The following is a 57,671-nucleotide window of genomic DNA, read 5'->3' on the forward strand; positions in this document are numbered from 1 at the left end:
GTAGTCGGCGACCACCGGGTAGGGCTCGTCACTGCCGGGGCGCAGTTCGGCGAGCACGCCGTCGGCGTCCTGCTTGAACGTCACCAGTTCCGTGCCGAACCGCAGTCGCGCCCCGCGTGCCTCGGCGGCCTGGCGGAGCACGGGTTCGAGGATGTTCTGCGGGCACAGCACGCTCGGTGCCGGGCTGAGCCGGGCGAGTTCCGCGTGCTGGGCGCCGGCCGCGGTCAGGTGCGGTGTCATTTCCGGCCAGGTCGCCTCGGCCAGTGTCGGCCCGGTCAGCATCCCGGTGAACTTCGCGAGCGGGGCGCCAGCCTCGGCGACCGCGTCGCTCAGCCCGAGCGCGCGGAAGACCTCGGTGCTGCGCGGGTTGAACCGCCGCGCCTTCGGCTGCGGTGAGGTGCTCGCGTGCTTCTCGACCAGCATCACGCCGACGCCGTGGTGCCGCAGCAGCAGCGCCGCGGTCAACCCGGCCACGCCGCCGCCGGCGATCAGGACGGGTACGTGTTTCTCGTTCGTGCCCTTCGTCATGGACAACCCCCCAGTCAATTCGTGTACGTCGTACATTCTATGTACGTTGTACACGACCTGTACCCTGTACGCAAAGTGCGGGAGGTACATGCGTGGGTGCGCGGGGCTCGAAGGAGCGGGACGCGGCAAAGGGTTCGCCGAAGACGCCGCCGCCGATCTGGCTGCTGCCGGAGCCGCCGGAGCGGAAGTGGGGGCTCGGCCGCGGCGAGATCGTGCGCGCGGCGGTGGAGATCGCGGACGCGGGCGGCGCCGAGGCGCTGACCATGCGGGCCGTGGCGGCGAAGCTCGGGTCGAGCACGCCGATGTCGCTCTACCGGTACGTGCACAGCAAGGAGGGCCTGGTGGACCTCATGCTGGACGCGGCGGGCGCGGAGGTGGCCACGCCCGCGCATCCCGGTGCGGACTGGCGCGGTGACCTGGAGCGGCTCGCGACGGAGTACTGGGCGATGGCGAAGCGGCATCCGTGGTTCGCGGAGCTGGTGCACAGCCGCCCGCCCGCGGGGCCGCACGCCTGCCGGATCAAGGAGTTCGTGCTCGCCACGTTCGACCGGCACGGGCAGGACCTGGCCGCGGGGCTGGGCTACCTGCGGCTGGTCGAGGGCTACGTGCTCGGGGCCGCCCTTCAGCGCGCCGAAGAGGTGAAAATGTGGCGCCACAACGACTTCGGGTCCGCCGAACAGGTGCGGGAGCATGCCCGTGGCTGGTGGGGAGAGGGAACCGAAGACGGCCCGTACCCGCTGCTCGGCCGGTTCATGCGGACCTTTCTGCGTGACGAGGACCCGGAGCTGCTCGGTCCCGACGAGGACGCGCAGTTCCGGCTCGGCCTGGACTGCCTGCTCGACGGCATCGCCGCCCGGCTCTGAACCTCGTTCAGTCCCGGTAGACGTGGAAGTACCGGAAGACCGCGGTGGCGGGCGGGGTGTCGCCGCCGTGCGCGACCAGCCCGATCCGCGGCGTGGTGTCCGAGGGGAAGGTCCAGCTCCCGCCCCATTCCCAGTGCCGCCCGTCCCGGCTCGCGCCCGCGCGGAACCGGTGCTCGCCGGAGCGCCGGTCGACGTGGTGCGCGAGCCGTAGCCAGGTGGTCGTGGCCGGTGCGGTGAGTGCCATCCCGCCGAAGGTGGTCCGGCCCGCGTAGGGAAGTTCGCGGCCGAATTCGAGCTGGCGGGTGTTCCAGATCGCGACGTGGCTGAGCCGCGCGAAGTCGTCGTCGCCGACGTAGGCGATCAGGCCCGCCTGCTCGAAGTTTCGCACGGTGCCGACGCCGAGATCGAGGCCGAGTTCGGTCTCCACCACGTAGTCGCCGCACGGCGCCTCGCGCAGCAGGACGCTCGCGTCGTTGCCCGAGCCGACCAGGTCCGCCGCCTGGGTCGGCCAGCGCAGCCCGCCGGGGCCCACGGTCACCGCCGCGTCGGGCCGCACCCAGGTCCACAGTGGACTCATTCGACCCTGGAAGTCGTCCGAAAAGGACGGATCGAGCACGCCCGTTTCGGGAACCGGGGCGAGGTCCCGTGCCGGAACGGCCGCCGGTGCCGCCGAGACGTTGTCCACCTCGGCCCCGCCGGAGGCGAGCACCGCCAGCCCGCGCTCGCCGGGCCACCACGGCAGCGCGCGCTCCTGCCGGGCCACCGGATCGCCGAGCCGGGCGTCGGTGACGGTGGCCGTCAGCCGCGACCCGGTGCTCTCGACGGTGAGCGTGTGCCAGGTGCCGTACCGGAAACCGGCGGGCAGCGGGGTGCGCCGCACCTGGTGTCCACCGTGGACGGTGACGTCGGTGACCAGCGCCGCGGTGGTTTCGTCCAGCGTGACGGAAACCCGCGCGTCCGATGATCGGGAGTTCACCGCGATCCCGGCCGAGGCGTTCGCGGCGAGCCGGACGTCGAGATCCACGTGTGCCCCCGCCGGGACCCGCCTGGTCGCGCGCAACTCGTCCGGTCCGGCGCCGGTGTGCCGCAGCAGGCCGCCGGAGTCCGGATCGGCCGCGGGTATGACGCTCCAGCCGGGCGCCGGGGTCCGCCAGTCCGGGCCGAGTTCGCCGCGTTCGAACCGGTCGTCCAGGACGCCGGTGGTGACCGGAGCGGGCTGTTCGCCGGTCGAGGCCCCGGCCCCGCCGCGGACCACCGGCCAGCCGTCGATCCAGTCGAGCCGGTCGAGCAGCATCGGCCGCCGGTTGATCCCGTACGGTTCGTCCAGGTAGGGCTCGTCGCGGGGAATGGCGTGGTAGAGCAGCCAGTCCTGGCCCGCCGCGTCGGTGACGACGGCGTTGTGGCCGGTGCCGGCCCAGCGGTTCCCGTTCGGCTGTACCACCGGCGTCCCGCCGACCCGGGAGTCGAGCAGCGAACGGCCCGCGCGGTCGAGGAACGGGCCGGTCGGGCTCGCCGAGCGGCCGGCGAAGACGCTGTAACCGGTGGCCGGTCCCGCACAGCAGTTCGCGGCCGAGGCGAACAGGAAGTACCAGCCCTCGTGCCGGACGACGTAGCTCGCCTCGTAGCGGTCGGCGGCCGCGATCCGGACCGGATCGCCGGTGACCCGCAGCCCGTCGGCGGACAACGGGACGACATGCAGGCCGCCGACGTAGGAGCCGAAGTACAGCCAGCGCCGTCCCCCGGCGTCGGTGAGCATGGCCGGGTCGTACGTCCATTCGAAGCCGCCCCCGGCCGTCGGCCGCGGCGCGACGAGTGGCCCGCCGCTGTCGGTCCACGGCCCGGCCGGGGTGGGCGCCGTCGCGACGCCGATCGCGGCGTCCTGCCCGGGGTGCGCCGTGGTGTCGGTGACCGTGAAGTACAACAGGTAGCGGCCGTCGGCGTAGCGGATGTCCGGTGCCCACAGCCCGGCCCCCGGTGCCGCCCACCCCGGCCGGTTGGCCGGGGTGAACACGTCGGTGACGTACTCCCAGCGCACCAGGTCGGCCGAGCGGAGGACCGGGATGCCGTGCCGGACCCGCTCACCCGGACGCAGCGGGTCGGACGTGCCGTAGGCGTACCAGAGCCCGTCCTTGCCGCGGAGCACGGCCGGGTCGGCGAATGTGTCGGCCACCGGGACGGAAACCGGGTTGTGATAGGTCCGCGGCCCCGCGACGGAAACGTTCGCGAGGGAATGCGCGGCGGCGACCGAGGGGAAGGCGAGCAGGAACGCGAGGGCGAGGGCGACGGCCCCGCGCGGCAGCCCGGCCATGGCACCTCCCGCTACCAGGGCAGATTCCCATGGGTGACCGGCCGGTCACGACCGCCGGGCGCCGTATTCGCCTGCGGCGAAAGGCGTAACGGTCGCTGCTCTCGTTGCACGGTGAGAAATCCGCCACGGATTGTGGGAAAACAGTTCTGATCACTGCGCCGTTATGTCACTATTACTCCGTTCGCGCGTAGAGGGACGCGCGAATGGCAACTGGGAGTCACCAGGGGAGTAGGCATTCGGTGGGCCGGGTTGCCCGTATGTAGCAGTGCAGATCAGCAGGGGAGGCTATCGCAATGTCCACACCCACGGATGTCGTCGACATGCCGTTCGACGAGCACACCGACCCGCTCGACCCGTCGGTCCCGCCGACCGAACCCGCGCCGGAGGACGGCGACAAGAAGGCCCACAAGCACACCGCCGATTGCGGTGGCGGCTGCGCCGACGGCGTGCCCGTCGGAGAACTGAACTGATCCGCCCGTCTGTCTGCCGGTTCACCCGGCAGACAGACGGTGGGCCACTACTACCTGTGTTGTCATAGGTTTGTGTGTGTGACAGAGCTGGACCAGGGTGCGGTCATCGAGAATGTTCGGATACTGCACCGTGCCGGTATCGACGCCGGATGCGCGGGTCGTCCGCGTGAGGGCGTTCAGCTGATGAAGCGGGGCCTGGGACTGCTCGAGTCCCTGCAGCCGGTGCGGCCGGAGCACCGGGACGACTGGTTGGCGGTACGCACCCGGCTGTCCTGCACCTTGGCCGTGCACTCGTCGGAGATCAGCGGCGATGTGGCGGACGGGTTGTCCCGTTTGGAAGATGTCCGCCGCGCGATCCCTTCTGTCGGGAGTCATCTTCTTCGCACCGAGCTTCTCGGATCCCTGGATCACAATTTCGGCCTGTTGCTGATGACGGTCGGGCGGAACGAGGAGGCCGTCGCCCAACTGGCGTCCGCGATAGAGCGAAAGCGGGAGAGGCTGGCCTCGTCGAGTGACCACACCGCCTTGATGGGTTCATTCGTCAACACGCTCGCCACCAGCGCCATGGCACTCACTCGCTGGGGCGAGGTGAGCCGTGCCCGGGCGGATCTGGCCGAGGCCATCGAGCTCGCCGACAAGCACGAACTGGGCGTGCGGGCCGCCGATGTGCGGCGGACGCTCGGTGGGCTGGAGCTGCGGATCGGCGATGTCCCCGCCGCGCTTCGCCACTACAGCGAAAGCGAGCGCGGCTACCAGCAACTCGACGTGGAGATTCCGGCGCGGCTGCGCATCGAGCAGGCGCAGGCGCTGCTGGCCGCGGGACTCGCCGACGAGGCGGGGCGGCACCTCGACGAGGTACTGCCGATCATGCGCGAACAGCGCAGCGTCAGCCGGGACCTGTCCGACGTCGAGCGGTACCGCGCCGCCGCCGCGCTGATGAACGACGATCTGGAACTGGCCAAGACCCTGGCCGCGTCCGCACGCCGGCGCATGGTGCGGTGGGGATGTCAGACCTGCGTCGCCAACGCGACCCTCATCGGGCTCCACGCCGAATTGCGGGAAGCGCTCGCCTCTTCGGAGTTCCCGGCCGGGCTGCCGGGCCGGATGCTGCGGGCCGCCGACGCGATGCCGATGCCGCGGCTGGCCGAGCAGGCCGCCGTCGCGCGGATGCTCGCCGCGCGCCTGGAGATCGCCCGCCGCAGGCTGGCGAAGGCGGACGAGCTGATGGGCCGGATCCCGCGGCCGGGCAAGCTCACCTCGATCGACTACCGCCTGCTGCGCAGGCTGTGCCGCGCCGAACTCGCCGTCGCGCGCGGGGAACGCGGCAGGGCGCTCACCGAAATCCGGGCAGGGCTGGCCGAACTGGACCGCGTCCGTGACCGGATGGGCGGCGGTCTCGAACTGGTCTCCGGGGTCGCCGTGCACGGCAGGGAGCTGGCCGAGCTGGCGATCCGGCTGGTGCTGGCCGAGGGGAACGCCCGCAAGCTGTTCGACTGGCTGGAACGCACGCGCGCGCAGACCTACCGCTACGAACGGATCGCCCGGGGTGACGATCCCGAGCTGGCGGAACGGATCGCCGAGGTCCGCGGCCTCGAACAGGCCATCCACCAGGCACAGCACGACGGGCACCCGGTCGCGTCGCTGCGGGCCCGGCACGCCGAGCGGCTGCGGGAGGCGCACCGGCTCGGCTGGCACAGCAGCCGCTGGGGCGCCCCGCGTCCGGTCGTGACCGCGGGCGAAGTCGCCACGCGGCTCGGGGACCGGGTGCTGGTGAGTTTCGCGACGTCCGGAGACGAGCTCGTCGCCGTCGTGCTCGCCGGCGGGAAGTGCGAGCTGGTGCGGCTCGGCTCGGCGGCGACGGCGGCGGAGAACGCCCGCATGCTCCACACCGACCTCGACGTCCTTGCCCCGGACAACCTGCCCGCCGCGCTCGCCGACACGGTCCGGGCGTCCGCCCGCAAACGGGCCGAGCTGCTCGACACGCAGTTGCTGCGGCCGCTGGCCGGGATGCTGGGCGGCGGCGAGGTCGTCGTGGTGCCGACCGGCGCGTTGTACGCCGTTTCGTGGGGCGTGCTGCCGAGCCTGCGGGGCCGTCCGGTCGCCGTCGTGCCCTCGGCCACCGCCTGGCTCGCCGCGGCCGGGGTGGCCGTGTCGGGCGCGGCCGACGTGGTCCTCGTGTGCGGCCCCAACGTGCCCGGCGCGCTCGGCGAGGTCGGGAAGCTCGCGGTCCGGTTTCGCACCGCGCGTGTCCTGGACGGCGAGCGGGCGACGGTGCGGTCGGTGCTCGCCGAGCTCGACGGCGCCCGGCTCGCGCACATCGCCGCCCACGGCTCGCACGAACCCGAGAACGCGTTGTTCTCCCGGCTCGAAATGACCGACGGCTCGTTGTACGCACACGAAATGGCGAGCCTGGACCAGCCACCGCGGCAGGTCGTGTTCGCCGCGTGCGACCTCGCGCTGAACCGGATCCGCCCCGGCGACGAACCGCTCGGCTTCGCGAGCGTCCTGCTGGCCAGGGGATCCCGCACCGTCCTCGCCCCGGTGTGCCGGGTCGGCGACGAGGCGGCGGCGTCCACTATGGACGACTACCATCGTGCCCTCGCGGCTGGCGCGAGCCCGGCCACCGCGCTCGCCGAGGCGATCGCCGCCGACCCGTTCCGCCGCCCGTTCGTCTGCCTCGGTGCCGGCTGACACCCGGCCGGGGCTCAGGCCGCCCGGTCCGCGGGGGCGGTCGTCCGGACGACGCCGGCCAGCGCGTTCAGCACCGTCGCCTTGTGCTGCCGGAAATAGAAGTGATCGCCGGGGAAGCAGCGAAGGGTGATTTCGCCGGTCACGTGTCGTTGCCACGCGCGCAGCGCCTCGGCGCCGATCGTGTCGTCGCTGCCGCCGAACACGGTCAGCGGCACGGGCAACGGGTCCTCGGCGCGCCACGCGTAGGTTTCCAGGATCTGGTAGTCGGCCCGGAGATATCGGGCGATCCTGGCCTTCCGCCCGGGATCGGCCAGGATCTCACCGGACAGGCCACCGTGCCGCCTGGCCACCTCGGCGATCAGCTCGTCGTCCGGCAGGTGGTGGATGGGCGGCTCGTGACGCGGCGTCGAGGGCGCCGGGAAGCCGGAGACGATCAGATGATCGGGCAGCACGCGCCCGGCACGGCGTAGTTCCCTGGTGACCTCATAGGCCACCAGCGCGCCGAAGCTGTGCCCGAACATCGAATACGGCGTGCCGGTCGACAGGACGCCGACCACCGCGGCGACCAGTTCGTCCATGCGCGTCAGCACGGGTTCGGCGAGGCGGGAACCACGACCGGGCAGCTGGACGGCGTTGATCTCGACGTGGGGCAGGAGACGGGACCAGCGGGCGAACTCCGCGGCGGCCCCGCCGCCGTGGGGGAAACAGAACAGCCGTGGCCCGCCGGGCCGGGCCGGGCCCCGGATGAGCCAGCGGCCGGTCGTGCGCGCGTGCCCCGCCCCGGTCAGCGGAACCGCGTTCTGGCCGTGGCCGTCGGAAGGGTTGTTCGCTGTCTGCGCCACCGGGTCGAATTCCTTCCGTGTGCGGCATACCGTGCCGATCGCTACCAGTCCGACCACGGCCACGGCGGAAACGGTTCTGGACAAGCAAACCGGCTGCGGCCGACGCGGGACGTCTCCCGGCGTGCGCTTCGTGCTGGAGCTGGGCCCGGTTGTGCCGAGGGACGCCTTCGGTGCGTTCACCGCAGCGAGGGACGCCCTTGGCGCATCCAACGCACCCAGGGCGTCCCTCGGTGGGGCGCGAGCCACGGTGACCACTGAGCGCAGTCGGCGAGACGCGGGCCCCGGACCGTCCGTGCCACCGTCGAGTCAGGCGCCGCACTACATCGGGAGTGATCCTCATGAGCAGCCCCCCACGGTGGAACCTGGTACCCGGAGGCCGAGATCCTGCACTACCCCCGGAGCAGGGGTTGACCGCGGGCGCGGTCACCATCCGCCGGTACTTCCGCGGATCCCATCTGATCATGGCCCAGGCCACCAGGGTGGTGCAGCGGTCGCCGCGCGGGCTGCTGCTGTGGGTCCCGGTCGGCTCGGGCTTCGCGTCCCTCCTCAGCCCCGACGGGTCCCGCATGCGGGAGGAGCCGATCGACCGCGTCGCGGAGGCACCGCTCGTCACGACCCTGTGGAGCAACCGCGACGCGCTCATGCTCGTCCGGCCGGGCCGGGCCCACTCCGTGTGGTGGTTCTTCGACCATGGTCACTTCGAGGGCTGGTACGTCAACCTCGAACGGCCGTCGGTGTTCTGGGACGACGGGACCACCTCCGGCCTCGACACGGTCGACCACGCCCTCGACCTGTTCGTCGCTCCCGACGGCACGAGCCAGTGGAAGGACGAGGAGGAGTTCCGCTGGGCGACCGGCCGTCCCGGCTATTGGTCGGCCGACGAGGCGCGCGCGGTCCGCGCGGAGGGCCGCCGCCTGCGGCGCGCCGCCGCCGAGCGCCGGTTCCCCTTCGACGGGACCTGGTGCGACGCCCGCGTGGATTCGCCCCCACCGCCCGCGCTGGAGGGCGACAGCTGGTACCGGCGGCCTCCGGCGTGGGCGCTGCCCACCGCCGCGTGAGAGGAGCGGGGCCGCTCCGCACGTGACGAGACGATCCCGCGGACACGTCCGCGGGATCGTCCGTTTTCTTCGCCTACCGGCCGTCCAGCGAAGCCACGAAGGTCCGGAGGTCGCCGGCGTAGAGCTCCGGCTGTTCCATCGCGGCGAAGTGCCCGCCCCGCTCGAATTCCGACCAGTGCGTGATGGTGGGGAAGTCACGTTCGGCGAACTTCCGGATCGGCAGGCTCGCGTCCTGGCCGAAGACCGCGACGCCGATCGGGACGGTGACCGGCTCCGGTGCCACGCCGGGAGTGAAGATCTTGCCCAGGTGCGCGGCGGACTCGTAGTAGAACTGCGCGGACGAGGTCGCGGTCCCGGTCAGCCAGTAGAGGGTGGCGTTGGTCAGCAGCCGGTCCCGGCCCACCTCGTCCTCCGGTGTCTTGACCGCCTTGTTCCAGTCGTGGAACTTCTCGACGATCCAGGCGAGCTGTCCCACCGGGGAGTCCGTGAGGCCGTACCCGACGGTGAGCGGACGGGTCGTCTGCACCTTCATGTAGCCGGAAAGCTCGGCCTCGAACCGGCTCAGCTCGGCCAGGCGGGCGAAGTCCGCCTCGTCCAGCTGCCCCATCTCGGCCGGATCGCCGGAGGGCACGGTCAGCAGCATCGACAGGTACGCGCCCCGCACCTGCTCGGGCGCGAGGCGGCTGAGTTCGAGGGAGATGATCGATCCCCAGTCCCCGCCCGCGGTGACGTACGAGTCGTAGCCGAGGCGCCGCATCAGCTCCGCCCACGCCGCGGCGACCCGCTCGACGCCCCAGCCGGGTTCGGCGACCGGACCGGAGAAACCGTGCCCGGGGATGGAGGGAATGACCAGGTGGAACGCCTGCGCGGGGTCGAGGTCGTGCGCGCGGGGGTCGGTGAGCGGGCCGATGACGTCGAGGAACTCGACGATCGAACCCGGCCAGCCGTGGGTGAGCAGCAGCGGCGTCGCGCCCGGCTCCGCCGAGGTGACGTGCAGGAAATGGACGTCGGTGCCGTCGATCTCCGTGATGAACTGCGGGTGCCGGTTCAGTTCCCGTTCCGCCGCTCGCCAGTCGTAGGTGGACTGCCAGTACGTGGCGAGCTCGCGGAGGTAATCGGCCGGGACGCCACGTTCCCAGCCCGGGACCGACACCGCGGTCGGCCAGCGGGCCGAGGCGATGCGCGCGCGGAGGTCCGCGAGCTCGGAGTCGGGTATGTCGATCCGGTAGGGACGCATCGGGGTCACCTTTCCTCGGCCGGGGGTGGACAGGGGGTCGTGCGTGCCCGAACGGAGCCGCCGGGACCCGGGTACATCGTGGTCATGGCCGGGGCACGCCCGCGTCTTCACGGTTGCTCGGCTTCCGGCGTCGCGAGCCGTGGCGCAAGGAAGGAGACGATCGGGCGCCGGTGCCGGCCGCATTATCGAGGCGAACGCGCGCGAGTCACGCAGCGACGAAATACTTGGAGGGCGTCATGTCCGGAAACGCCATAGTGTCGGCGGACGAGCTCCGAAAGCGAGCCGAAGATCTAGCGCCGCTGATCCGATCGAAGGCGCTTTCGGCGGAGCAAAACCGCACCCTGGACGACGAAGTGGTCGAGGCGCTCGCCGAGGCCGGCCTGTTCGACCTGCGCCGGCCGCAGCGCTACGGCGGCCACGAATCGAGCGCGCTCGACATGGGCGAGATCCTGGCGACCATCTCGGCCGCCGACGCGTCGACGGGGTGGAGCACCTCGGTGTGGACGATCGGTGCCTGGCTCGCCGCCACGTTCCCCGACCACGTGCAGGACGAGGTCTTCGCCACGCCCGCCGTGCGGATCTGTGTGGCGCTGAGCCCGACGGCGGTCGCGACCGACACCGGGGACGGGCTGATCGTCAACGGGCAGTGGCACTTCGTCAGCGGCGCGCGGCACAGCCACTGGCAGGTCATCATGACGATGGCCCCCGCCCTGGACGGCAGCCAGTGGCCGGTGGCCGCGCTGGTGCCGATGTCGGACCTGATCGTCGACGACGACTGGGACACCTCGGGCTTCGCCGCCACCGGAAGTGTCAACACCGCCGCCAAGGATCTGTACGTCCCGCGCGAGCGCACGCTGCCGATGCCGTTGGTGCTCCAGGAACAGTTCGCGTCCGAGCTCAACGCCTCCTCGCCGGTGTTCCGCACCCCGATGATCCCGACCGGCGCGGCCGGGTTCATCGGCGTGGCGATCGGGATGGGCCGCGCGGCACTGGCGGAGTTCCACCGGAACCTGCCCGGCCGGGCGGTGGCGTTCACCGACTACGGCGTCCAGAGCGAGGCCCCGGTCACGCATTTCGAAGTCGCCGAGGCGGCGTTGAAGCTGGAGGAGGCCGAATACTACGCCTGGCGGATGGCCACCCTCCTCGACGAGAAGGGCGCCGCGGGCGAGGCGTGGACGGTCCAGGAGCGGATGCACAACCGCGGCAGGCTCGGCCGACTCGTGCAGCTCGTCGAGGAGGCCGTCGACAAGCTGGCGACCGCGAGCGGGGGCTCCTCGATCAAGTCGACCATGCCGATGCAGCGGATCCGGCGCGACATCCAGGCGTTCAGCCTGCACGGTCTCATGCACCCGAGCACGAACTTCGAACTGTACGGCCGTGCTCTGTGCGGGCTCGGGCCGAACACCGGGTACCTCTGAGCCGCGCGTCGGAACGTCACTGAGCAAGCACCTCCGGGAACGGAAGCTCTCTGTTCCCGGAGGTGCTTCGCGTGGCGGCAACGTCCTGTCGCGAACGCCGTGAAGGCCCCCTTACCAGCGCTCTACGCCGGTAAGGGGGCCTTCACGGCCAATCAATCCACAAAGGACACTAAGCGGCGTACCGATCGGCGATCCAGGTCGCCCGCAGCACCGGCTTCACCGCTTCGAGAACGCTCGCGTCCTCGATCGTCGACGGCAGCGGCTCGTCGCGGCCGTCCGCTATGCCCCGCATGGTCTTCCGCAGGATCTTGCCGGACCGGGTCTTGGGCAGGGCGTCCACTATGGACACCTCGCGGAACGCGGCGACCGGGCCGATGTCGCGCCGGACCATGGCGACCAGCTCCGCCCGCAGTTCCTCCTCGTCGATCTCGGCGCCGGACTTCAGCACCACCAGACCGCGGGGCAGCTGTCCCTTGAGCTGGTCCCTGACCCCGATCACCGCGCATTCCGCGACCGCGGGATGGGAGGCGAGCACGGCCTCCATCGAACCCGTCGAAAGCCGGTGCCCGGCGACATTGATGACGTCGTCGGTGCGGCCCATGACGAACAGGTACCCGTCTTCGTCGAAATAGCCCGAGTCGCCGGTCAGGTAGTAGCCGTCGTAGCGGGAAAGATAGGCCTCCCGGTACCGCTCGTCGTCCTGCCACAGCGTCGGCAGTGTTCCCGGCGGCAGGGGGAGTTTGACGGCGATCGCCCCTTCCTGTCCCGCCGGGAGCCGCTCGCCGGTCTGGCCGAGGACGTGCACGATCCAGCCCGGCACCGGTTTCGTCGTCGACCCGGGTTTGACCGGCATCGGCTCGAGCCCGAGCGGGTTCGCCGCGATGGGCCAGCCGGTTTCGGTCTGCCACCAGTGATCGATCACCGGGGTGCCGAGTTTCTCGTGCGCCCAGTGGTAGGTCTCCGGATCGAGCCGCTCGCCCGCCATGAACACCGTGGCGAACCGGGACAGGTCGTACTTCGCGAGTTCCCGCGCGTCCGGATCGACCCGCTTGATCGCCCGCAGCGCCGTCGGCGCGACGAACAACGCCTTCACCCCGTGCTCGGCGATGACCCGCCAGAACGCGCCCGCGTCGGGTGTCCCGACCGGTTTCCCTTCGTACATCACGGTGGCCGCGCCGATCAGCAGCGGCGCGTACACCATGTAGGAGTGCCCGACGATCCAGCCGACGTCGGAGGCCGCCCACCACACGTCGCCCGGCTGGATGTTGTAGATCGCCTTCATCGACCACAGCAGCGCCACCGCGTGCCCGCCGGCGTCGCGGACGACGCCCTTCGGCCTTCCGGTCGAGCCGGAGGTGTAGAGGATGTACAGCGGATCCGTCGCCGCCACGGGGACCGGGTCCGCCGGCGAGGACTCCGCGACCAGCCCGGCCCAGTCGAGGTCGCGTTCGCCCAGTTCCGCGCGGGCCTGCTCGCGTTGCAGGACGACGACATGGTCCGGTTGGTGGGCCGTGTTCGCCAGCGCCTCGTCGATGATCGGCTTGTATTCCACGATCCGCGTGGGTTCGATCCCGCACGACGCGGCCACGATGACCTTCGGCTGGGCGTCCTCGATCCGCGCCGCCAGTTCCTTCGGCGCGAATCCGCCGAACACCACCGAATGCACCGCGCCGATCCGGGCGCAGGCGAGCATCGCGATCGCGGCCTCGGGCACCACCGGGAGGTAGACGATCACCCGATCGCCCTTGCCGACCCCGAGCGAAACGAGCGCGCCCGCGAACAGGGCGACTTCGTCCAGCAGTTCCGCGTAACTGAACCGGCGCACGGTGTTCGTGACCGGTGAATCCCAGATCAACGCCGTGCGGTCACCGTTCCCGTCCCGCACGTGCCGGTCGAGCGCGTTGTACGCGGTGTTCAGCTCCCCGTCGGGGAACCACCGGTAAAGCGGGGCGTGCGCCGGGTCCAGCGCGCGTGACGGCGGCCGGGTCCACTCGACAGCTTTGGCCGCCTCGAGCCAGAAACCTTCCGGATCGTCGAGACTGCGCTGGTACGACTCGGTGTACATCGATGATCCTTCGCGCTCGGGGTACACACCCATCGGCTCTCCGTGGTAAGCGTCCCGTCGGGACCGATCGGTGTCTGTCATTCCGGCCTTTGTCGGCAAGGGGCCTTTACAGCAAGCTTCGCTCCGCCGCCGCGATCGTGGCTTCTCCTGCGCTGCCGGACGGGGCGCCTCCGCCGCGCGTCGGTCATTCTTCGGATCGCACCGGAACGGATGTGTACGGCATTTCCGGAACGACGTTTTCATGCTGCTGTCCCGCTCGATCGCCGGTCCTCTCCGAACCTGTTCTCATGCCGTTCGGCAGTGCGGAAGAACAGTCGTACCAACACGTTTTCGGCCGTGGCGGCGCTGTCGAATCCGAAGCCACTCCAGGAGTAGACCCCTGCTGACGGACGGCAGAAGAATCAAGCACAGTCGTGCAGGCTCGACTGTGCGGTCCGGAGTCCGGGGGGCCACTGAATGACCGCGATATCCACCGCTTCGGGCGTTCGGGGGTTCCTCGGCGAGTGCTTCCCCGGCGCCGGCGGCCAGGGTCCGGCCGCCGCCCGCGACCTGAAGCGCCGAGACTTGGGAGTGGACATGACGCTCGTGAAGGAAAGCCCATCGCCGTCCTCCCGCACCGGGGCGCCGGGAAGGCGGGCCCGATGACCTCGACGGAAATCGCGGTCCACGCGGAGCTGCTGGACTGCCTTCAGGCCAATCTCGCGGTCCTCGCCGACCGCCACCACGGCCCGGGCACCCACCTGGCGCTGGGAGCCCCGCTGCGTTTCCGGCCCACCGCCGGCCCGGACGGGCTGCCGACCGTCGAGCCGAGCCTGGCCGACCGTCTCACCGACGCGGAACGGTTCCTGGGCCTCCAGGTCACGGCGCAGTGGCAGCAGGTCACCCCGTCGCGGCTCGCGGACCTGAGCTACTACCAGCACGGCGAGCTCTACGTGATGGCCGACGCGTACGACCTGCCCTGGACGCCGTATCGCGGGCAGCAGCACATGGAACACAGCTTCCTGGTGAGCAGCGGCCCGGCGGGCGCCGTGATCACCGACGCCTACCGGAACCAGACGCCGTGGGGCAACGCCGTGCCCGGCCGCTGGGAGCTGGACTGGGCCGACCTCCCCACCGCCGACGACGTGGTGGTGCTGACCCCCACCGCGACCGTGCCCGCGGCCGCCCCGGTCGTCGACGTGGCCGACCCCGCCCCCTACCTGGACGCCTACGCCCGGCACGCCGACCGGCTGACGGCGCTGCGCAGGCTCACGCTGGAGACCTGGCTGCTGACCCGGTCCCGCAAACTGCACGCCGGGTTCCTGGCCCGCTCGGGCGCACCGGTCACCGGCGAGGCCGAGCGGCATCTGCGTGCATGGGACCTGCTGGCCGAGCAGACCTACCTGGCGATGCGCCGGGCGGAGCGGGGCCGCCGGGAGCCGACCGGACTGCTGGACCGGCTGGGACAGGCACTGACCGCGGACCGGGAGGTGTTCGGCGGCACTTCGCCGGGCCAGGTGCGCGACACCGTGGCCGGGGTCGTGGCCGCGGTGCTGGGCACGAACACCGAGCGGGTGCTCGCCGAGCCCGAACTCACCCTGCTGCCGGGCTTCGACTCCATGCGGCTGGTCGAGGTCGTGGCGCGCCTCGAACAGCGGCTCGACGTGGAGTTCGACCCGGACGACCTGCTGCCGGAGAACCTTCACCACCTCGACAGCCTGTGCCGGCTGGCCGCCGGATCGGCCGGCGCCACGGGAGGAACCACGTGAACCCTCAGCCCACCCTGCTGGCGCACCTGCTGGACGCCGCCGCCGCCCGCTGGCCCGACCGGCCAGCGGTGACCAGCGGCGGGACCACCCTCACCCACGCCGAACTGGCGGCCGCGAGCCACCGGCTCGCCCGCTGGCTCGCGGACCGGGGCCTGCGGCGCGGCGACCGGCTGGTCGTGGTGGCCGGCGCCACCCCGCTGACTCCCGCGCTGCTGTACGCGGCGGCGCGCGTGGGAGTGGCGTTCACCCTCCTGCACGAGCAGGTCCGCGGACGGCCGCTTACCCACGTGCTCGACGACTGCGAGCCCGCGCTCGTCGTCGGGAGCGACCGGTCGGTGGTCGACACCGCGCGGGCCAGGGGGATCGACGCGACGGAAACCACCGCGCTGACCGACATCGGGTTCACCGGCGAACCGCGGCACTGGACCCCGCCCGCCGGTCACGAACCGCTCGCGGTGGACCCGGTGTGCCTGATCTACACCTCGGGCACCACCTCGCTGCCCAAGGCCGTCGTCAGCACGCACCAGCAAGCCGTCTTCGCGGTGCGGGCCATCCAATCGCAACTGTCCTATCGGGACGACGACGTGGTGTACTCGCCGCTCCCGCTGTCCTTCGACTACGGGCTCTACCAACTGTTTCTCGGCGCGGTCGCCGGGGCGCACGTCTGGCTGGGGCAGCCGGCCGAGGTCGGGCCGACCCTGGCGCGCAACCTCGTGCGCGCCGGGGCGACCGTCCTGGCGGCGGTGCCCGCGGTGGCGGAGGCGCTGGCCCGGCTGCTGGCCAGGGGCGGGCGGGCCCCGGCCCTGCGGCTGCTCACCAACACCGGCGCCGCCATGCCCGCCGAGGCGCTCGCCGCCCTGCGGTCGGCGATCCCCGGCCTGCGGGTGCAGCTGATGTTCGGGCTCACCGAGTGCAAACGGGCCACTATCATGCCCCCGGACGAGGACCTGGTCCGTCCGGGATCCTCCGGTCGCGCCCTGCCGGGAACCGAGGTGTTCGTCGTGGACGGCTCGGGCCGGCGCCTGCCGCCGGGCGAGGTCGGCGAGATCGTCGTGCGCGGGCCGAACGTGATGGCGGGCTACTGGCGGCGGCCCGAGCTGACCGCACAACGGTTCCCCCGGGCCGAGGGGTTGTTCCCGCAGCTGCGCACCGGGGACTACGGCTGGGTGGACGAGGACGGCTATCTCTACTTCTCGGGCCGCCGGGACGACATCTACAAGGAGCGCGGCTTCCGGGTCAGCGCGACCGAGGTGGAGGCCGCCGCGCGCCGGGTGCCCGGCTGCGCGTCGGCGGCGGTGCTGCCGCCGGGCGAGGGGGAACCGGCCGCGCTGGTGGCGACCGGCACGCTGACCGCCGAGCAGCTGCTGGCCGACATGCGGGAGCAGATCGAAGAGTTCAAGATCCCTCGCCGATGCGTGATCATCGACGCTCTTCCCTTGTCCCGCAACGGAAAGGTCGACCGCAAGGGGCTGGCAGGCCTGATCAGGGAGGCACGGCATGTCTGAGGCGTTGCTGGACCAGCGGATCACCACCTCCCCCTCGGTCCGGGAAGCGCTTCGCCGGGTGGGCACCCCTGCCTACGTCTACGACCTGGCCGAAGTGCGGCGCAACACGCGCAGACTGCGGGCGGCGCTGCCCGGGGGATGCGGCCTCTACTACTCGCTCAAGGCGAACCCGCACCCGGCGCTGCTGCGTGCACTGCGGAGTGGCGGTGCGGCACCCGAGGTGTGTTCGCCGGGTGAGCTGGACGCGACGCTCGATGCGGGCTGGCCCGCCACCGACGCCCTCTACACCGGGCCCGGGAAACGGGACGCCGATCTGGCGGCCGCCCTGCGGGCGGGTGTCCGGACGTTCTCGGTGGACTCGCCGGCGGCGCTGGACCAGCTGGACAGGGCGGCCGCGGCGCTCGGCGTCGAGGCGCGCTGTCTCCTGCGGGTCAACGACGACCAGCCGACACCCGGCCAGCGGCTGGCGATGACCGGGGTGCCCTCCCAGTTCGGCGCGGACACCGGCTGGGTGCTGGCCGAGCCCGCGCGTTTCGCGGGCAGGCCGAACGCGTCGGTGGTGGGACTGCACCTCTACATGGGCACGAACCTGCTCGGCACCGACGACCTCGTCGCCCAGTTCGGCCACTCCCTGCGTACCGCCACGCGCCTGCGGGCGGCACTGGAGGCGGCGGGGGCCCGGATCGAGGTGCTCGACCTCGGCGGCGGCTTCGGCGCCCCGTTCGCGCGCGCCGGAACCGCGGTCGAATTCGACGGCCTGCGCGAACGGCTGGAGGAACTGTTCGACGACGACGTGCCCGGTTGGCGGGCGGGAAACCCGGCGATCGCGTTCGAGTCGGGCCGCTATCTGGTCGGCACGGCGGGCACGCTCGTCACGGCCGTGCTCGACACGAAACGTTCGCACGGCAGGGAGATCGTCGTCCTGGAGTCCGGCATCAACCACCTCGGCGGCATGTCCGGCCTGCGCAGGCTGCCGCCTCTGGTACCCCACCTGGTCACCGTCGACGGCACGCCCGATCCCGCCGACACGATCGAGACGACCGTCGTCGGTCCGTTGTGCACCCCCCTGGACACCTGGGCCCGCGGCGTCCCGCTGCCCAGGCTCGCGCCGGGCGACCTGCTGGCGGTCCCCAACACCGGGGCCTACGGGCTGCACGCGAGCCTGCTGGCCTTCCTCGGCCATCCGGCCCCGGCGGAGATCGTCGTCGACGGCGACCTGCCCGGCGCGCCCGTCGTCCACGCCTCGCGCGTCCAGCTCACGCGTGCCCCGATTCGCCTTGGCGCCACCGGAAAGGAATGATCCATGGACCCGCGATTCACCGAGCTGCTCACCCAGTTCCTGAGGTTCCTGGACGGGCGGGAGATCACCCCCGAGTCGAACCTGTGGGAACTCGGGCTGGACTCCATGCAGTCCATCGAGCTGCTGTTCTCCATCGAGGACACCTTCGACGTCTCCCTGCCCGACGAAGATCTCACCGACGCCACCTTCTCCACCGCCGGCAACCTGTGGAGCGCGGTGGAGGCCGCGATCGCCTTACCCGGTGAGCGCGCGGCATGAGCGAAGCCGGCGAGCGAATCATGGACGTCAAGCGCCACAAGGGATTCGACACCGTCTCGCGGAGCGAGGCGATCACATGAGTGCGGCGCCGGCCGGGCCACCGCCCGCCGACGACGTCACGGCCCGCGCCGGGCGCGTGGCCGAGGTGGCCGCCGAGCACGCCGCGCGCCACGACCAGGAGGCGTCGTTCCCGGTGGAGGCGCTGGCCGAGATGCGGGCGACCGGACTGCTGGGGCTGTTGGTCCCCGGTGCGTACGGCGGCCTCGGCGGCGGCGTCACCGACCTGCTGGACGCCGCCATCCGGATCGGGCGCGCCGACATGTCGGTGGCGATGATCTTCGCGATGCACTGCCAGCAGGTTGCCGCGGTGGTGGGACACGCGGGCCCCCGGCTGCGCGAGGAACTGCTGCCCGAGATCGCGGCGGGCCGGCAGTACCTGGCGTCGGTGACCACGGAGGCGGGCAAGGGCGGCCACCTGCGCAGCGCACAGGCCGAGCTCGACGTCTCCGACGGTGACCTGGTCGTCGACCGGTTCGCGCCCATCGTGACCGGCGGGACGCACGCGGACGGTTTCCTCGTCACCATGCGCAGTCCCGGTGCCACCTCGCCCAACCAGGTCTCGCTCGTGTACGCGCGCCGGGACCAGCTCCAGCTGACCGCGACGGGCGACTGGCAGCCGATGGGGATGCGTGCCAGCCACAGCGCGCCGCTGCGGCTGGACGGGCGGATGCCCGGCCACCAGATCATCGGGGAACACGGCGGGTTCGCGCGGATCGCGTCCGAGGTCTTCGCGCCGCTGGCCCATCTCGGCTGGTCGGCGAGCTGGCTCGGCACCGCCTGCGGCGCGCTGTCACGGGTGCTGACCCTGTTGCGCGCCAAGGACAGCCGCCGGCGGTTCAACCGCGAGTCCGAGCTGTTGCTGAGCAGGCTCGGTTCGGCACGGCAGCGCGTGGACGCCGTGCACGCCCTGCTGCGGCAGACCGCGAAGATGGTGGTGGAGGCGGACGATCTGTCGCGACCACGCAACCAGCTCCTGCTGAACACCCTGAAGATCACCGCCGCCGAGCAGTGCCACGCGGTGGTGGAGGACCTGATCGACGCGGTCGGCCTGCAACACGGCTACCTGAAGGGCTCACCCACCGGCCTGGAGCGGGCACTGCGCGACCTGAGGTCCGCGGCGCTGAACTACAGCAACGACCGGCTGCGGCTCGCGGACGGCAGGCTGGCCCTGCTCGACCCGGAGGTGCGTCTTGCCTGAGCGAACCGTCATGCTGCCCGGACTCCTGCCCGCCGGCCCGGACGAAGCGCTGACCGGCGGCGGGCGGGAGATCTGGGCCGAGCTGGGCGCGGCGGGCGCGCTGCGCTCGGCGTACCGGGGCGGCGATCCCGCCCTCGGCGTGGATCCCGCCGGCCTCGGCCGCCTACTGTCCGAAGTGGACTCCCAGGCGGCGGTGGGGGCCACGCTGTCGCTGTGCGTCCAGCTGGCCACCGCGGTGCCGCTGCTGGCCACCGGCTCCGGCCCGGCCGGTGCGGCGCTGGCCGGCGCGCTCGCCGGGACCTCGGTGACCGCGCTGGCCGCCACCGACACCACCGCCGGGTCCGACCTGACCGCGCTCGGCACCGAGGTGAGCATCGGCGACCACGAGCTGGTGCTCCGCGGCGGCAAGCGCTGGATCACCAACGCCACCCAGGCCGACCAGATCCTGGTGCTGGCCCGCCACCGCCCGGGACGGCACTTCACCAACTTCACCTGGGTGCTGGTGCCCGCCTCGGCAGCCGGGGTGACCGCGCGTCCCGCGGACACCGAGCTGTTCGCCGGTGCCGGCGTCGGTCACCTGACCTTCGAGGACGTGCGGCTGCCCCGCGAGCACCTGGTCGGCAGGCCGGGCCGGGGACTGGCCGCCTTCGCCCGCCAGATCGCGGTGGAACGGCTCGCCGGTGCCCTGTGGGCGGTCGCGCTGTGCCGGCGCGCGCTGGCCGCCACGAAGGCCGGGCTCGAAGACCCCGCCCGGTCGGACGAGCCGCTGTGGCGGCACGACAGCGTGCGTCAGCGGTTCGCCGCGTGCGTGGTGGCGGTGCGGCAGTTGCACGCGCTGTGCCGGGAACTCGGCGACCGGGTGGCGAGCAGGCACGACGCCGCGGCCGCCGCGTTGCTGAAGGCCAGTGCGGGCATGACCGCCGAGCGCGTGCTGGCGGACTGCGCCCAGCTGCAGGGAGCCGACGGGTTCGCGGCGGGCGGCGCGCAGTGGCTTCGCGCCCAGGCCGCGGTCTTCGGGATCGGCGGCGGGGTCACCGAGGTCGTGCTGTCCGCGGTCGCGGACTCCGCCGACGCGCTGCTGGCGGAGACGGGCGGATGACGGCACCGCCGGTCCGCGGCCGCCGGTGACGCGGCGCTCCGGAACTCGATCGACGGCACAGCCGAGAAGGGATCCCCATGAACGACGCCCGTACTCTCGACGACTGGTTCACCGCCACGGTGGCGGAGTTCGGTGACCAGACCGCCCTGGAGGTGGCAGGCGAGCGGTTCAGCTACCGCGAACTCGACGCACTGGCCGGTGGACTGGCCGGGGTGCTGGTCGCCGGGCACGGCGGCGCGCCGTCGAGGATCGGGCTGCTGGCCGCGCGCAGCCCGCTGGCCTACGCGGGATACCTCGCGGCGCACCGGCTCGGCGCCACCGTCGTCCCGTTGAACCCCGCGTTCCCGGTGGCCCGCAACGCCGCGATCACCAGGGCGGCCGGGCTCGATCTGGTGCTGGCGCACCAGGAAACGCCGGGGCTGGAAGACTTTCCGGCGCCCGTCGTGCGGGCCGACGCCGGATTGGCCACGCTTCGCGAGGGCTCCGCACCCGTCCTGCCCGGCTCGACGGCCGGTCCGGACGATCTCGCCTACATCCTGTTCACCTCCGGTTCCACCGGGACGCCGAAGGGCGTGCCGATCCCGCACCGCAACGTCTCCGCGTACCTCGACTACGTGATTCCCCTCTATGACCTGGGGCCGGGCGCGCGGGTGTCGCAGATCTTCGACCTCACCTTCGACCCGTCCGTGCGTGACATGTTCCTCGCCTGGGGCTCGGGCGCGACGTTGGTGGTGCCCGGCGGCAACGACGTGCTCGCGCCGGTGCGGTTCGTGAACCGGGCGCGGCTGACGCACTGGTGCTCGGTGCCGTCGGTGGTTTCGGTCGCGATGCGGCTGCGCGGCCTCGCCCCCGGCAGCATGCCGACCCTGCGGTGGAGCGTGTTCTGCGGCGAGGCGCTGACCACGAGCCAGGCGGAGGCATGGCGGGCCGCGGCCACGAACAGCGCGCTGGAGAACAGTTACGGCCCCACCGAGGTGACGATCACCTGTACCGGGTACCGGCTGCCGGACGAGGTCGGGGACTGGCCGCGTCCGGCGAACGGCACCGTCCCGATCGGGACCGGGTACCCGGAACTGGAGACCTTGATCATCGACGACGACGGGCGGCCCGCGGAGGACGGCGAGCTGTGCGTGCGCGGGCCGCAGCGGTTCCCGGGCTACCTGGATCCGGCGGACAACATCGGCCGGTTCGTCACCTTCGACGGTGCACGCGCCGACGTTTACGACGGCTCGGCGCCGTTGACCGAGCGGCACTGGTACCGCACCGGGGACCGGGTCCGGGTCGAGGACGGCCTGCTCGTCCATCACGGCAGGCTCGACCACCAGGTCAAGATCCGCGGCTACCGGGTGGAACTCGGCGAGATCGAAGCGGCGCTCCGGGCACAGCCGGGCGTGCGGGACGCGTTCGTCGTCGCCGTGGCTGGTTCGAACGGCGAGCCGGACCTTGAGGCCGCGTACACCGGCGTCGCCCAGGACGCCGAAATCCTCCTCGCCGGCTTGAGGACGAGCCTGCCCGGCTACATGGTCCCGCGGGGGGTGACGGCGTTCGAGCAGCTGCCGCTCAACCCGAACGGCAAGGTGGATCGGGCCGCGTTGGCCGCCAGCCTGGCCGCGGGCACCTGAGGACACTCCCGACGATCAGGCGAAAGAAGCCCAACGACGGCGTCACCGTCGTTGGGCTTCTTCACATTTCGCGGGGGCTCACGCCGCCAATGCCCTCGCGTCCCGGTTGAATTCGTCGTAGTCCCGGTAGTACTCGGCCTCGTCGTATTCCTGGGACGCCAGTACGAGGCCCACCGAGCCGGGGGTGAAATCGATGATTTCGTTCCACACCATCGGCCCCAGATAAACGCCAACGCTCGGGTTGTCCAGGACGAAGTTCGCCCGCTGGAAGCCGTCGTAGGCGACGACCGTGAAACTGCCGTGCACCGCGATCACCAGCTGGCACTCCCGCCGATGGCCGTGCGCGCCGCGCTCGGCCCCGGCCGGGACATCGTGAATGTAGAACGCCCGCCGCACGTCGAAGTCGAAATCCCGGCCCGGCTGGACGACGGTGAGGCGGCCGCGATCGTCGGCGTGCTCGGCGAGATCGACGAGCCGGCAGGGCGAGATCCTGCCGACCACGGGCTGTTTACGGCCTAACTGTGTCACGGGTTTCATGAGTAACCTTGCCATTCACGTAGACGGTGTGGTGCGGACACTCACGCACTTTCGCGCTTTTCTGTGGCCTCGACCGGTTTCGCGATCCGTGATTGTGTGAGTATCCAGTAAATGGTAAAGTCGAGCCTGTCCCTGAATCGGATCACGGGCTCGGCCGACCTTATCCAGAATACTATGAGGCCCAGAGTCGGCACCATTTTCCCAGACCGGACCCATTGAAAGAAGAAGGGTGCCCGTCGCCGCCTGGGCCGGGAGCGCCCTCGCCCTTCCGCCGGGCGTGGACGTCGCGACCCTGATCGTGCCGGGAACCGGGCCCGAACCGGTGTCGGCGCCCGGCGACATGCGTTTCGCATACCCGAGGACGTGCGTTCCTGACTACCGGCGGTGCTCGCCGCTCACTACCGTCAGGTCAAATGCCCTGAAAACGAACGAGGGAACACCAATGGCGACGACTGGCGAGAACGCGCGCGTTGTGGCTGGGTCCACGCCCTCGCCGCGCCCCGGCACACCGCAGTTCTGAGGTGGTCCGCCGGGATGTCCTCGGGACAGCATGGCGGTCGTACGCGATCCAGAGCGACGCAATGTCTAAGGAGTCCCACAATGCGCGTAGCGTTCGTCATTTGGCCGGCACCGGCACATTTGTACCCGCCGGTTCCGCTGGCGTGGGCGCTCAAAGCGGCGGGCCATGAGGTCTGCATCGCGTCCCATCCGGCGATCGCGGCGGAGACCGCGTCGATGGGCCTGACCCCGGTGTCGATCTGCGACGCCGACAGCATGCCCCCGCTGATGGGACCCGCGCGGCCCTACGTCGAGGAGCGGGCCGACCTCGCGCGGATCACCGAGACGCTGGGCCTCGGCCCGGACGACCCGGATCGGGAGCACTGGGACGTGCTGACCCAGTTCTACGTGCCCTCGATGTGGGAGTTCCTCCCTTACCGCGGCAGCGCGGACGACCCGATGCCCGCCATGGACGGTCTGGTGGAGTTCTGCCGCACCTGGCAGCCCGACCTCGTGCTGTGGGACCCGTCGACGCCCGGTGGCGCGGTGGCGGCGCGGGTGAGCGGCGCGGCGCACGCCCGGTGGTGGTCTTGCCCGGACGTGTTCTGCCGGGGCATGGACCTGGTCGCCGAGGCCAACACCAGGCCGGGCGGTCCGGTGGTGGACAACCTGATCGCCGAAAGCGTGCGGCCGATGGCCGAACGCTACGGCGTCGAGGTCGACACGGAACTGCTGGTCGGGCAGTGGACGGTGAACTCGCAGCCGACAGCGGTCGGCCCGGAGGTCTCCGCGCGGACGTTGCCGGTGCGCTGGATCCCGCATTCGAAGCAGGAGGTCGTGCCCGAGTGGATCTACCCCCGGCCGGAACGTCCGAGGGTCGCCGTTTCGCTGGGGCTGTCCGAGCGGTCGTTCATGGCCGAAGGATGGGCGCACATCCAGGCGCTGCTCGAAGCCGTTTCGGTGCTCGACATCGAGGTCGTCGCGACGCTCAACAAGAACCAGCTCTCGCAGGTCGACAAGATCCCGGACAACGTGCGGGTGGTGGACTTCGTCCCGCTCAACCAGCTGATGCCCACCTGCGACCTGCTCATCCACCACGGCGGCATGGGCACCGTCATGCCCGCGATCGCCAACGGCGTGCGGCAGATCGTCGTCGACTTCGTCGGCCACCAGATCTCGACGACGGCCGAGGGGTCGGGTGAGCGGCTCGGCCGTTCGCGCTACACCCTCGGGCCCGCGCTCGCCCGGTACGTCACGGACTCCGGAGCGGGTCTCGTGATGAACGTCAGCGAGCCGGACCCGCTGGAGATGCGGGAGCAGATCCAGCGAGTGCTGTCCGAGCCGTCGTTCCAGCGGGCGGCGGACCGGCTGCGCACCGACTGGCTGGCCACGCCGAGCCCGAGCGAGCTGGTTCCGGTCCTGGAGCGGCTGACCGACGAGCACCGGCGCCACCAGGCGCGCTGACAGGGAGGATGGGAGACCTCGATGGTCACGGAGTTCACCAGTGAGGCCCGCCCCGCGCGGGCCGGGGCCCGCGAATGGATCGGCCTCGCGACACTGAGCATGCCAACCATGGTGGCGTTCCTCGATCTCACGGTGATGCTCCTCGCGCTGCCCCACATCACCGTGGACCTGGGCGCGAACGCGTTGCAGAGCCTGTGGATCGTCGACATCTACGCCTTCATGATCGGCGCGTCGCTGGTCACGATGGGACGGCTCGGCGACCGGGTCGGGAGGCGCCGGCTGCTGCTGATCGGGGCGGCCGTGTTCGGCGTCTTCTCGACCACGGCGGCGTTCTCGGCCAGTCCGATGATGCTCATCGTCACGCGCGCCGGGCTCGGGGTGGCCGCAGCGACGTTCATGCCCTGCACCCTGGCGTTGATCCGGACGATGTTCCCCGACCCCAAGCAGATGGCCAAGGCCATGGGGATCTGGACGACGGCCGGGGTGGTCGGGCTCTGCCTGGGGCCCACGGTGGGCGGGCTGCTGCTGAACTCGTTCTGGTGGGGTTCGATCTTCCTCATCGCGGTTCCGCTCATGGCGCTGTTGCTGATGACCGGCCGGGCACTGTTGCCCGAGTCCCGCGACGAGAACGCCGCCCGCATCGACCTCGCCAGCGTGGCGCTGTCCCTGGTCTCGATCCTCGGGATCATCTACGGGCTCAAGGAACTGGCCAGGAACGGCTGGCAGGTGACGCCGGTGGTGGTCGCCGTCGTCGGCGTCCTCGTCGGCGTGGTGTTCGTCCGCCGCCAGCGCCGCCTGCCCGATCCGCTGGTCGACGTGACGCTGTTCAGGATCCCGGCGGTCGTCGGCGCGCTGGCCGTGCTGATGGTCACCGGTATCGTCCTGGCCGGCAGCGGCCTGCTCATCGCCCAGTACCTGCAACTGGTCGAGGGACTCAGCCCGCTCGCTTCGGGGCTGTGGATGGTCGTCCCGACGCTGGTGCTGATCGTCTGCGTCCAGTTCTTCGTCCCCATGGCCACTCGGCTGCGGCCGGGCTGGGTGCTCATCGGCGGACTGCTGATCAGCGCCGCGGGCATGCTCGTCGTCTCACGGGTCCCGCCGTCGGGCGGGCTGGTCATCGTCATCGTCGGGGTGTGCCTCATCTATGGCGGCGTCAGCGCGGTCCCCGCGATCAGCAACCAGCTCACCATGTGGGCGACGCCGCCGGAACGCAGCGGTGCGGCCGGTTCCCTCACGACCACCTCGGGCGAACTCGGCAACGCACTGGGCATCGCCGCCATCGGCAGCCTGGCCACCGTGCTCTACACCAGTTGGATGAGCGTGCCGCCCGGTGTCCCCGACGGTGCCGCGGCGGCCGCCAGGGAGGATCTCAGTGGCGCGGTCGCCGCGTCCGGCACACTGGAGCCTTCCTTGGGCGCTCAGTTGGTGACGGCGGCTCGCGAGTCGTTCGGCAGCGCGCTCAACGGTGTCGCGATCGGATGCGCGGTCACGCTGGTGGTACTCGCGGTCGCGGTGTACGCCACCGTGCGCCACGTCAAGCCGATCGGGTCCGAGGCACCGGAACCGGAACCGGCCGCGCCCCGCGATGTGGCGGCCGCGGCGGAACGAAAGTGACTCGCCGGCCGTGACGGCGGCGGTGCTCGGAATTCTTCGTACTCGACGCGATGACGCCTTCCGCGGCATCGTGTCGATCCGATTTTCGCCGGAACGCCGCACCGCCGAGCACCGGGGCGAACCAGCAATCGCGAAGGCGCCGGTACCGGTCCCGAAAACATACCGTTACCCCAAAGAACAGGCCGGTCAGCAAAGGAGTGGGTCGTGAGCGACCATAACAGCGACAGGGCGAAACTCGCGCCCGTCGCCCCTGGCTCCGGTGGCGCGAAAGCACAGCCGTCGACGGCGTTGAACTCGTTGACGGGGCTGCGGTTCATCGCCGCCATCGGGACCTTTCTCTTCCACGCGACGTTGATGGTCAACCCGCTCAACTTCAGTTGGCCGATGATCACCCCGTTCGCCGACGACTCGGTCGCGCAGCGGGTTTCGGAGCTCTTCTCCTACAGCGGTTTCGTCGGGCTTTCCTTCTTCTTCGTCCTCAGTGGATTCGTGCTCACCTGGTCGGCGAGGCCCGGCAGTTCGGTGCGCACGTTCTACCGCCGCAGGCTGGCGAAGGTCTTCCCCAACCACCTCGTCATGTGGGTGCTGGCCATGCTCCTGTTCGCGGGCGGCGTCGTCACCTGGCGGGTGTGGCTGCCCAACCTGTTCCTGGTGCAGGCGTGGTTCCCGGACTTCAAGATCAGCCAGGCGATGAACGTGCCGGCCTGGTCGCTGTGCGCCGAACTGTTCTTCTACCTGTGCTTCCCGCTGCTCCTGCGTCCGATCTCCCGGTTGTCCACGCGCGGGCTGTGGATCGGGGCGGGCGCGATGGTCGCCGGCCTCGCGGTCTACCAGGTGGCCCTGATGACCATCATCCCCGGTAAGACCACGCCCGGACCGCCGCTGCTGGCCGATCTGCAGTACTGGCTCGGCTACCTCTTCCCGGCGGGCCGCCTGTTCGAGTTCGTGCTCGGCATGTTCGTCGCGCGGATCGTTCTCGCGCGGAAGTGGATCCGCGTCGGCCCGCTGCTCGCGACGGTGATCCTGGCGGTCAGCTACGTCGTCACCCTGTTCGTACCGGCGAACTTCGCGCTCAACCTGGTCACCCTGGCCCCGATCGGGCTCGTGGTGGGCGCCTTCGCCAACGCGGACCTGGAGGGAAAGCGCACCATGTTGCGCGGCCGGGTCATGGTCTTTCTCGGCAAGATCTCCTTTGCCTTCTACCTCGTTCAGATGGTGACGGTCTTCTACTTCCGGGCCGTGACGGGCGGCGCGAGGTACTCCGTACCGGTCGGCATCCTGGTCCTGCTCGGTCTCTTCGCCATGTCGATTCTCGGTGGATGGCTGCTGTTCCGGTTCGTGGAGACGCCCGCGATGCGCTGGTGGGGCCGCAAGCGGGACAAGCCGGTGGCGCTGGCCCCGGCACCCGGTGACGACCCGGCCTCCCGCGACGTCGGCGGGGAGCGGAGGGCGGCATGAGTACCGGGCCGGCACAGCGGGTCGAGGTCTTCGCCTGGGCGACCGACGGCAACCCCGACCTGGCCGTCGAGAAGGCGGCGGTCGACGCCCTCGTCGCGGTGTTCGAGGAAAGGTGTCCCGGCCAGGAGTTCGTCAATCCCGTTGCCGGCGGCGGGTTCGCGGATCCGGCCGAGGCCCTCCGGTGCCGGCTGCGGGACAACCCGCCGGACGGGTTCCAGGTGCATCCCGGCGGCGAAGTGGTGGACCACGTCGCCGCCGGAGAGCTCGCGGATCTCGACGAGCAGTTCGCGCGGTGGGGTCTTTTCGACCTCCTGCCGCCGGGCCTGCTCGACGGCATCACCCTGGACGGGAGGATCTACTGTGTCCCGGCGGGCCTCCACCGCCTACTGCTGTGGAGCAACCGGGAAGCGTTGGCGAAGGCCGGACTCGACGACCGGCCCGCGACCTTCGACGAGTTCGTCCACCACCTGGACGCGCTCCGCGCCGCGGGCATCGAGCACCCGCTCGCGCTCGGCGCGAACTGGAACCAGTTGGAACTGCTCGAGGGACTCCTGCTCGCCGAACTCGGGCCCGAACGGTTCGAAACGTTGTGGACCGCGGAGGCCGACTGGTCCGTCGGCGACGTCACCGTGGTGCTGGAGCGTTTCGAGCTGCTGCTGTCGTACTCGAATCCGGACCGCGACACCCTGCGCTGGCCGGACGCGGCGAAGTTGTTGAGCAGCGGCTCGGCGGGCTACCTGTTCCTGGGGGACTGGGTTGTCGGTGAGTTGGAGCGCAACGGGCTCAGTGATTACGCGTATCAGCCGTTTCCCGGCGCCGAGGGAACTTTCCAATGGCTGGGCGACGGGTTCGCGCTGCCCAAGAACGCTCCCAACGTGACAGGAGCGAACGGCTGGCTGGAGACCGTCGCGAGCGCCCCCGGCCAGCGGGCTTTCAACCTCCTGAAGGGATCCGTTCCCGTTCGCGGCGACGTGGACACCGCCGGCTTTTCGGCGTATCAGCGGGAGGCGATCGCGGATCTGCGGCGGTCGCGGCTGGTGCCGTCGATCACGCACGGCTCGGCGTGCGCGATCGCGCGGACGGTATCGGCGATGACCGCGGTGGGCAGGTTCTCCGCGGTGGGTGGTGTCGCGGATTTGCAGGCCGCGATGACGGCGGTGTTTTCCGGCCGAGAATGATCTGTTTTCCACATCGCCGTGGTGTTCGGCGCCGACGCGCCGCACGCGTGGTGTGCACCGGTAACCGGCGAGATCGCCTTCGTTGTTTACCGGTGGTTGATTCAATTTCCGGCAACACCGGGCAATGGTGTTGCGCGCGCACTGGCTGACGCCGCTCGAACGATCTTCCCGGACGTTCGGGCGGCGTCATCCATGTGGGTGTTCGTCACTCAAAGAATTGCATTACAACTAGTCAGGAGGACTCGGTTGTACTACGATGGGCGCCATGCGAAAATTCACAGTTCAGCAATGGGTTACCCTTGACAACATCGTCGCCGAGGAGGACGGCGGGCTCAGTTTCGTCACCGTTGAACCGTTTTCGGAGAAGAGTGACCGCGCCTACGAGGCGAACATGATGGAGTTCATGGACTCGGTCGACACGGTGATCCTCGGCGCGAACACGTACGAGCAGTCCAAGGACTACTGGCCCTACGCCGATGACCAGGGCGACTTCGGGAAGAAGGTCAACAACCTCACCAAGTTCGTGGCTTCGTCGAAGTTGGACGAGGCCCCGTGGGGCGATTTTTCCGCCGCGACCGTGACGCGTGATCCGGTCGCCACCATCCGGGAGCTCAAGGAGCAGGACGGCGAGGGTATCTGGTTGTGGGGGAGCCTGACGCTCATGCGCTCCCTGCTGGACGCCGGCGTGATCGACGAGATCCGGATGCTGGTCTGCCCGACCACCCGCGGTAAGGGAACGCGCCTTTTCGAGGATCGGAAGGACCTGAACCTGGTCGAGGGCACGGGGTACGGGAACGGGCTGGTCGTTCTGCGCTACGAGATCAAGAAGTAGGCAGAGGTTCGTTTCCTGCTTCCCTGCTCGCCGGGGTTGCTCAGGCTTTGGTCGGCACTTGGCGCGTTGGGTGATGCCCAAAACCCCCAGTGATCGAGAAGAAGGACAAGCCGCGACCTGCGTCGTCTGCGTCGCGATAGGCTCGATGAGGGCGACGGTAGTCTGTGCGAAGGATTCGCCAGGACCCGAAGTGTGCGATGGTTCGCTCACCGGTGCTCGAAGCGTGGATATGACGGCGTTGCTTCGCCCGTCTCCTTTGTCGAGTGCTCCGCCTGGTGAATGTTCCGCGGGATGACCGTGTTGCCGCAGCCTGCTGGCCCTTATCGGCAAGTAGCTCGACTCGCCGGTGCGCAGGTGGACCACCTGCGCGTTGAAGCCGGTTAAACCATGCTGCCCTGCGCCGATCACCTCATCGTGGTCGGCGTAGGGCCAGTATGGCTTGGTGGTCCCGGCTACTCGTTCCTCCAGTGCGACCTTGACGATCGGCGTCGACTCGCTGAACACTCGCGACCGTCGACTGCGACGCACTGCGCACTTCACCTCCGGGAACTCCTGTGTTCCGTTCTCTCGGATATACTCCCACATTTCCGGCCTGCCGAACTTCTTGTTCCGCGCGGTATGGGGAAATCGGGTTCCGGATAACCCTCTGGGGTTTTGAATTGTCAATTCTGCTTTTCGGTTGGTGATATTTTCTCGATCCGGATGACGATGGCTCCGGTATCGGCGGCGCTCCAGTGCGTGGCCGGCGCGTACCGGACAATCGAGGAGACGGCGAGAGGTCCGACGCGCAGCACCATATGTTGTATGGATACCTTCCGTGTCGACATCCCCGATCGAGACCCACATTGTCGTCTCGATGCCACCCGATGGGCTACCGACAGGTCGGCGAACTCAACGCTGTGTAGCGATTCGTGACCGAGTTCAAGGGCTCGACTGTCCACTTTGCACACTCGTGGTCGCGGGAACCCCCTGCCCGCGATGCACCGAGTTGAGCGCGATGGGTGCGCGCGTTCGCTCACCAAGCCGAGGGGACATGGGGTGCCTGAAAGCGCTCTCGCTCTCTCATGTGTCCATACCCAGCACGAGAACCATGGCCTCGCGCTGAACGCATCCGGACGCGCCCCGCTGCCCTGCCCTGGTGGCAAAAGAAGCCGGTTCTCGGACACCTCCTGAGAGAGCGCCCGCGTCATGGCGTTCCCGAGGGTTGGTGAGGTCCCGGTCCGGAGGGGCGGCGGATCGCGAGCCGGCATCCTGCCGGCGTGGCCGAGCTCACGCATCCATCGGAACCGACGGGCGTCAGCCCGCGCCGTTACAGCTGAAGGAACGAACGATCCCATGAGCATCACACAGGTGCCACCCCAGTCGACATCGCCCGCGGACAAACCGGGTGCCGCCACCGCCTGGTGGCGCCGCCCCTGGATACTGCCCCTCGCCGCGATCGCCGCCGCGGCGCTGGTCTACTCCTGGTCGACCTACATCACCTTCGACCCCCGGATCGCGACCGCCGCACTGCCGCCCGAGTATCCACTGAAGTACCCGATCCTCATCGCGCACATCACGTTCGGCACGATCGCGGTCACGACGGTCGTCCTCCAGGTGTGGCCGTGGCTTCATCGACGGCATCCCCGCGTCCACCGCTGGATCGGCCGGGTCTACCTCGTCGGCGGCGTGGCGCCCAGCGCCGGGCTCGCCGCGGTGCTGCTCCCCATGATCGCCGAACCTCCGTGGTTCGCATGGGCGTCGCGGGTCGCGCTCGAGGTGCTCTGGGTGGCGACCACGGTGGTCGGCGTCGTGGCCGTGCGCCGTGGGAACGTCAAGGTGCACAGGTGGCTCATGCTCTGCAGCTTCGCGCTCACGATGGACGCCTTCTCCAGCCGGCTCCTCAAGGTCGCCCTGCTGCCGCTGTATCCCGACGTGATCGGCCCCACCGCGTACATGACCATCGTCGGATTGGGCGGCTGGCTCGCCAACCTCGTGCTGGTACTGGCCTGGCTGGTATGGACCTCTCGGCGCCGGCGCCCGGCCGCATTGGACCCGGCAGTTTAGTCACCACAAAAGTTCTTACACCGCAAGCATCCGGGCACTCGGCAAACCGTAGGCGTACGAGCCACCAAGGACCAGACCGGCGGTCACTTCGGCGTCCGCTGTGAAGCGTGGCGCGTTTTCACTACCGCCATCGTCGATGACCGACCCGGAACCTCACGCGACGTCCCGGCCTACCGGACTGGTGCCGGGGCGTCGCCGTGCGTGCTCAGTACTGCCACTCCCACCCGGAACTGTTTGACAAACCACCCGGCGCCAGGAGCAACGCACCAGACTTGTCTTCCGTCTCAAGCTCGATCTGGCCGACGTACTTGCTGTTCGGCGCGTACTCGGTCGGCATTGCCTTCAGATCCGGTACACACGTTCCAGCTTTCGCCGTGTGCGTCGTCCCATCCGATCCCCGAGTCTGGAACGCGAACGGGTTCAGCACCGCCGAAACATTCGACCGGTCCGACGGCGACGAGAAGTTCTCCGTCTGCACAGATACGTCGAGCAGAATCGTGTGCTTCCCAGATGGGCGCGACAACGACGACGTGCACTTCGGATCGACCGTGATCTTCGTGATGTAGAAGGTGATCATGTGTTCGGAGTCGTCCGGAGTGGCGAGGCCGGCGCGTTCGCCGATCTTCTTCGGCAGGAACCCGGATTTCGAAGCGCCGGACGGTGGCGACGGTGAGGCCGAATTCGGCGGCGGCGCCATTGACGGGGGAGCGGCGTTCTGCGCCGGAGTGGTCGGGACGGCGTTGCGTCCGACGGCGACTGCGGCAGCGACGACAACGAAGATCACGGCGAGTACAAGTACACCTCCGCCGACGAACCAGGGCCACCGCTTCTTCGCGGTCCGCGGTCTCGGTACGTCGGCGGGCTCGGGAGTGGATTCGGACATGACAGCCTTTCTCGACAGGGAGTGCTGGGATGTCGCGTAGACCACTGAGGGCGTTACCGAGCGTCGATGGCGTATGCCAGGAACCTGCTGCGGCCGCGAGGCCGGGTGCCCGTGTCCCGCCGAGTGCGAACCACACCGGCGGCAGCACCAGCACGAGGAACAGCAGCGCCACGGCGAGCAGCACCACCTACGCGCGATGAACCATCAGGCGCCGCACCGCCGCGCGGCGGCTCACCGGTGGTCCTCGAGGAGCTCGCGCGCGGCGTCGATCGGGTCGCCGGCGGACGCGGCGAACACCGGTTCCCATCAGCACCCGGTCGAGAGGATATGGAACCGGCGGTCGAGGACATGCGGTTCGGTGAGGAGCCGTGCGGCCGCGTCACGCCATCCGAGATTGAGTTCGGCGGCGAGCGCGCCGAACTCGTGCTGAAGTCGTTCGGTGAGGATGGTGGCCGTCTGGACGAGCTCGGCGGTCACCGTCGCTGTTATCGCTTCGTTGCGATCGGGATGTGATCGGGCATCCATGAGGTGCGCCAGTGCTCGGTTGCCCCGGAACGGATGGCGATGCGGCGCGCGTGATGTCGTGTGCCGGTGATCACACGATCGCCGATGGTGAGCATTGTGGACGGTGCGGTCATCGCGCACCGTCGGGCGTGCTGTGGCGCGGCAGTGGACCATAAGTAGACCATCGCGCTGCGCTGGAGGCGTGCGGCCTGGTCAGGAAAAGCCCTGACCAGGCACGCTGTGCCCTCGGCAGGACTCGAACCTGCGACCTAGAGATTAGAAGGCTCTTGCTCTATCCAGCTGAGCTACGAGGGCCCGCGCCGACGGCTGCTGCCAGTCGCCCAGCAAGCGCAGCTTAGTCGTCGCCAACCTCTCGATCGCTCCACACCGTCGAATCGTTTCAGGTCTCCGACGGAAGTTGTGTGATCTTTCGTCCGGACGGGACGGGCGCCCGCCGCGCCGCGGCCCGCGGCGGCTGTCCGGGGAGTGCCCGTGGGCGCGCCGCGCCGCAACGGCGCGCCCACGGGCGGGGCCGCTTCGGGGGAGCGGCCCCGGGGCCCGGTGCCGCCGCGAGTCGACTCCCCCTGGAGCGGCGGCGTGCCGGGCCCGGCTTGGTGGCTACTCCCAGACCTTCACCGCCCTGACCACGAACGGCGCCCCGGGTACGTAGGTGCCCCCGCCCGGATAAGTGATGAAGTCGCCCTCGGTCGTGCATTCCTTGCTCTGGTAGACCGTGACGTCCCGGCTCAGCAGATTCACGAAGGAATGCCCTTCGAAATCGGCGGGCAGCGGAATGCATTCCTCGGGATTCGCGGTACGCAGGTCGAAACGCTGGGCGTTGCCGCCGTAGCGCTCCTGCGACCACAGGCACAGTTCGCCCTTCTTGCAGGCGGGGCCGGGCTGGGTGGACGCGGCGGGCGCCGCCTGGGCGATCCCCGCGCTGGCCAGCAGGCCGGCGGTGGTCAGCAGCAGCAAGCGGGGCAGGCGGGCGCGCAGGGCCGGGAAACGTCGAGACATCATCAGGAAATCCCCTTGTGGAGTGCGGGGTGAAAGCCCGCGGTGGAAGGTGTGATTCCACGATGACGGGTTTGCGGGGAGTTGTCAGCCCGCATTTCTACTTCTGTGGACAAGTAGTTCGACTTCGCTCGATCAGGGCGAGTTGTCCACAATTCGGCGAATGGCCTTGCGGGCGGATTTCGGCACTGCTAGGCGCGGCCGGTGCTTTCCCGCTGGACGAGGTCCACGGTCACGCGTGCCGGTTCGGGCGGCTCGCCTCCGGCCAGCAGCCGCAGCACGAGTTCCCCGGCGATCCGCCCCTTCAGCCCGAGGTCCTGCCGGATCGTCGTCAGCGCCGGTTCGGACCACCGTGCCGACGGTGTGTCGTCGAAACCGACCACCGACACGTCCCCCGGCACGTCGAGCCCGAGCTGCCGGGCCGCCGCCATCGCGCCCAGCGCCAGCTGGTCGGACATGCACAGCAGCGCGGTCGGCCGGGGTGTCTCGCGGAGCAGCGCCGACGCGGCCGCCATCGCGGCCTCGGTGGACATCCCCGGTACCTCCCAGACGGCCACCTCGGACGCCGCGATCCCCGCTCCGGCCAGCGTGTCCAGGTAGCCGCGCAGCCGTTCGCGCGTGTCGTGGAAAGGGCTGGCCAGCGCCGCCTCGGCGGTCATCCGCCCGCCCCGCACCGCGGAAAGGCACTGTGCGGAGAGGATGCCGAACCGGCGGTGACCGAGGTCCAGCAGGTGCCGGGCCGCGAGCGCGGCCCCGCCGCGGTCGTCGCAGCCCACCCGCGCCGCACCGGGGACCAGCGGCTGGTCGATGACCACGAGCGGCAGCCCGCGCGCGGCCACCGACTCCAGCGCCGGGGTGTCGTCGGCGAGCGAGTAGGCGACGGCGATGTCCGCCTGCGCGGTGAGGACCCGTTCGGCGGGTGGGCCGCCGTGCTCCCCGCCGGGCAGGAGCAGCAGCGCGTGCCCGCCCGGCTCGACGGCGGTCGCGAGCGCGTCGAGCGTGATCGTCAGCGCCGGGTCGGAGAAGGCCGCCGAGAGCGACGCGTCGAGCATGAACGCGATGGCGCCGGTGCGGCTGGTCGCGAGGCTGCGCGCGGTCGGGTTCGGCCCCGGGTAGCCCAGCTTCTTCGCCGCCCGGAGCACCTCGTCGCGCAGCTGGGCCGACAGCTGGTCGGGCCGGTTGTAGGCGTTCGAGACCGTGGCCCGTGACACCCCGACGGCGTCGGCGACGTCGTCCAGTGTCGGACGGCGGCGCCTGGTGCTGGTCATCCCCGCATTCTAGTGCTCCGACCAGCGACGACCGGAAAGCAGATGGACTTTCTGAAGCGCTTAAGTCATTCTGGGCGAAGAACTTTCGGCTGGGGAAGGGAGCGGAGAACATGCGTGATCGGACCGCCGTGTTCGTCGTGTTCGCGCTGGACGGTGTCGCCTTCGGTTCGTGGGCGCCCCGCACGCCCGCGATCGCCGCGCAGGTCCACGCCGAACCGGGCGTGTTCGGCCTCGCCCTGCTGTGCGCGAGCGTCGGCATGCTGTGCGCGGCCACGGTTTCGGGCCGGCTCATCGAGCGCGTCGGTGCGCGGGCGGTGGTCGCCGCGAGCACGGTCGCGGCGTGCGTCGCGCTCGTGCTGGTCGGCTTCGCGGGTTCGGTCCTCCTGCTCGGCGGGGCGCTGTTCGCGATGGGGGCGAGCGTCGGCGCGCTGGACGTCTCGATGAACGTCGCCGGGGTCGCCGTCGAGCGGAGCAGCGGGAAGGCCGTCATGCCGCTCCTGCACGCTGGGTACAGCTTCGGCGCGCTCGCCGCCTCGCTGGCCGCGTCGCTCGCGGCGGGGCACGGCTGGACGCCCGCGCGGCATCTGACCGTGGCCGCCGTGCTCGCGTTCGCCGTCCTGCTGGTCGTCATCCGGTCCGTGCCGGGGACCCGCCCGCGGCACGCCGAGAACCCGGTCGAGTCCCCTTATCCCGTCCCGCTCCGGCGTCCGGTGCTGTGGCTGCTCGCCGCGGTCGCGCTGTGCTCGGCGATCGCCGAGGGCGCGAGCACCGACTGGTCGGCGCTGCTGATGGTGACCGCGCACGAAGTCGATCAGGGCGCCGCGGCACTGGCCTTCTCCGGCTTCGCGCTGGCCATGGCGATCGCGCGGGTCGGCGGTGCCTGGACCCAGCGCCGGTTCGGGGCCACGCGGTCGCTCGTGGCGGGTGCCACGGTCGCCGCGCTCGGTTTCTTCTGCGCCGCGGTCGTCCCCTCGCCGGTCTTCGGCTACCTCGGCTTCGCCCTCGCGGGTGCCGGGCTGGCGGCCGCCTTCCCGCTGGCGCTGAGCCTGGCGGGCGACGCGGGGAAGCGATCCGACGGCACCGGCGGCGAGCGGGAGCTGGCGTTCGTCACCGCCATCGCCTACACGGGATTCCTCGCCGGTCCGCCGATCGTCGGCGGGATCGCCCAGGTGACGTCGTTGTCGGTGTCGTTCGTCTTCGTCACGGTGATGGCCGCGCTGATCGTGCCCGCCGCGCTGGCGGCGCACCGGGTCCGCCGTCGAGAGCGGGTGCGCGCGCCCGTGTGCCGTTGACACCCCGGCGCCCGGACGGCAAGCTGACCGCGATGAACTGAGATGAATGCGGCTGGCTCGCAGTTTCAGGGCGGCTGATCGAGGACGCGTCCTCGGTCCGGGGGAGGAAGACGTCGTGAGGGTTCTGCTGCTCGGCGGCGTGGGGGCCGGCCGCGTGGACGGGATCCCGGCCAAAGCGCTCCACGCCGCGGCTTCGTGGCTGGTGCTCGTGCCGGTGGTGTTCCGGTTGGCTTTCCTGGTCCAGTCGCTGTGGTCGGTCGAGGTCGTTCCCGCGCTGTGGCCGGTCGCGGCGCTGTGCCTCGTGCCGGACCTTGCCGAGATCGGCTGGGTGCTGCGCTGGTCGGGGCGCCGTCCGTCGAGCCTGAAGCTGGTTCCGATCGCCGACAGCGGCTACGCGCTGCTACTCAACCTCGGGGCCGCTTCGCTGGCCCCCGCCGGGCACTTCTCCGACGTCGTCTCGCTGACCTGGCCGCCGTTGCTGGGCACGGTGATGATGTGGACGCTGCTGCGCGGCGCGTTCGCCGGCGCGGTGGCGATCGGCGCCGCCGTGGCACTGCGGTACGCGACGGCGGCGTGGTGGCGGTCCGGGCCGCCACCGTCGGTGGAACTGCTCACCCTGCTCGCGGCGCTGCTGACGGCGCTCGCGGTCGTCGTCCTGCTGGGCGTGTCGTTCCGGTTCGCGCTCGGGCTCGGCGAACAGCGGGGGCGCGCCGCCGAACGCGAGCGGCATCGCCGTGACGTGCACGACACCGTCCTGCAGGTCATGGAGTCACTCGCGCTGCCCGCGCCCGCCGACGCCGTCGATCCCGTGGCGAGCCTCGACCAGGTCCGCCGCACCGCGCGGGCGCACGCCCGGCGGCTGCGGCTGTCCCTGGGCACCGATCCCGCCGCGCCCGGGGAAGGGCTGGAACAGCGGCTGCACGCGCTCGCCGCGGACATGGCCGCCGAGGGGCTGCGCGCCGAGGTCGTCACGGTGTCGGCGCCCGGCACGCTCCCGGCCACCGCCGTCGACGCCCTGCACGACGCGGTTCGCGAGGCCCTGCGCAACACGCTCAAGCACGCGGGGACGGCGCGGGCGGTGATCTGCGTGGAAGAGACCGCGGACGGTGTCGGCGTGGTGGTGCGCGACCACGGCGCCGGGTTCGCGGCGGACGCGCGGCGGCCGGGGTTCGGGATCGCCCGGTCGATCATCGGGCGGCTCGCCGAGGTCGGCGGCCGCGCCAGTGTCGAATCCGCCCCGGGGCACGGCACGCGGGTGGTGCTCTGGGCACCGCTCGCGGTGCGTTCTCCCGTCGGGTGACCTGCCCCTCGGCGAGCCACACCGGCTCATCGGGCCGTGCTCCGGACGGCATACCCTCGTGGCGTGTCGTCGAATCCCGTGACCGAACCGGCCGAACCCGCGCAGCGCAAGGCGAGTGTGCTCCCGCTACTGACGGTCGGGGTGGTGATCGCCGCGGTCGTCGCGGTCGGGCTGGTCGCGCTGACCGGGGGAGCGGGGTACCTGATCGCCGGGCTGCCCGATCCCGGGGTCGTCACCCGGTACGGCGTCACGGTGGTGCGGATCCTCGCCGAGGCGTCGTCGGTGCTCTGCATCGGCTCGCTGCTGCTGGCCGCGTTCCTGGTGCCGCCGCAGAAGTCCGGGACCCTCGCCGCGGAGGGCTACGGGGCGCTGCGGGCGGCGGGGATCGCGGCGTGGGTCTGGTTCGCGGCCTCGATCGCCTCCGTCGTGTTCACCGCCGCGGACGGCGCGGGCAAGCCGCTGCGGGAGGTGCTGGCGCCGCAGACCCTGCTCGACCTCGTCGACGCCATCGAGCAGCCGAAGGCCTGGCTGTGGACCGCGCTGATCGCGGTCCTGGTCGCGCTCGGCTGCCGTCTCGCGCTGTCCTGGGGCTGGACCGCGGTGCTGTTCTTCCTCTCCGTCGGGGGACTCGTGCCGGTCGCGGTCACCGGGCACTCGGCCAGCGGCGGCTCCCACGATCTGGCCACGAACAGCCTGCTGTACCACCTTGTCGCGGCCGCGCTCTGGGTCGGCGGGCTCGTCGCCGTGCTCGCGCTCGGCTGGCGGCGGGGCGCGAACCTGAAGCTGGCCGCGGTCCGGTTCTCCAAGCTCGCGCTGGCCTGCTGGATCGTGATGGCGGTTTCGGGCGTGGTCAACGCGCTGGTGCGGATCGGGCTGAACGACCTGTTCACCACCGACTACGGCCTTCTCGTGGTGGCGAAGGTCGTCGCCTTGCTGCTGCTCGGCGTGTTCGGCCAGCAGCAGCGTCAGCGCGGTGTCAAGGGACTGGTCGACGGCGCCGGTGGCGGGCAGCTGCTGCGGCTGGCCGCGGTCGAGGTGCTGATCATGTTCGTCACGATCGGCATCGCGACCGGGCTCGCCAGGACACCGCCCCCGGCGGACGCGGCCTCCCAGCTCTCCACCGTCGAACTGCTCATCGGCTATCCGCTCGAACACGCCCCGACCTTCCTGCGGCTGCTGTTCGACTGGCGGTTCGACCTGCTGTACGGGACCGCGGCCATCGTGCTCGCCGTCCTGTACCTGGCCGGGGTGCGGCGGCTGCGCCGCCGTGGTGACGCCTGGCCCGTCGGCAGGCTCGTCGCGTGGCTGTCCGGCTGCGCGGTGCTGCTGATCGCGACGTCCTCGGGCATCGGCCGGTACGCGCCCGCGATGTTCAGCGTGCACATGGGCACCCACATGCTGCTGTCCATGGTGGCGCCGGTGCTGTTCGTGCTGGGCGGCCCGGTGACGCTGGCGCTGCGCGCGCTGCCGCCCGCCGGGCGCGACGCGCCACCGGGGCCGCGGGAGTGGCTGCTGGCGTTCGTGCACTCGCCGGTCTCACGGTTCCTGACCCATCCGCTGGTCGCGCTGGTGCTGTTCGTGGGCTCCTTTTACGGGCTCTACTTCTCCGGTCTGTTCGACGCGGCGCTCAACTACCACTGGGCGCATCTGGCGATGAACGCGCACTTCCTGCTCTCGGGCTACGTCTTCTACTGGCCGCTGATCGGCGTCGACCCCGCGCCCCGGCGGCTGCCGCCGCTGGGCAAGCTCGGGCTGATGTTCGCCTCGATGCCGTTCCACGCCTTCTTCGGCGTGATCCTGATGAACATGCAGACGATCATCGGGCAGTCCTTCTACACCCAGCTGAAACTGCCGTGGGTCGGCAACCTGCTCACCGACCAGCGGCTCGGCGGGGGGATCGCGTGGGCGTCCGGCGAGGTGCCGGTGCTGCTGGTGCTGATCGCGCTGCTGGTGCAGTGGGCCCGCCAGGACGAGCGGGAGGCCAAGCGCGCCGACCGCCGCGAGGACTCCTCCGGTGGTGCGGAACTGGCCGCCTACAACGCGATGCTCAAGAAGCTGGCCGAGGGCAGGCGGGAGTAGCACAGCCTGGCACGGCGCCCCGACAATCCCGGGCTCGTGGCCTTGCGCATCGCCGGTCTGTCCACAACGACTGTGGTTGTCCACAGATTTCGCCGCGCCCCGTCGCGGACCCTTCCGCCACGGCAGGCTGAGGACATCGGCCACCGGGCACGGCCCGGCGGCACAGGCGAACCGAAGGGGATGAGGGTGATGGCCGTGGGCGAGACGTGGGTGACGGTGACCGGATACGTCACCAGCGAGCCGGAGCTGCGCAAGGTGGGGGACAACGGGCACGACGTCGTCTCGTTCTGGCTGCGCAGCACGGAACGCCGGTACGACAAGGAAAAGGCCGAGTGGGGCGACGGGCGCCGGTTCTCCATCCGGGTGACCTGCTGGCGGAAGCTGGCCCGGTCCGCGCACCAGTGCCTCGCCAAGGGCGACCCGGTGATGGCGCACGGGCGGCTCTACACCAGTGAGTTCGAGCAGGACGGCGTACCTCGGGCTGTACCTGAGCTTGAGGCCTTCGCGCTCGGTCCCAATCTCGCGCGGTGCGCGGCTTCGCTCGAGCGGGCGCCGCGCGAAGGAACCACCGTGCGGGACCCCCGCGGGCTGTGGGCCGGCGGGCGGGAGGAGGTGAACACGCTCGTCGACGTCGCGGAGAGGGCCTCCGCCTGAGCACGCGAAGCGGCTTCCCGGAGCGGACGGGGGAAAGGAGAAGTTGATGTTCTCGCGGTGATCCGTGGCTGACATTCGGTAGTGCGACGGTGACCGGCGTGAAGGCGCGGATCGGCTCACTCTACGATCGCTGGTATGGCCGAGTTCATCTACACCATGAAGAAGGTGCGCAAGACCGTCGGGGACAAGGTCATCCTCGACGACGTGAGCACCGCGTTCTACCCCGGTGCCAAGATCGGCGTCGTGGGCCCGAACGGCGCCGGCAAGTCGACCGTTCTCAAGATCATGGCGGGGATCGAGCAGGCCAGCAACGGCGAAGCGTTCCTCCAGCCGGGCGCCAGCGTCGGCATCCTCATGCAGGAGCCGGAGCTGAACGAGGAGAAGACCGTCCGGGAGAACGTCGAGGAGGGCCTCGGCGACGTCAAGGTCAAGCTCGACCGGTACCACGAGGTCCTCCGGCTGATGGAGACCGAGTACACCGACGAGCTGGTGGAGGAGATGGGCCAGCTCCAGGAGGAGCTCGACCACGCCGACGCCTGGGAGCTGGACTCCACCGTCGAGCAGGCGATGGACGCCCTCCGCTGCCCGCCGCCGGACGAGCCGGTCACCCACCTGTCCGGTGGCGAGCGCCGCCGGGTCGCGCTGTGCAAGCTGCTGCTGTCCGCTCCCGACCTGCTGCTGCTCGACGAGCCCACCAACCATCTGGACGCCGAGAGTGTGCTCTGGCTGGAGCAGTTCCTGGCCAAGTACGCGGGCGCCGTCCTCGCCGTCACCCACGACCGGTACTTCCTGGACAACGTGGCCCAGTGGATCATGGAGCTGGACCGCGGCCGGGTGGTCGGCTACGAGGGCAACTACTCGACGTACCTGGAGAAGAAGCGCGAGCGTCTGGAGGTCCAGGGCAAGAAGGACGCGAAGCTCGCCAAGCGGCTCAAGACCGAGCTGGAGTGGGTGCGGTCCAACGCCAAGGCGCGCCAGACCAAGTCGCGCTCGCGGCTGGATCGCTACGAGGAGATGGCGGCGGAGGCCGACAAGCACCGCAAGCTCGACTTCGAGGAGATCCAAATCCCGCCGGGGCCCCGGCTGGGCAGCGTGGTGGTCGAGGTCGAGAAGCTGCGCAAGGGCTTCGACGACCGGGTGCTCATCGACGGGCTCTCGTTCGACCTGCCGCGCAACGGCATCGTCGGCGTGATCGGGCCGAACGGCGTCGGCAAGACGACCCTGTTCAAGACGATCGTCGGGCTGGAGGAGCCCGACGACGGGACGGTGAAGATCGGCGAAACGGTCAAACTGTCCTATGTGGACCAGAACAGGGGCGGGATCGACCCGAAGAAGACGGTGTGGGAGGTGGTTTCGGACAAGCTGGACTACATCCACGTCGGGCAGACCGAGATGCCCTCGCGTGCCTACGTCAGCGCGTTCGGGTTCAAGGGCCCGGACCAGCAGAAGCCGGCGGGCGTGCTCTCCGGTGGTGAGCGCAACCGGCTGAACCTAGCGCTGACGCTCAAGCAGGGCGGGAACCTGATCCTGCTCGACGAGCCGACGAACGACCTGGACGTGGAGACGCTGGGGTCGCTGGAGAACGCGCTGGAGCAGTTCCCCGGCTGTGCCGTGGTCATCTCCCACGACCGGTGGTTCCTCGACCGGGTCGCCACCCACATCCTGGCCTGGGAGGGCACCGACGAGAACCCGGCGCAGTGGTTCTGGTTCGAGGGCAACTTCGAGGGCTACGAGAAGAACAAGGTCGAGCGCCTCGGGCAGGAGGCGGCCCGTCCCCACCGGGTCACCCACCGCAAGCTGACCCGCGACTGAGGGGCGTGGGTTTCCCGTGGAAGCCAGCAGGCACCTCATGCCCGGCTCGCCCGCCGCGTTCGCGGCGGGCGGGTTATCCGTGGCTTCCGCGGGAAGAACCACGTCACAGGACCGTTCCGGCGCGGGCGGGGGAGAACCGTCCGCTATCGGCGGGCTGATCGAACGGGCCGACGCGCTGCACCTGCGTGCTCCGGAGCTGGCGCTGGTGCTCGGTGAGCGCGCCGCCGCGCTGGCCGAGACGGCGGGCTCCGACGAGCAGTGGGTCCGCGCGGAGGGCCTCGTCGTGTCCGCGCGCGTCCGGCTCGGCCAGCGGCCGGGCACGGTGGCGCGCGCGGTGGCGGCGCTGCGTGCCGCCGAGCACGCGGGCTACGCCGACGTCGCCGCGCGGTTGCGCGTCGATCTCGCGGTGTGCGCGCGCGGCCTCGGCGTCCCGCTGACCGGGCTCGCCGCGTTGCGTCCCGTGCTGGCCGATCCCGGGGTGTCGCCGGTGCACCGGGCCGCGGCGCTGTGTCACCTGGTCGGCTGCCTGGCGCAGATCGGCCGGAAGGCCGAGCTGGACCGGGTGCTGGTGGCTGCGGACAAGCTCGTGCTGGGCGACGAGGGCCTCGCGGCCGACACCCAGCTGCTGGTGCGAGCGCTGCTGCGGGTCGGCACGGCCGCGCACCGGCGCAGGCACGGCGACCTCACCGCGGCGGCCGACGCCGCCCGGACCGGGCTCGGCCTCCTGGAGAAGCTCGACAACCCGGCCGACGACGGTGGTCTCGTCCGGGTCCGTCTCGTCCTGCAACTGGTGAGCACGCTGCTCGACCGCGGTGACACCGCCATGGCGTACGAGATCGCCCAGCCGGTCCTCGCCGAGCCGGTCCGCGCGGGCGGTGTCGCGCCGATGGGCTGGCTGCGGCTGGCCGTCGCGACGCGGGTCCACCTGCCCGCGGGAGCGGGGGAGGCCGCGGCGGAGCTCGTCCGTGAGGCGGTGGCGAGCACCGACCGGCACGGCCTCGCGTCGGTCACCGCCCGGTTGTGGCTCGAGCTGGCCCAGATCGAGGAGCGGTTCGGCCACGCGGAGGACGCGATCGCCTGCCTGCACCGCTCGCGCGCGGCCGAGCACGTGCACGCCAGGGCGCGCCGTCAGGCCTGCGGGCTGCTCGCGGGCGCGTTCGGTACCGGCGAGCTGGCTTCGGTCGACCTCGACGAGGTGGTGAACCCGTCCGGTGCGCGGCCCGGGCCGGTCGGGCCGCCGACGGTCGTCGTCGAGGCGCCGGCGCGGCGTCCCGAACCCGAAGTCCCGGCCCGGCCCGGGCGGGCGCCGGTCTCGTGGGCGCCGGAGCCCCGCGCCGAGCCCGTCGTGGAGCCTGTCCTGGAGCGCGCCGCCCGCCCGGAGCCGGTGTCCCCGAGCCCCGCCGGAGCCGGCGCGCCGGAGCGGGAGGGCCGGGGCGGGCGCAGGCGCGCGGACGAGCGCCGCGCCGAACCGGCCCCAATGGTCCAGGAGGTCGCGAAGGCCACCGAAGCCGTCGCTGTTCCCGCGCCCGGGGAGGTCGCCGAGCGGCCACGGGAAGGACGTCGCCGCCGGGCCGAGGAGCCCGTCGCGACGGAGCACGCCGGGCACGCCACGCCGCCCGTGGCGCCCGAGCCCCCGAAGACCGAGCCGCCGAAGCTCGAACCCCCGAAGCTCGAACCTTCGAAGGCACCGCTGCTCCCGGAGGTCACCGACCTGCCGCCGGAACTTCCGCTCGCCCCGGCCCCCGCCGAGGAACCGGCGCCACGCGCCGTCCCGGCGAAGGCCGAGCGGGCACCCGAAGCCGAGGCGCCGCGCTGGGACGTCGGCGACTGGTCACGCGAGGGAGAACGGCGCGAGCCGCCGCCCCCGGCGCGCAGCACCCGCCACGACGCCGAGCACGGTTCGGTGACCGCGCGCTCGGTGCTCGACCGGCTGGGGATCTCCGGTGCCAACGGGCACGGCGGCGGGCGCCGCCGCGCCGCCGACGGTCCGGAGCCCGCCCGTCCGGCGGAACGCGGCATCGACGAGTCACCCGCCGGGGAGCCGCGTCCTGAACCGATCGCCGCTCCCGGCCCCGCCTCGTCGGGGACCTGGGAAAGCGAGCTCGCGCCCCCGCCGCGTCCGGAAGAGCCCGCGCCGTCCGTCATCCCGGAACCCGGCCCGGTTCCCTCGGGTGCCGCGCCGGTCCGGGAGGAGCGGGTCCGGGAGGAGGTCGCCGACCCGTGGCTGCCCCGGCTGCGCATGCCGCCCTCGCTCGATCCCGCCGAGGACTTCGGCGGCTGGACCCCGGGCACCGAGGCGTTCCCCGAGGGGTACGCGAAGGCCATCGCCGAGGACGAGCCGCCGCCGGACGCCGGGCTCGCCGATCTGCTCGCCCGCGCGCTGGCCGAACACCAGGCCGGGACGGCCAGCGCCGCCGCGCTGGTGAAGCGCCTCGGCGCCCAGGGCGAGAACACCGCCGGGCACCGGTCGGTCAACGGGCACGGCCGCAACGGCAGCGACGACTCCGGCTCGTAGCCTCGCGTGGCCGGGCGCGACGAACGTGGGTGCCGCGCGCCCGTCCTTCTGTGTCCACAAAGGACTGAATTGATCCGTTGAGGCAACGTTTCGGGGTGCCCTCGGGCAGACCTCGGGGTGGGATTGGTCGCACTTCGGACCCTGCGCGAACGGGGCCGGATGGGCGGCGGAGCCGTGGCGAACGGTCGAACCGGAGGGAACGGGCGGTGGTACTGGATCGATTCTGTCCGGTATGTGCCGACGGGCTTTCGCGGCCCTGTCCTGGTCAGGCCGCCGATGTGGTCCGGACGCCGCGGAGCGGGCGCCCGGTGAACCCGGCAGTAGCTTGACCGATACCGCCGATTTTGGCGGCTGAGCTGGGATTCTTCGGTTTCTGCCAACTGAACGGGCTTCGTGCGCCCCGCCGCGCGGGCGCATTAGGGTGGGCGGTGGCCGGTACATCGTGGTGCCGGTCGCGGTGTCATCCCTCGCACAGTGGAGAGTTGCCTCAAATGAGCTCGACGGGAGTCTCGTCCCCGCCCGGAACCGAAGACGGCATCGAAGCCGGCGCCCCGCGCCGCTCGGCCAGCCCGGAGCAGATCAGGGACGAGCTGATCGACGCGGCCGCGAAGCACGCGCCGGAGATCGCCGACCTCATCCGGCTCTACTACCGGCACATCCCGGCCGAGGAGATCGTCGGCGACGACCCGGTCGATCTGGTCGGCGCGGTGCGCTCGCACCTGCAGCTGGCCAAGCACCGGATGCCCGGCCGTCCCGCGGTCCGGCTGCTCAACCCGACCACCGCCGAGGACGGCTGGACCCGTGAGGCCACCGTCGTGCAGGTGGTCACCGACGACATGCCGTACCTGGTCGACTCGGTCACCGCCGAGTTCGCCCGCGACGGCGTGCAGGTCCAGCGGATCGTGCACCCGATCGTGGTGGTCAGCCGCGACCTCACCGGCGAACTGCTGGAGGTTCACCCCGACGCCGACCCCGCCGACCCGCCGGCGAACTCCGTCGCCGAGTCGTGGATGTACGTCGAGATCGACTTCGTCACCGACCCGAACCGCGCGCGTGAGCTCGACAACCGTCTCGCCAGCGTGCTCGGCGACGTTCGCGAGGTCGTCGAGGACGCCGACAAGATGGCGCAGGCGGCCGTGGCACTGGCCGACGAGCTGGACGCGCACCCGCCGAAGCTGCCGAGCGCGGAGGTCGCCGCGGGCGCCCGGCTGCTGCGGTGGCTCGCCGACGGTCACTTCACCTTCCTCGGGTATCGCCGGTACGAGCTGGTGGAGAACCCGCGCACGGACGCCGACGAGCCCGCGCTGCGCGCCGTGCTCGCGTCCGGTCTCGGTGTCCTGCGACAGGACAGCCTCGCCGCGCGCGGCCTGACCGCGGGCCCGGACACGGCGGCCACCGCGCTGGCCCCGACGCTGCTCGTGCTCACCCAGGCGAGCGCACCGTCCACAGTGCACCGTCCGGTTTATCCGTACTACGTCGGCGTGAAGACGTTCGACGCCGACGGCAACGTCACCGGCGAGCACCGGTTCCTCGGCATGTTCACCACCACCGCGCTGCACGAGAACGTGCTCGACATCCCGGTGGTGTGCGACCGGGTCCGCCAGGTCATCCACCGCGCCGGGTTCCCGATGGAGTCGTTCTCGGGCCAGCGGATGCTGGAGGTGCTGCAGAACTGGCCGCGCGCGGACCTGTTCTCCGCCGACACCGACTCGCTCTACGCCACCACGACCGGCGCGATCACGCTGTCGGACCGGCGCCGGCTCCGCCTGTTCCTGCGCCGCGATCCGTACGGCCGGTTCTACTCCTGCCTGGTGTTCCTGCCGCGTGACCGCTACACCACGCGCTCGCGGCTGGCGATGCAGGAGGTCCTGCTGGAGGAGCTGGAAGGCACGCAGCTCGAGTACAGCGCGAAGGTCGGGGAGACGCTGCTGGCGCAGGTGCACTTCATCGTGCACACCGATCCGGCGAACCGGATCGAGCCGGACACGCTGCGGATCCAGGAACGCCTCAACACCGTCGTGCGCAGCTGGGACGACCGGCTGGTCGAGGCGCTCCTGCGTGAGCGCAGGGAACGCGCCGGGGACGGCGCCGTCGCCGGGATCATGGGCGAGGAGTCCGCGAACGACCAGGGCCAGCGGTTCGCCGCCATCTTCCCGGAGAGCTACAAGGAGGACTTCTCCGCCGAAGACGCGCTCGCCGATCTGAGCGCGCTCGACTCGCTGACCGACGAGGGCGATCTGGCGCTGTCGTTCTACCTGCCTTCCGACGCGGAGCCGGGCGAACGCCGCTTCAAGCTCTTCCTGCGCGGCGAAGGCGTGACGCTCTCGAAGGTGCTTCCGGTCCTGCACACCATGGGTGTCGAGGTCGTCGACGAGCGCCCCTACGAGCTGCGCCGTGAGGACGGCGGGGCGTCCTGGATCTACGACTTCGGCCTGCGCATCGACGCGAAGCTGCAGCCCGACACGAGCGAAGCCGCGGTCGCCGAGCTGCGTGACCGGTTCCAGGACGCCTTCCACGCGGCCTGGCGCGGCCAGTGCGAGGTCGACGACTTCAACGGGCTGGTGCTGCGCGCCGGGCTGACCTGGCGCCAGGTCAGCGTGCTGCGGGCGTACTCGCGGTACCTGCGGCAGGCGGGCAGCACGCACTCGCAGGAGTACATCCAGAACGCGGTGCTCAAGCACACACAGGTCGCCACGAAGCTGTTTCGGCTGTTCGAAACGCGCTCGGACCCGCACCTGACCGACGACGAGCGCACGAGCGGCGCGGAGGCGCTGGTCGCCGAGATCGGGTCGATGATCGACGAGGTCACCAGCCTCGACGAGGACCGGATCCTGCGCAGGCTCATGGCGGTCATCGGCGCCACCTTGCGGACGAACTACCACGTCACCGACGCCGACGGGGGCCCGCGGTCGTTCCTGGCGTTCAAGCTCGACCCGAGCGCGGTGCCCGATCTGCCCGAGCCGCGGCCGCGGTTCGAGATCTTCGTGTACTCGCCGCGGGTCGAGGGTGTGCACCTGCGGTTCGGCGCGGTCGCCCGCGGCGGCCTGCGCTGGTCGGACCGGCGGGAGGACTTCCGCACCGAGGTCCTCGGCCTGGTCAAGGCGCAGGCGGTGAAGAACGCCGTCATCGTGCCGGTGGGCGCCAAGGGCGGGTTCGTGGTCAAGCGCCCGCCGACGCCGACCGGTGACCCGGCGATCGACCGCGAGGCCCACCTCACCGAGGGCATCGCCTGCTACAAGATGTTCATCTCCGGTCTGCTCGACCTGACCGACAACCGCGTCGAGGGCAGGACCGTGCCCGCGCCGGGTGTGGTCCGCCACGACGAGGACGACAGCTACCTCGTGGTCGCCGCGGACAAGGGCACCGCGACCTTCTCCGACATCGCCAACGAGGTCTCCGCGCAGTACGGCTTCTGGCTCGGCGACGCCTTCGCCTCCGGCGGTTCGGTCGGGTACGACCACAAGGCGATGGGCATCACCGCCAAGGGCGCGTGGGAGAGCGTCAAGCGGCACTTCCGCGAGCTGGGCAAGGACACCCAGAGCGAGGACTTCACCGTCGTCGGCATCGGCGACATGGCGGGCGACGTGTTCGGCAACGGCATGCTGCTGTCCGAGCACATCCGCCTGGTGGCCGCGTTCAACCACATGCACGTCTTCCTCGACCCGAACCCGGACGCCGCCTCCTCCTACGCCGAGCGTCGCCGGCTGTTCGACCTGCCCCGGTCCTCGTGGGACGACTACGATCGCGCGCTGATCAGCGAGGGTGGCGGCATCTATCCCCGGTCGGCGAAGACGATCCCGGTCAGCCCGCAGGTCCGCGCGGCGCTCGGCCTGGCCGACGACGTCGAGGCGATGGCGCCGATGGAGCTCATCCAGGCGATCCTGCTCGCCCCGGTCGAGCTGCTGTGGAACGGCGGCATCGGCACCTACGTCAAGGCCGAGACCGAGACCCACGCGCACGCCGGGGACAAGGCCAACGACGCGATCCGCGTCGACGGCAACCAGTTGCGCTGCAAGGTGGTCGGCGAGGGCGGCAACCTCGGGCTCACCCAGCTCGGCCGCATCGAGTTCGCCCGCGCGGGCGGCAAGATCAACACCGACGCGCTGGACAACTCGGCCGGTGTCGACTGCTCCGACCACGAGGTCAACATCAAGATCCTGCTCGATCACCTGGTGAGCACCGGGAAGCTGGAGCACGACCGGCGCAACCACCTGCTGGAGCGGATGACCGACGAGGTCGGCGCGCTGGTGCTGGCCGACAACTACCGGCAGAACGCCGTCCTCGGCGTCAGCCGCGCGCACGCCGCGCCGATGGTCTCGGTGCACCAGCGGCAGGTCGCCGCGCTGGTGGCGAAGGGTGCCTTCGACCGCAAGCTGGAGGCACTGCCCACCAACGCGGAGTTCCGGGCGCGGGACAAGGCGGGCCAGGGCCTCAGTTCGCCCGAACTGGCGACCCTGCTGGCGCACGTGAAGCTCGACCTCAAGGACGAGCTGCTGGCCAGCGACCTGCCCGACTCCGAGGTGTTCACGCGCCGGCTGCCGGAGTACTTCCCGCAGCCGCTGCGCGAGCAGTTCGCCGACGCGATCGGCGAGCACCCGCTGCGCCGCCAGATCATCACCACCCTGGTGGCCAACGAGGTCGTCGACGGCGGTGGCATCTCGTTCGTCTTCCGGCTGATGGAGGAGCTGAACGTCACCGCGACGGACGCCGTCCGCGCCTACGCGGTGGTCACCCACGTGTACGACCTGCCCGCGCTGTGGGCCGAGATCGACGCGCTGGACAACGTCGTGTCCACGACGGTGGCCGACGCGATGGTGCTGGAGACACGGCGGCTGCTCGACCGGGCCGCCCGATGGTTCCTCTCCAACCGGCCGCAGCCGCTGGCCCCGCTGGCCGAGATCAGCCGTTTCGGCGGCGAGTTCGCGGAGTTGCTGCCCAGGGCGAACGAGCTGATGCGTGGCCGCGAGGCCGAGGTGGTGCGGGAGAAGGCGGAGAAGCTGGTCGCCGACGGCGTGCCCGAGGGGCTGGCGCGGCGCATCGCGGTGCTGCTGCACACCTACGGCCTGCTCGACATCGTCGAGGTGTCCGAGATGGCCGAGCAGCAGGTGGGCGTGGACGTCGTGCACAACCCGGCGGAAACGGCCGAGCTGTACTTCGCGCTGTCCTCGCACCTCGACATCGACAAGATGCTCACCGAGATCAGCGCGCTCGAACGCGGCAACCGCTGGCACGCCCTCGCGCGGCTGGCGCTGCGGGACGACGTCTACGGTTCGCAGCGGGCGATCACGCTCGACGCGCTTCGGCACAGCGATCCTGGCACCACGGCGGACGAGCGGATCGCGCAGTGGGAGAAGATCAACGCCTCGCGGCTGGCGCGGGCGAGGGTCGCGCTCGACGAGATCACCAAGTCCGGCAACCTCGACCTCGCCACGCTGTCGGTCGCGGCGCGGCAGATCCGGAGCACGGTGCGGTGAGTCGTGCGGTGCGGGTCCGGCCACGCTGGTCGGACATGGACGTCTACGGGCACGTGAACCACGCGAACCTGGTGACGTTGCTGGAAGAGGCCAGGGTCGCGACGGTGTTCGGCGAGGCGGTCCGCGAAGGGCTCACCGAGTTGCCCAAGGGCATCGTGGTGGTGAAGCTCGAAGTGCACTACAAGGCGCCGATCGTGGTGTCCGATCAGGACGTGCTGGTGGACATGACGCTCACCGAGCTGCGCGCGGCGAGCTTCTCCGTGTCCTACCGGGTCCACAATGGACCGTCCGGGACGGACGAGGTGGCGGTCACCGCGTCGACGCTGCTCGCGCCGTACGACACCACCGCCCTGCGACCACGGCGGTTCACCGCGGCGGAGAGCGACTTCCTGAAGCGGGTGTTCACCGATGCCTGAGCTGCACATCCCCGACGCGGGGGACCGGGAGACGCTCGGCGCGTTCGTCGCCCGCGCGGTCCGGCTGGACGGCCAGACCGCCGTCCGGCTGCGGATGCGCGGCGACGACGTGGTCGAGGCGTGGACGGCGACCCCGTTCGACGTGCTCGCCACCCGCGCGGTGGCTGGCCGGGTCACCCCGGCCGACGTCACGGTGTCCGGCAACGAGCTGCTCGCGGCGCTCACCGTCGCGGGCGGCGAGCGGATGGACCCCGGCCCGGCCAGGGACCTGCTGTGGCACGGGGAACTGCCCGCGCCCGGCCGCTGGCAGAGGGTCGACGAACTCCCGGTGGGTGTCGTCTCCGACCTCGCCGACCGCGGTGTCGCACTGGCCCGCGACAACGCGGGTCCACACGGGACGCCGCCCGCGTCGCTGATGGACCAGGCGGTGCTCACCGTCAGCGGGGGCGAGCTGGAGGTCAAGGTCCAGCTGCGCTGCCTGTTCGCGTTGTCGGGGATGGGTTTCCTCGACTCCTCGATCAGCGACGACGTGGTCCGGGTGACCGCCACCGACTCATGGATGCGGCTGGACGCGCGGTACGGCGCGGTCCTGCGCCGCCGCCACGCCCTGCTGCCACTGCTGTTCTGAGGCTCAGGCGCCGACGGTCCCGTCGATTCCCTCGCGCAGGAGATCGGCGTGGCCGTTGTGCCGGGCGTATTCGTGGATCAGGTGCAGCATCACCAGCCGCAGCGAGACGTCCTCGCCCCAGCGCGGCTGGTGCCCGAGCACGTCGAGGGAGCCGGCCTCCCGCTCGATCCGGCGCGAGTGCTCGACCTCGGCCTGCCAGGCCGCGAACGCCTCCGAACGCGTCGAGCCGCTCGCGTCGTAGGCGGCCTGGTAGTCGGTCTCGGACCAGACGAGCGGGAGATCCTCGCTGTTGATGACCTTGCGGAACCACGTCCGCTCCACCTCGGCCATGTGCCGCACCAGACCCAGCAGCGACAGTGCCGAGGGCGGCATCGACTGGCGCCGCAGGTCCTCATCGGACAGTCCGTCGCACTTCATGGCGAGCGTGGCGCGGTGGAAGTCGAGGAAACCGCGCAGCATCTCGCGTTCGTTCCCGCGCAGCGGCGGCGCGGGTCGTTCAGTAGTCACGACGGGCATTATCGCGTGTGTCCGGATCCGGTGACCACGCGTTTTCGGGCAGCGGGTGCCGCCGCCGAAGAGGTGCTGGACCGTCGCGGGCGTCCGGGGTGACCATGAGGTCATGCGATACCTGATCTTTCCCCGGATGTTCCAGCACGCCCGCTTCGTCACACCGGCGGCGCGGCGCGGAGTCATCCTGCGCGACGGCGAGACGGTCGTGGCCGACGGCGACGCACAGGACGACGAGTGATCCCCGCCGGGCCCGTCCGGCAGACGGCGGTGGGGGTCGTCGCCTCCTTCGACTTCACCCGCGACCGCGAACTGTGGCGATGGGCGCCGCCGGACATTTCGCTCTACGTCTCCAGGACCGACGCGGTATCGCTGGCCGACAGCTTCGAACTCGTATCGCGGCTCAACGATCCCACGATGCTGACCCGGCCGACTCGCGAAGTCACGCGGGTGCCGATCGGCGCGCGGGTGGCGTTCTACTGCTGTACCGCGGGCAGTTTCGTGGGCGGGCTGGAGCGTGAACGCGCCCTCCGCGCGGCCATGATCGACGCCGGTGCCCCGAGGGCGGTCACCACCTCGGGCGCGGTACTCGACGCGCTCGGCGTGCTGGGCGCGCGGCGGATCGCGGTCGTGCACCCGTATGTGGACCCGATCGCGGACAAGCTCGTCGACTTCCTGACCGAGGCCGGGATCGACGTGCTGAGCAGCCGCGGGCTCGGCCTCGAATCCCGTGTGGTCGGCGCGGTCGACTACGCCACGACGGCCGGGCTGATCACCGATGGCGACCATCCGGACGCCGACGCGATCTTCGTCAGCTGCACGCTCCTGCCGACCTACGATCTGATCGCCCCGCTGGAACGGCGACTCGGCAAGCCGATCATCACGGCCAACCAGGCCGGTGTCTGGGCGGCGTTTCGCGCGATCGGTGTCAAAGCCGAGGGGGCGGGGCAGGAACTCCTACGGTACTGAGGGATCGGGCGGCCACGGGACGCGGTCGAAGAGGTCTCGCAGCTTCGCCGCGCGAGCCGGGCTCGACGCCCCGATCCAGCCGATGCGGCCCAGCAGATGCGCCCGGAAATCCGGGTGCCCGGCGTGGTTCTGCGCTTCCGGGCCGGTCCGGGCGCAGTTGTGCAGCAGGGAGCGGAGCGCGTCGTAGTCGGTGCGCGCCGCGGCGGGTCCGGCGTTGACGACCAGCCCGGCGATCCGCTGCCGCTGGTGCGCGGCGGCGATCGAGGTTTTCGCGTCCCGCAGCCGGAATCCCTCGTCGCGGACGATGTGCCGGACACCGGGCAGCAGCCGGTGCAGTGGCAGCCCGGCGTCGCCGGAGAACGCCAGGTCGTCCGCGTACCGCGTGTAGCGCGCCCCGAGCCGGTGCGCGAGCCCGGTCAGCCGCCGGTCGAGGTGGTGGGTGATCGCGTTGGCCACGGCGGGGGAGGACGGCGCGCCCTGCGGGAGGTGGGTCGCGGCGAGGCTGTTGAGCAGCCGGGTCCGTGCCTCGTCCCGCCGCCCGTCCGGTGCGGCGGCCAGCACGTCCGGTGGAGTGGCGGTGGTGAGCAGCCCGGCGAGCGCGCCCGCGACGGCGTCCGGGTACCCGGCGAGCGCGAGCAGCGATCGGATCCGGCGCGCGGACACTGCGGGGAAGAAGCCCTCGAGATCCATGCGTACCACCAGATCCCGGCCGCCGTGCGGCGCCGCGCAGGTGATCGCCGAGCGGCCGCGGCGGAAACCGTGTGCCGCCTCGTGCACCGGCAACGCGCCGAGCACGTGCCGCCGGACACGGCGCTGCAACTCGGCCAGTCGTGGTTTCGGCTGTTCCAGCAACCGGATCCCGCCGGTGGCCGTCGGGATCCACCGGTACCGGTAGTGCCGCAGCGCACCGGCGGCCCGGCGGTTCCAGCCACGGGCGTCGGCGAACCAGTCCAGCTCGCCGGGGGTGAGGTCGAGCGCCGCCGCGCACTCGTCGAAGGTCGTCCAGCGCGCGACCGCCCACCGCCACACCGGCATCGGCGGGAGCGGCGACACGGAGGTGACCTTTTCTCCGTTCATCCGCGCGGACCCGTACGCGGAGCGTGCCGCTCTCGCGCGGGGCGCCGTGCCTGCGTGCCGTGGTACTCCCCGGGGTTGCCCCGGAGTGGGTGGTCACCCACCTGCTCACCTCCGCGTCGCCGCCGCCCAGCCTAGGGGACGGCTGGTTCAGACCAGCCAGGCGGCCGCGTCGGGCGGCAGCTTCCCGTCCACCAGCTCGGCGCTGGAGAGCAGGAGCTCGCCGGGCGGGAGCGCGATCGGGCTCGCCGAGGTGTTCAGCACGCAGACCAGTCCGCCCGCCCGGCGGCGGAAGGCGAAACACCCCGCCGGGGCGCCGTACCAGTCGAGCCCGTCGCCCGCGCCGCCGCGGAACGCCGGATGCCGCCTGCGCAGTTCGAGCGCGCGCCGGTGGAGCGACAGCGTCGAGCTCTCGTCCTCGAGCTGCTTCTCCACGGTGAGCGCGGCCCACTCGGCGGGCATCGGCAGCCAGGTGCGCGGATTGCGGGAGAAGCCGAACGGCGGCAGCTCACCCTCCCACGGCAACGGCACGCGGGAGGCGTCCCGGCCGAACTCCGGTCCGCTGGTCTTCGCGCGCGGGTCGGCGAGTGCCTCCTCCGGAATGTCCACATTGGCCAGTCCGAGCTCGTCGCCGTTGTACAGGTAGACGACACCGGGCAGGGCCAGCTGCACCAGCGCCATCGCCCGCGCCCGTGCGACGCCCTGGGTACCGCCGCCGTAGCGGCTGACCGGCCGCCAGACGTCGTGGTTGCCCAGCGTCCAGGTGGCGGGCGCGCCGACGGTGGCCGGGACGGCCAGCGAGCGTTCGATCGCGGTGCGCATCGCGTCGGCGTCGAAATGCGTGAGCACCAGCCGGAAGTTGAACGCCAGGTGCAGTTCGTCCGGGCGCAGGTACCGAGCGAGGCGGGTTTCGTCGGTCACCCAGACCTCGCCGGTGGACACCGCGTCCGGGTACTGGTCGAGCACCTTCCGGATCATCTGGTGGATCTCGTGGACGCGGTCGTTGTCGAACCGCGGGTCGTAGTAGGACCCGGAAGCGCCCACCGCGGCCGAGCCCGCGCGCGGGTCCATGTCCGGCAGGCCCGGCGGTTTCGCCATGCCGTGCGCGACGTCGATGCGGAACCCGTCGACGCCGTGGTCCAGCCAGAACCGCAGTGTGCGTTCCAGGTCCGCGGCCACGTCCGGGTTCGTCCAGTTCAGGTCCGGCTGCTGCGGGGAGAACAGGTGCAGGTACCACTGGCCGTCCGGCACCCGGGTCCACGCGGGCCCGCCGAACGCGCTGACCCAGTTGTTCGGCGGCTCGTCACCGCGCGGGCCCAGCCCGTCCCGGAAGACGTAGCGATCCCGTTCCGGGCTGCCCGGCCCGGCGGCCAGCGCCGTCTTGAACCACAGGTGCGTGTTGCTGGTGTGGTTGGGCACGACGTCGACGGTGACCTTGATTCCGCGTTTGTGCGCCTCGGTGAGCAGTACGTCGAAATCGCCGAGGGTGCCGAACATCGGGTCGACGTCGCGCGGATCGGCGATGTCGTAGCCGTGGTCGGCCATCGGGGAGCGGTAGAACGGCGTCAGCCACAGCGCGTCGACACCCAGCAGCTCCAGGTAGCCGAGCTTGCCGCGAATGCCTTCCAGGTCCCCGACGCCGTCACCGTCGGAGTCGGCGAAGGACCGCACGTACACCTGGTAGAAGACCGCGTCGGTCCACCAGGCAGCCCGTCTTTCGCCCTGTCCGCCCCGGTCACGCGGCGGTCTCATCAAACGAAGCTGTTCATCATGCTGTGCGCCGCCATCTCCAGGTAGGCCCACAGCTGCTGCCGGTACGGCTCTTCGAGGTTTTCCTCGTCGACGGCGATCCTGATGCAGCGCAGCCACGCGTCCCGCTCGATCGGCCCGATCTTGAACGGCGCGTGCCGCATCCGCAGCCGGGGGTGACCGCGCCGGTCGGAGTAGGTGTGCGGACCGCCCCAGTACTGCATCAGGAACAGCCGGAACCGTTCCTCGGCCGGACCGAGGTCCTCCTCCGGGTAGAGCGGGCGCAGGATCTCGTCCTCGGCCACCTCCGCGTAGAACCGCGCGACGATCCGGCGGAAGGTCGGTTCCCCGCCCACCGCTTCGTAGAGGTTCGCCGGTTCCGGACCGCTCACGGCTGACACGTCTCCATTCTGCCCCCTGCTCACTTGTCGGTGGCCGATCCTGACATGAACCGTCCCATCGGTGGTTCGAAACCGGCTTCTTCGAGCGCGGTGAGCAGATGTCCGCGCAGCGCCCGCTGGACCGCCCACTGCCTGCCCGGACGCACCTTGACCGTCAGCCGCAGTTCGATGCTCTCGGGTGTGACGCTTTCCACGCCGAGCATCTCCGGTGGTTCCAGCACGTCGTCGGACAGCGGGGCCGCCTGGACCGCGGCGGAGGCCGTGTCGGACAGCAGGGTCGTCGCGCGCTCGACGTCGGCCGAGTAGCCGAGCGGGACGTCGACCACCGCGACCGCGAAGCCCTGGCTGGAGTTGCCGACGCGTTTCACCTCGCCGTTGCGCACGTACCAGACCGTGCCCTTGAGGTCACGCAAGGTCGTCACGCGCAGGCCGACGGCTTCCACGGTCCCGGTCGCCGAGCCGACGTCGACCACGTCGCCGACGCCGTACTGGTCCTCGATCATCATGAAGATCCCGGACAGGAAGTCCTTGACGAGGTTCTGCGCGCCGAAACCGAGCGCGACACCCACGATCCCGGCGGACGCGAGCAACGGGCCGAGGTCTATCCCCAGCACGCCGAGCACCTGCAGGAACGCCAGGCCGTAGATGAGGAAGGCGGCCAGCGATTTCAGCACCGAGCCGATCGTCCTGGCGCGTTGGCGCCGCCGCTCGATGACGACCGGGCCGAGCACCTCGGGCGCGCGTTCGCGCAGCGGGCGCAGCATCGCGGGCAGCTTGCCGCCCCGGGGGAGCGTGGTGAGCCGGTTGATCAACCGCCGTGCCACCCAGTTCAGCACCACGGCGAGTACCACCGCGAGCAGGATCTGGAGTGGTTTGGTGACAAGCCAGCCCGCGGAGCCCGCGAGCCACTCGTTGTGCGTGACGTTGTAGACCTGGCCGCACCAGGTGCTCGGGTCCTTGATGCACGGCGGCGGTTCCCTGAACAGGGGGTTCACGGGGAGAGCTCGACCTTTCGTTCGGCACGACTTCGCCAACCTGGGGTTGATGGCGGGCCGCGCGGATGTGACACGTCTTCTAACACACGTGCGCTGAGGGGCGGATGTGTGGTCGACTATGCCTGCACCCCGTGGAGGTGGTCGAGTGCCAGACCGACAACCCATCCCCCTCGGCGCGCACGGCCAAGCCATGGCCGCGCCGGCGCCGGAGGTGGCCCTGCGTGCCTGTCCCGGAGGCTC

The 57,671-nt window shown here is 70.9% G+C and carries 44 protein-coding genes and 1 tRNA gene (1 of these 45 only partly in view); 29 read left to right on the forward strand and 16 right to left on the reverse strand.

Annotated features, from left to right (window positions below):
• On the reverse strand, nucleotides 1–528 hold the 5' end (the start) of the coding sequence (locus tag ABD987_RS35830) for an FAD-dependent monooxygenase (RefSeq protein ID WP_345404788.1). Its footprint begins 1,053 nt before the window's first position; the window shows 528 of its 1,581 coding nt (coding positions 1–528); the start codon lies at nucleotides 526–528; the stop codon falls past the left edge of the window.
• A gap of 92 nt (nucleotides 529–620) precedes the next feature.
• Here ABD987_RS35830 and ABD987_RS35835 point away from each other — a divergent pair, with 92 nt between their 5' ends.
• On the forward strand, nucleotides 621–1,391 hold the full coding sequence (locus tag ABD987_RS35835) for a TetR/AcrR family transcriptional regulator (RefSeq protein WP_345404791.1): 771 nt from the start codon (nucleotides 621–623) through the stop codon (nucleotides 1,389–1,391).
• Nucleotides 1,392–1,398: 7 nt separating this feature from the next.
• Here the strand turns inward: ABD987_RS35835 and ABD987_RS35840 are convergent, their stop codons facing one another.
• The gene (locus tag ABD987_RS35840; RefSeq protein ID WP_345404793.1) at nucleotides 1,399–3,699 is read right to left on the reverse strand and encodes a family 43 glycosylhydrolase; all 2,301 of its coding nucleotides are present in this window, start codon (nucleotides 3,697–3,699) and stop codon (nucleotides 1,399–1,401) included.
• Nucleotides 3,700–3,992: 293 nt separating this feature from the next.
• On the opposite strand from ABD987_RS35840, the gene ABD987_RS35845 reads away from it, so the two are divergent.
• The gene (locus ABD987_RS35845) at nucleotides 3,993–4,169 is read left to right on the forward strand and encodes a hypothetical protein (RefSeq protein WP_345404795.1); all 177 of its coding nucleotides are present in this window, start codon (nucleotides 3,993–3,995) and stop codon (nucleotides 4,167–4,169) included.
• Between the two features lie 528 nt (nucleotides 4,170–4,697).
• Nucleotides 4,698–6,860, forward strand: coding sequence for a CHAT domain-containing protein (locus ABD987_RS35850; protein ID WP_345404797.1), 2,163 nt, complete (start codon nucleotides 4,698–4,700; stop codon nucleotides 6,858–6,860).
• A 14-nt stretch (nucleotides 6,861–6,874) separates the two neighbouring features.
• On the opposite strand, the gene ABD987_RS35855 is transcribed toward ABD987_RS35850, so the two are convergent.
• Complete coding sequence (locus tag ABD987_RS35855) at nucleotides 6,875–7,702, reverse strand: thioesterase II family protein (protein WP_345404800.1); 828 nt, start codon at nucleotides 7,700–7,702, stop codon at nucleotides 6,875–6,877.
• Nucleotides 7,703–8,109: 407 nt separating this feature from the next.
• On the opposite strand from ABD987_RS35855, the gene ABD987_RS35860 reads away from it, so the two are divergent.
• Entirely contained in the window at nucleotides 8,110–8,760 is a 651-nt protein-coding gene (locus ABD987_RS35860) for a ribonuclease FAU-1 family protein (RefSeq protein WP_345404803.1), read from the forward strand.
• A 73-nt stretch (nucleotides 8,761–8,833) separates the two neighbouring features.
• Here the strand turns inward: ABD987_RS35860 and ABD987_RS35865 are convergent, their stop codons facing one another.
• Entirely contained in the window at nucleotides 8,834–9,997 is a 1,164-nt protein-coding gene (locus ABD987_RS35865; protein WP_345404806.1) for an epoxide hydrolase family protein, read from the reverse strand.
• A gap of 236 nt (nucleotides 9,998–10,233) precedes the next feature.
• On the opposite strand from ABD987_RS35865, the gene ABD987_RS35870 reads away from it, so the two are divergent.
• Complete coding sequence (locus ABD987_RS35870; protein WP_345404809.1) at nucleotides 10,234–11,415, forward strand: acyl-CoA dehydrogenase family protein; 1,182 nt, start codon at nucleotides 10,234–10,236, stop codon at nucleotides 11,413–11,415.
• 169 nt (nucleotides 11,416–11,584) lie between these two features.
• Here ABD987_RS35870 and ABD987_RS35875 read toward each other — a convergent pair whose 3' ends face one another.
• Nucleotides 11,585–13,480: a propionyl-CoA synthetase gene (locus tag ABD987_RS35875; protein ID WP_345404812.1), complete on the reverse strand. Its 1,896-nt coding sequence runs from the start codon at nucleotides 13,478–13,480 to the stop codon at nucleotides 11,585–11,587.
• A 641-nt stretch (nucleotides 13,481–14,121) separates the two neighbouring features.
• Here ABD987_RS35875 and ABD987_RS35880 point away from each other — a divergent pair.
• From ABD987_RS35880 to ABD987_RS35910, 7 genes are all read left to right on the forward strand, one after another.
• On the forward strand, nucleotides 14,122–15,228 hold the full coding sequence (locus ABD987_RS35880; protein WP_345404815.1) for an acyl carrier protein: 1,107 nt from the start codon (nucleotides 14,122–14,124) through the stop codon (nucleotides 15,226–15,228).
• Complete coding sequence (locus ABD987_RS35885) at nucleotides 15,225–16,733, forward strand: class I adenylate-forming enzyme family protein (RefSeq protein WP_345404818.1); 1,509 nt, start codon at nucleotides 15,225–15,227, stop codon at nucleotides 16,731–16,733. The genes ABD987_RS35880 and ABD987_RS35885 overlap by 4 nt, the downstream gene beginning before the upstream one ends.
• Nucleotides 16,726–18,033, forward strand: coding sequence for a type III PLP-dependent enzyme domain-containing protein (locus ABD987_RS35890; RefSeq protein WP_345404821.1), 1,308 nt, complete (start codon nucleotides 16,726–16,728; stop codon nucleotides 18,031–18,033). Before ABD987_RS35885 ends, ABD987_RS35890 begins: the two co-directional genes overlap by 8 nt.
• A gap of 3 nt (nucleotides 18,034–18,036) precedes the next feature.
• Complete coding sequence (locus ABD987_RS35895) at nucleotides 18,037–18,291, forward strand: phosphopantetheine-binding protein (RefSeq protein ID WP_345404824.1); 255 nt, start codon at nucleotides 18,037–18,039, stop codon at nucleotides 18,289–18,291.
• Between the two features lie 76 nt (nucleotides 18,292–18,367).
• Nucleotides 18,368–19,549: an acyl-CoA dehydrogenase family protein gene (locus tag ABD987_RS35900; protein WP_345404827.1), complete on the forward strand. Its 1,182-nt coding sequence runs from the start codon at nucleotides 18,368–18,370 to the stop codon at nucleotides 19,547–19,549.
• A complete protein-coding gene (locus ABD987_RS35905) occupies nucleotides 19,542–20,648 on the forward strand; it encodes an acyl-CoA dehydrogenase family protein (RefSeq protein WP_345404829.1) in 1,107 nt (368 codons plus the stop codon). The genes ABD987_RS35900 and ABD987_RS35905 overlap by 8 nt, the downstream gene beginning before the upstream one ends.
• Nucleotides 20,649–20,725: 77 nt before the next feature.
• Entirely contained in the window at nucleotides 20,726–22,270 is a 1,545-nt protein-coding gene (locus ABD987_RS35910) for an amino acid adenylation domain-containing protein (RefSeq protein ID WP_345404831.1), read from the forward strand.
• Between the two features lie 78 nt (nucleotides 22,271–22,348).
• Here ABD987_RS35910 and ABD987_RS35915 read toward each other — a convergent pair whose 3' ends face one another.
• Nucleotides 22,349–22,798, reverse strand: coding sequence for a sugar 3,4-ketoisomerase (locus ABD987_RS35915; protein WP_345404834.1), 450 nt, complete (start codon nucleotides 22,796–22,798; stop codon nucleotides 22,349–22,351).
• Between the two features lie 609 nt (nucleotides 22,799–23,407).
• On the opposite strand from ABD987_RS35915, the gene ABD987_RS35920 reads away from it, so the two are divergent.
• The 6 genes from ABD987_RS35920 to ABD987_RS35945 all read left to right on the forward strand — a co-directional run bounded on the left by ABD987_RS35920 (nucleotide 23,408) and on the right by ABD987_RS35945 (nucleotide 31,897).
• The gene (locus tag ABD987_RS35920) at nucleotides 23,408–24,769 is read left to right on the forward strand and encodes a nucleotide disphospho-sugar-binding domain-containing protein (protein WP_345404837.1); all 1,362 of its coding nucleotides are present in this window, start codon (nucleotides 23,408–23,410) and stop codon (nucleotides 24,767–24,769) included.
• 21 nt (nucleotides 24,770–24,790) lie between these two features.
• Nucleotides 24,791–26,383, forward strand: coding sequence for an MFS transporter (locus ABD987_RS35925; protein WP_345404840.1), 1,593 nt, complete (start codon nucleotides 24,791–24,793; stop codon nucleotides 26,381–26,383).
• Nucleotides 26,384–26,587: 204 nt separating this feature from the next.
• Nucleotides 26,588–27,841 carry an acyltransferase family protein gene (locus tag ABD987_RS35930; RefSeq protein ID WP_345404843.1) on the forward strand — a complete coding sequence of 418 codons (1,254 nt, stop codon included), beginning with the start codon at nucleotides 26,588–26,590 and terminating at the stop codon, nucleotides 27,839–27,841.
• Nucleotides 27,838–29,019: an ABC transporter substrate-binding protein gene (locus ABD987_RS35935; RefSeq protein ID WP_345404846.1), complete on the forward strand. Its 1,182-nt coding sequence runs from the start codon at nucleotides 27,838–27,840 to the stop codon at nucleotides 29,017–29,019. The genes ABD987_RS35930 and ABD987_RS35935 overlap by 4 nt, the downstream gene beginning before the upstream one ends.
• A gap of 265 nt (nucleotides 29,020–29,284) precedes the next feature.
• Nucleotides 29,285–29,851: a dihydrofolate reductase family protein gene (locus tag ABD987_RS35940; protein ID WP_345404850.1), complete on the forward strand. Its 567-nt coding sequence runs from the start codon at nucleotides 29,285–29,287 to the stop codon at nucleotides 29,849–29,851.
• A 1,335-nt stretch (nucleotides 29,852–31,186) separates the two neighbouring features.
• On the forward strand, nucleotides 31,187–31,897 hold the full coding sequence (locus tag ABD987_RS35945) for a DUF2306 domain-containing protein (protein ID WP_345404853.1): 711 nt from the start codon (nucleotides 31,187–31,189) through the stop codon (nucleotides 31,895–31,897).
• A 205-nt stretch (nucleotides 31,898–32,102) separates the two neighbouring features.
• Here ABD987_RS35945 and ABD987_RS35950 read toward each other — a convergent pair whose 3' ends face one another.
• The 5 genes from ABD987_RS35950 to ABD987_RS35970 all read right to left on the reverse strand — a co-directional run bounded on the left by ABD987_RS35950 (nucleotide 32,103) and on the right by ABD987_RS35970 (nucleotide 35,566).
• Nucleotides 32,103–32,681: a hypothetical protein gene (locus ABD987_RS35950; protein ID WP_345404856.1), complete on the reverse strand. Its 579-nt coding sequence runs from the start codon at nucleotides 32,679–32,681 to the stop codon at nucleotides 32,103–32,105.
• A gap of 405 nt (nucleotides 32,682–33,086) precedes the next feature.
• Entirely contained in the window at nucleotides 33,087–33,257 is a 171-nt protein-coding gene (locus ABD987_RS35955) for a hypothetical protein (RefSeq protein ID WP_345404859.1), read from the reverse strand.
• Nucleotides 33,258–33,525: 268 nt separating this feature from the next.
• Nucleotides 33,526–33,599 (reverse strand) — tRNA-Arg (locus ABD987_RS35960).
• A 303-nt stretch (nucleotides 33,600–33,902) separates the two neighbouring features.
• A complete protein-coding gene (locus ABD987_RS35965) occupies nucleotides 33,903–34,304 on the reverse strand; it encodes a peptidase inhibitor family I36 protein (RefSeq protein WP_345404862.1) in 402 nt (133 codons plus the stop codon).
• A gap of 185 nt (nucleotides 34,305–34,489) precedes the next feature.
• Complete coding sequence (locus tag ABD987_RS35970) at nucleotides 34,490–35,566, reverse strand: LacI family DNA-binding transcriptional regulator (RefSeq protein ID WP_345404865.1); 1,077 nt, start codon at nucleotides 35,564–35,566, stop codon at nucleotides 34,490–34,492.
• Nucleotides 35,567–35,676: 110 nt separating this feature from the next.
• Here ABD987_RS35970 and ABD987_RS35975 point away from each other — a divergent pair, with 110 nt between their 5' ends.
• The 9 genes from ABD987_RS35975 to ABD987_RS36015 all read left to right on the forward strand — a co-directional run bounded on the left by ABD987_RS35975 (nucleotide 35,677) and on the right by ABD987_RS36015 (nucleotide 51,736).
• Nucleotides 35,677–36,858: an MFS transporter gene (locus ABD987_RS35975; RefSeq protein WP_345404868.1), complete on the forward strand. Its 1,182-nt coding sequence runs from the start codon at nucleotides 35,677–35,679 to the stop codon at nucleotides 36,856–36,858.
• A 115-nt stretch (nucleotides 36,859–36,973) separates the two neighbouring features.
• A complete protein-coding gene (locus ABD987_RS35980) occupies nucleotides 36,974–38,158 on the forward strand; it encodes a sensor histidine kinase (RefSeq protein ID WP_345404871.1) in 1,185 nt (394 codons plus the stop codon).
• Between the two features lie 63 nt (nucleotides 38,159–38,221).
• Entirely contained in the window at nucleotides 38,222–40,237 is a 2,016-nt protein-coding gene (locus ABD987_RS35985; RefSeq protein ID WP_345404874.1) for a bifunctional copper resistance protein CopD/cytochrome c oxidase assembly protein, read from the forward strand.
• 195 nt (nucleotides 40,238–40,432) lie between these two features.
• Nucleotides 40,433–40,891: a single-stranded DNA-binding protein gene (locus ABD987_RS35990; RefSeq protein ID WP_378214327.1), complete on the forward strand. Its 459-nt coding sequence runs from the start codon at nucleotides 40,433–40,435 to the stop codon at nucleotides 40,889–40,891.
• Between the two features lie 135 nt (nucleotides 40,892–41,026).
• Nucleotides 41,027–42,703 carry an energy-dependent translational throttle protein EttA gene (gene ettA / locus ABD987_RS35995; protein ID WP_345404880.1) on the forward strand — a complete coding sequence of 559 codons (1,677 nt, stop codon included), beginning with the start codon at nucleotides 41,027–41,029 and terminating at the stop codon, nucleotides 42,701–42,703.
• Between the two features lie 16 nt (nucleotides 42,704–42,719).
• Nucleotides 42,720–45,218 carry a hypothetical protein gene (locus ABD987_RS36000; protein ID WP_345404883.1) on the forward strand — a complete coding sequence of 833 codons (2,499 nt, stop codon included), beginning with the start codon at nucleotides 42,720–42,722 and terminating at the stop codon, nucleotides 45,216–45,218.
• A 491-nt stretch (nucleotides 45,219–45,709) separates the two neighbouring features.
• Nucleotides 45,710–50,692: an NAD-glutamate dehydrogenase gene (locus tag ABD987_RS36005; RefSeq protein WP_345404886.1), complete on the forward strand. Its 4,983-nt coding sequence runs from the start codon at nucleotides 45,710–45,712 to the stop codon at nucleotides 50,690–50,692.
• Between the two features lie 35 nt (nucleotides 50,693–50,727).
• Nucleotides 50,728–51,108 carry an acyl-CoA thioesterase gene (locus tag ABD987_RS36010; protein WP_345405199.1) on the forward strand — a complete coding sequence of 127 codons (381 nt, stop codon included), beginning with the start codon at nucleotides 50,728–50,730 and terminating at the stop codon, nucleotides 51,106–51,108.
• A complete protein-coding gene (locus ABD987_RS36015) occupies nucleotides 51,101–51,736 on the forward strand; it encodes a DUF8010 domain-containing protein (RefSeq protein ID WP_345404889.1) in 636 nt (211 codons plus the stop codon). The genes ABD987_RS36010 and ABD987_RS36015 overlap by 8 nt, the downstream gene beginning before the upstream one ends.
• Before the next feature lie 3 nt (nucleotides 51,737–51,739).
• Here the strand turns inward: ABD987_RS36015 and ABD987_RS36020 are convergent, their stop codons facing one another.
• Entirely contained in the window at nucleotides 51,740–52,243 is a 504-nt protein-coding gene (locus ABD987_RS36020; RefSeq protein WP_345404892.1) for a DinB family protein, read from the reverse strand.
• A 112-nt stretch (nucleotides 52,244–52,355) separates the two neighbouring features.
• Between ABD987_RS36020 and ABD987_RS36025 the strand changes: the two genes are divergently transcribed.
• Complete coding sequence (locus tag ABD987_RS36025) at nucleotides 52,356–52,484, forward strand: hypothetical protein (RefSeq protein WP_345404895.1); 129 nt, start codon at nucleotides 52,356–52,358, stop codon at nucleotides 52,482–52,484.
• Nucleotides 52,481–53,212 carry a maleate cis-trans isomerase family protein gene (locus ABD987_RS36030; RefSeq protein WP_345404898.1) on the forward strand — a complete coding sequence of 244 codons (732 nt, stop codon included), beginning with the start codon at nucleotides 52,481–52,483 and terminating at the stop codon, nucleotides 53,210–53,212. Before ABD987_RS36025 ends, ABD987_RS36030 begins: the two co-directional genes overlap by 4 nt.
• On the opposite strand, the gene ABD987_RS36035 is transcribed toward ABD987_RS36030, so the two are convergent.
• The 4 genes from ABD987_RS36035 to ABD987_RS36050 all read right to left on the reverse strand — a co-directional run bounded on the left by ABD987_RS36035 (nucleotide 53,201) and on the right by ABD987_RS36050 (nucleotide 57,431).
• A complete protein-coding gene (locus ABD987_RS36035; protein ID WP_345404901.1) occupies nucleotides 53,201–54,289 on the reverse strand; it encodes a reverse transcriptase family protein in 1,089 nt (362 codons plus the stop codon). The two genes, ABD987_RS36030 and ABD987_RS36035, sit on opposite strands and share 12 nt — an antisense overlap.
• A 147-nt stretch (nucleotides 54,290–54,436) precedes the next feature.
• Nucleotides 54,437–56,038: a glycoside hydrolase family 13 protein gene (locus tag ABD987_RS36040; protein WP_345404904.1), complete on the reverse strand. Its 1,602-nt coding sequence runs from the start codon at nucleotides 56,036–56,038 to the stop codon at nucleotides 54,437–54,439.
• Nucleotides 56,038–56,427: a globin gene (locus ABD987_RS36045; RefSeq protein WP_425551099.1), complete on the reverse strand. Its 390-nt coding sequence runs from the start codon at nucleotides 56,425–56,427 to the stop codon at nucleotides 56,038–56,040. The genes ABD987_RS36040 and ABD987_RS36045 overlap by 1 nt, the downstream gene beginning before the upstream one ends.
• 29 nt (nucleotides 56,428–56,456) lie before the next feature.
• Nucleotides 56,457–57,431 carry a mechanosensitive ion channel family protein gene (locus tag ABD987_RS36050; protein ID WP_345404910.1) on the reverse strand — a complete coding sequence of 325 codons (975 nt, stop codon included), beginning with the start codon at nucleotides 57,429–57,431 and terminating at the stop codon, nucleotides 56,457–56,459.
• Between the last annotated feature and the right edge of the window lie 240 nt (nucleotides 57,432–57,671).

It is taken from the genome of Amycolatopsis samaneae (genome assembly GCF_039541975.1).
In the GTDB taxonomy this organism is placed as follows: domain Bacteria; phylum Actinomycetota; class Actinomycetes; order Mycobacteriales; family Pseudonocardiaceae; genus Amycolatopsis; species Amycolatopsis samaneae.

Coding starts and splice junctions, on each gene's coding strand:
- ABD987_RS35840 (WP_345404793.1), bottom strand. CDS start 3,699: ATGGCCGGGCTGCCGCGCGGGGCCGTCGCCCTCGCCCTCGCGTTCCTG.
- ABD987_RS35845 (WP_345404795.1), top strand. CDS start 3,993: ATGTCCACACCCACGGATGTCGTCGACATGCCGTTCGACGAGCACACC.
- ABD987_RS35850 (WP_345404797.1), top strand. CDS start 4,698: ATGGGTTCATTCGTCAACACGCTCGCCACCAGCGCCATGGCACTCACT.
- ABD987_RS35865 (WP_345404806.1), bottom strand. CDS start 9,997: ATGCGTCCCTACCGGATCGACATACCCGACTCCGAGCTCGCGGACCTC.
- ABD987_RS35870 (WP_345404809.1), top strand. CDS start 10,234: ATGTCCGGAAACGCCATAGTGTCGGCGGACGAGCTCCGAAAGCGAGCC.
- ABD987_RS35875 (WP_345404812.1), bottom strand. CDS start 13,480: ATGTACACCGAGTCGTACCAGCGCAGTCTCGACGATCCGGAAGGTTTC.
- ABD987_RS35880 (WP_345404815.1), top strand. CDS start 14,122: ATGACCTCGACGGAAATCGCGGTCCACGCGGAGCTGCTGGACTGCCTT.
- ABD987_RS35890 (WP_345404821.1), top strand. CDS start 16,726: ATGTCTGAGGCGTTGCTGGACCAGCGGATCACCACCTCCCCCTCGGTC.
- ABD987_RS35895 (WP_345404824.1), top strand. CDS start 18,037: ATGGACCCGCGATTCACCGAGCTGCTCACCCAGTTCCTGAGGTTCCTG.
- ABD987_RS35900 (WP_345404827.1), top strand. CDS start 18,368: ATGAGTGCGGCGCCGGCCGGGCCACCGCCCGCCGACGACGTCACGGCC.
- ABD987_RS35910 (WP_345404831.1), top strand. CDS start 20,726: ATGAACGACGCCCGTACTCTCGACGACTGGTTCACCGCCACGGTGGCG.
- ABD987_RS35920 (WP_345404837.1), top strand. CDS start 23,408: ATGCGCGTAGCGTTCGTCATTTGGCCGGCACCGGCACATTTGTACCCG.
- ABD987_RS35925 (WP_345404840.1), top strand. CDS start 24,791: ATGGTCACGGAGTTCACCAGTGAGGCCCGCCCCGCGCGGGCCGGGGCC.
- ABD987_RS35935 (WP_345404846.1), top strand. CDS start 27,838: ATGAGTACCGGGCCGGCACAGCGGGTCGAGGTCTTCGCCTGGGCGACC.
- ABD987_RS35940 (WP_345404850.1), top strand. CDS start 29,285: ATGCGAAAATTCACAGTTCAGCAATGGGTTACCCTTGACAACATCGTC.
- ABD987_RS35945 (WP_345404853.1), top strand. CDS start 31,187: ATGAGCATCACACAGGTGCCACCCCAGTCGACATCGCCCGCGGACAAA.
- ABD987_RS35965 (WP_345404862.1), bottom strand. CDS start 34,304: ATGATGTCTCGACGTTTCCCGGCCCTGCGCGCCCGCCTGCCCCGCTTG.
- ABD987_RS35970 (WP_345404865.1), bottom strand. CDS start 35,566: ATGACCAGCACCAGGCGCCGCCGTCCGACACTGGACGACGTCGCCGAC.
- ABD987_RS35975 (WP_345404868.1), top strand. CDS start 35,677: ATGCGTGATCGGACCGCCGTGTTCGTCGTGTTCGCGCTGGACGGTGTC.
- ettA (WP_345404880.1), top strand. CDS start 41,027: ATGGCCGAGTTCATCTACACCATGAAGAAGGTGCGCAAGACCGTCGGG.
- ABD987_RS36005 (WP_345404886.1), top strand. CDS start 45,710: ATGAGCTCGACGGGAGTCTCGTCCCCGCCCGGAACCGAAGACGGCATC.
- ABD987_RS36010 (WP_345405199.1), top strand. CDS start 50,728: ATGGACGTCTACGGGCACGTGAACCACGCGAACCTGGTGACGTTGCTG.
- ABD987_RS36015 (WP_345404889.1), top strand. CDS start 51,101: ATGCCTGAGCTGCACATCCCCGACGCGGGGGACCGGGAGACGCTCGGC.
- ABD987_RS36025 (WP_345404895.1), top strand. CDS start 52,356: ATGCGATACCTGATCTTTCCCCGGATGTTCCAGCACGCCCGCTTCGTC.
- ABD987_RS36035 (WP_345404901.1), bottom strand. CDS start 54,289: ATGAACGGAGAAAAGGTCACCTCCGTGTCGCCGCTCCCGCCGATGCCG.
- ABD987_RS36040 (WP_345404904.1), bottom strand. CDS start 56,038: ATGAGACCGCCGCGTGACCGGGGCGGACAGGGCGAAAGACGGGCTGCC.